Annotated in this window: 47 protein-coding genes; 34 read left to right on the top strand and 13 right to left on the bottom strand. The window is 65.7% G+C overall.

From position 1 onward, the window contains the following. Positions 1-249: 249 nt before the first annotated feature. A complete protein-coding gene (locus tag IEW22_RS15305; RefSeq protein WP_188587491.1) occupies positions 250-693 on the bottom strand; it encodes a type II toxin-antitoxin system PemK/MazF family toxin in 444 nt (147 codons plus the stop codon). Continuing rightward, entirely contained in the window at positions 690-1376 is a 687-nt protein-coding gene (locus IEW22_RS15310; protein ID WP_188587492.1) for an alpha/beta hydrolase family protein, read from the bottom strand. The genes IEW22_RS15305 and IEW22_RS15310 overlap by 4 nt, the downstream gene beginning before the upstream one ends. Positions 1377-1442: 66 nt before the next feature. On the opposite strand from IEW22_RS15310, the gene lepA reads away from it, so the two are divergent. Genes lepA through IEW22_RS15325 form a run of 3 tightly spaced genes read left to right on the top strand, consistent with a single transcriptional unit; the run spans position 1443 to position 6378 of the window. After that, a complete protein-coding gene (gene lepA, locus IEW22_RS15315) occupies positions 1443-3326 on the top strand; it encodes a translation elongation factor 4 (protein ID WP_229742759.1) in 1884 nt (627 codons plus the stop codon). A 48-nt stretch (positions 3327-3374) separates the two neighbouring features. Further along, a complete protein-coding gene (locus IEW22_RS15320) occupies positions 3375-5444 on the top strand; it encodes a M3 family metallopeptidase (protein ID WP_229742761.1) in 2070 nt (689 codons plus the stop codon). A 10-nt stretch (positions 5445-5454) separates the two neighbouring features. After that, the gene (locus IEW22_RS15325; RefSeq protein WP_188587494.1) at positions 5455-6378 is read left to right on the top strand and encodes a cation diffusion facilitator family transporter; all 924 of its coding nucleotides are present in this window, start codon (positions 5455-5457) and stop codon (positions 6376-6378) included. A 64-nt stretch (positions 6379-6442) separates the two neighbouring features. On the opposite strand, the gene IEW22_RS15330 is transcribed toward IEW22_RS15325, so the two are convergent. After that, on the bottom strand, positions 6443-7321 hold the full coding sequence (locus tag IEW22_RS15330; protein ID WP_188587495.1) for a PPK2 family polyphosphate kinase: 879 nt from the start codon (positions 7319-7321) through the stop codon (positions 6443-6445). Positions 7322-7581: 260 nt separating this feature from the next. Between IEW22_RS15330 and IEW22_RS15335 the strand changes: the two genes are divergently transcribed. The 5 genes from IEW22_RS15335 (at position 7582) to IEW22_RS15355 (ending at position 12158) form a co-directional block, all read left to right on the top strand. After that, entirely contained in the window at positions 7582-7782 is a 201-nt protein-coding gene (locus IEW22_RS15335) for a hypothetical protein (RefSeq protein WP_188587496.1), read from the top strand. Between the two features lie 509 nt (positions 7783-8291). After that, positions 8292-9344: a sulfate ABC transporter substrate-binding protein gene (locus IEW22_RS15340; RefSeq protein WP_229742770.1), complete on the top strand. Its 1053-nt coding sequence runs from the start codon at positions 8292-8294 to the stop codon at positions 9342-9344. Then, complete coding sequence (cysT, locus tag IEW22_RS15345) at positions 9341-10225, top strand: sulfate ABC transporter permease subunit CysT (RefSeq protein WP_188587498.1); 885 nt, start codon at positions 9341-9343, stop codon at positions 10223-10225. The genes IEW22_RS15340 and cysT overlap by 4 nt, the downstream gene beginning before the upstream one ends. Further along, positions 10225-11154: a sulfate ABC transporter permease subunit CysW gene (gene cysW / locus IEW22_RS15350; RefSeq protein WP_188587499.1), complete on the top strand. Its 930-nt coding sequence runs from the start codon at positions 10225-10227 to the stop codon at positions 11152-11154. The genes cysT and cysW overlap by 1 nt, the downstream gene beginning before the upstream one ends. Continuing rightward, positions 11154-12158, top strand: a complete 1005-nt coding sequence (locus tag IEW22_RS15355) for a sulfate/molybdate ABC transporter ATP-binding protein (RefSeq protein ID WP_188587500.1) — start codon at positions 11154-11156, stop codon at positions 12156-12158. Before cysW ends, IEW22_RS15355 begins: the two co-directional genes overlap by 1 nt. A gap of 226 nt (positions 12159-12384) precedes the next feature. Here IEW22_RS15355 and IEW22_RS15360 read toward each other — a convergent pair whose 3' ends face one another. The 4 genes from IEW22_RS15360 to IEW22_RS15375 are packed head-to-tail and all read right to left on the bottom strand — an operon-like array spanning position 12385 to position 17088. Continuing rightward, positions 12385-13698, bottom strand: a complete 1314-nt coding sequence (locus IEW22_RS15360; protein ID WP_188587501.1) for a sulfate adenylyltransferase subunit 1 — start codon at positions 13696-13698, stop codon at positions 12385-12387. Beyond that, positions 13698-14660, bottom strand: coding sequence for a sulfate adenylyltransferase subunit CysD (gene cysD / locus IEW22_RS15365; RefSeq protein ID WP_229742763.1), 963 nt, complete (start codon positions 14658-14660; stop codon positions 13698-13700). The genes IEW22_RS15360 and cysD overlap by 1 nt, the downstream gene beginning before the upstream one ends. Beyond that, positions 14657-15388, bottom strand: coding sequence for a phosphoadenylyl-sulfate reductase (locus IEW22_RS15370; RefSeq protein ID WP_188587502.1), 732 nt, complete (start codon positions 15386-15388; stop codon positions 14657-14659). Before IEW22_RS15370 ends, cysD begins: the two co-directional genes overlap by 4 nt. Beyond that, entirely contained in the window at positions 15385-17088 is a 1704-nt protein-coding gene (locus tag IEW22_RS15375) for a nitrite/sulfite reductase (protein ID WP_188587503.1), read from the bottom strand. Before IEW22_RS15375 ends, IEW22_RS15370 begins: the two co-directional genes overlap by 4 nt. Positions 17089-17482: 394 nt before the next feature. Between IEW22_RS15375 and hemW the strand changes: the two genes are divergently transcribed. Next, entirely contained in the window at positions 17483-18730 is a 1248-nt protein-coding gene (hemW, locus tag IEW22_RS15380; RefSeq protein WP_188587504.1) for a radical SAM family heme chaperone HemW, read from the top strand. On the opposite strand, the gene IEW22_RS15385 is transcribed toward hemW, so the two are convergent. Next, positions 18630-19088: a type II toxin-antitoxin system VapB family antitoxin gene (locus tag IEW22_RS15385; RefSeq protein ID WP_188587505.1), complete on the bottom strand. Its 459-nt coding sequence runs from the start codon at positions 19086-19088 to the stop codon at positions 18630-18632. The two genes, hemW and IEW22_RS15385, sit on opposite strands and share 101 nt — an antisense overlap. Before the next feature lie 163 nt (positions 19089-19251). On the opposite strand from IEW22_RS15385, the gene hrcA reads away from it, so the two are divergent. The 13 genes from hrcA (at position 19252) to IEW22_RS15450 (ending at position 32082) form a co-directional block, all read left to right on the top strand. After that, on the top strand, positions 19252-20286 hold the full coding sequence (gene hrcA, locus IEW22_RS15390; RefSeq protein WP_188587506.1) for a heat-inducible transcriptional repressor HrcA: 1035 nt from the start codon (positions 19252-19254) through the stop codon (positions 20284-20286). 92 nt (positions 20287-20378) lie between these two features. Next, positions 20379-21542, top strand: a complete 1164-nt coding sequence (gene dnaJ / locus IEW22_RS15395) for a molecular chaperone DnaJ (RefSeq protein WP_188587507.1) — start codon at positions 20379-20381, stop codon at positions 21540-21542. A 9-nt stretch (positions 21543-21551) separates the two neighbouring features. Continuing rightward, complete coding sequence (locus IEW22_RS15400; protein WP_188587508.1) at positions 21552-22343, top strand: 16S rRNA (uracil(1498)-N(3))-methyltransferase; 792 nt, start codon at positions 21552-21554, stop codon at positions 22341-22343. A 118-nt stretch (positions 22344-22461) separates the two neighbouring features. Next, positions 22462-23277, top strand: a complete 816-nt coding sequence (locus IEW22_RS15405) for an alpha/beta hydrolase family protein (RefSeq protein ID WP_308421407.1) — start codon at positions 22462-22464, stop codon at positions 23275-23277. A 115-nt stretch (positions 23278-23392) separates the two neighbouring features. After that, the gene (locus IEW22_RS15410) at positions 23393-24466 is read left to right on the top strand and encodes a PhoH family protein (RefSeq protein WP_188587533.1); all 1074 of its coding nucleotides are present in this window, start codon (positions 23393-23395) and stop codon (positions 24464-24466) included. Positions 24467-24533: 67 nt separating this feature from the next. Then, entirely contained in the window at positions 24534-25085 is a 552-nt protein-coding gene (ybeY, locus tag IEW22_RS15415; protein ID WP_188587509.1) for an rRNA maturation RNase YbeY, read from the top strand. Between the two features lie 46 nt (positions 25086-25131). Beyond that, positions 25132-26490 (top strand): hemolysin family protein, encoded by a 1359-nt coding sequence (locus IEW22_RS15420; RefSeq protein ID WP_188587534.1) that lies wholly within the window; start codon positions 25132-25134, stop codon positions 26488-26490. 114 nt (positions 26491-26604) lie between these two features. Beyond that, on the top strand, positions 26605-26952 hold the full coding sequence (locus tag IEW22_RS15425; protein WP_188587510.1) for a cytidine deaminase: 348 nt from the start codon (positions 26605-26607) through the stop codon (positions 26950-26952). Beyond that, on the top strand, positions 26949-27887 hold the full coding sequence (gene era, locus IEW22_RS15430) for a GTPase Era (RefSeq protein WP_188587511.1): 939 nt from the start codon (positions 26949-26951) through the stop codon (positions 27885-27887). Before IEW22_RS15425 ends, era begins: the two co-directional genes overlap by 4 nt. 90 nt (positions 27888-27977) lie before the next feature. Then, the gene (locus tag IEW22_RS15435; RefSeq protein WP_188587512.1) at positions 27978-29861 is read left to right on the top strand and encodes a YhgE/Pip domain-containing protein; all 1884 of its coding nucleotides are present in this window, start codon (positions 27978-27980) and stop codon (positions 29859-29861) included. A 28-nt stretch (positions 29862-29889) separates the two neighbouring features. After that, a complete protein-coding gene (gene recO / locus IEW22_RS15440; RefSeq protein ID WP_188587513.1) occupies positions 29890-30669 on the top strand; it encodes a DNA repair protein RecO in 780 nt (259 codons plus the stop codon). Between the two features lie 130 nt (positions 30670-30799). Next, positions 30800-31633: an isoprenyl transferase gene (locus IEW22_RS15445; protein WP_188587535.1), complete on the top strand. Its 834-nt coding sequence runs from the start codon at positions 30800-30802 to the stop codon at positions 31631-31633. Next, entirely contained in the window at positions 31633-32082 is a 450-nt protein-coding gene (locus IEW22_RS15450; protein ID WP_229742764.1) for a hypothetical protein, read from the top strand. Before IEW22_RS15445 ends, IEW22_RS15450 begins: the two co-directional genes overlap by 1 nt. Positions 32083-32116: 34 nt before the next feature. On the opposite strand, the gene IEW22_RS15455 is transcribed toward IEW22_RS15450, so the two are convergent. Together IEW22_RS15455 and IEW22_RS15460 are read right to left on the bottom strand one after the other, a co-directional pair. Then, complete coding sequence (locus IEW22_RS15455; protein WP_188587514.1) at positions 32117-32578, bottom strand: Fur family transcriptional regulator; 462 nt, start codon at positions 32576-32578, stop codon at positions 32117-32119. Beyond that, positions 32575-32946 (bottom strand): ArsR/SmtB family transcription factor, encoded by a 372-nt coding sequence (locus tag IEW22_RS15460; RefSeq protein ID WP_188587515.1) that lies wholly within the window; start codon positions 32944-32946, stop codon positions 32575-32577. The genes IEW22_RS15455 and IEW22_RS15460 overlap by 4 nt, the downstream gene beginning before the upstream one ends. A gap of 304 nt (positions 32947-33250) precedes the next feature. Here IEW22_RS15460 and IEW22_RS15465 point away from each other — a divergent pair, with 304 nt between their 5' ends. The 4 genes from IEW22_RS15465 to dnaG all read left to right on the top strand — a co-directional run bounded on the left by IEW22_RS15465 (position 33251) and on the right by dnaG (position 38674). Continuing rightward, positions 33251-34645 carry a glycine--tRNA ligase gene (locus tag IEW22_RS15465; RefSeq protein WP_188587516.1) on the top strand — a complete coding sequence of 465 codons (1395 nt, stop codon included), beginning with the start codon at positions 33251-33253 and terminating at the stop codon, positions 34643-34645. A 258-nt stretch (positions 34646-34903) separates the two neighbouring features. After that, positions 34904-35392 carry a cold-shock protein gene (locus tag IEW22_RS15470; protein WP_188587517.1) on the top strand — a complete coding sequence of 163 codons (489 nt, stop codon included), beginning with the start codon at positions 34904-34906 and terminating at the stop codon, positions 35390-35392. Positions 35393-35414: 22 nt separating this feature from the next. Beyond that, positions 35415-36686 carry a deoxyguanosinetriphosphate triphosphohydrolase gene (locus tag IEW22_RS15475; protein ID WP_373284211.1) on the top strand — a complete coding sequence of 424 codons (1272 nt, stop codon included), beginning with the start codon at positions 35415-35417 and terminating at the stop codon, positions 36684-36686. A 50-nt stretch (positions 36687-36736) separates the two neighbouring features. Further along, complete coding sequence (dnaG, locus tag IEW22_RS15480; protein WP_188587519.1) at positions 36737-38674, top strand: DNA primase; 1938 nt, start codon at positions 36737-36739, stop codon at positions 38672-38674. Between the two features lie 25 nt (positions 38675-38699). Here dnaG and IEW22_RS15485 read toward each other — a convergent pair whose 3' ends face one another. The 3 genes from IEW22_RS15485 to IEW22_RS15495 form a co-directional block, all read right to left on the bottom strand. Further along, positions 38700-40031, bottom strand: coding sequence for a glycoside hydrolase family 5 protein (locus IEW22_RS15485; protein ID WP_229742766.1), 1332 nt, complete (start codon positions 40029-40031; stop codon positions 38700-38702). A 351-nt stretch (positions 40032-40382) separates the two neighbouring features. Then, positions 40383-41162, bottom strand: a complete 780-nt coding sequence (locus IEW22_RS15490) for an alpha/beta fold hydrolase (protein WP_188587521.1) — start codon at positions 41160-41162, stop codon at positions 40383-40385. Between the two features lie 86 nt (positions 41163-41248). Further along, positions 41249-42559: a lipase family protein gene (locus IEW22_RS15495; protein WP_229742768.1), complete on the bottom strand. Its 1311-nt coding sequence runs from the start codon at positions 42557-42559 to the stop codon at positions 41249-41251. A gap of 1475 nt (positions 42560-44034) precedes the next feature. Between IEW22_RS15495 and IEW22_RS15500 the strand changes: the two genes are divergently transcribed. The 8 genes from IEW22_RS15500 (at position 44035) to IEW22_RS20605 (ending at position 50377) form a co-directional block, all read left to right on the top strand. Continuing rightward, on the top strand, positions 44035-44739 hold the full coding sequence (locus IEW22_RS15500; protein ID WP_188587522.1) for a hypothetical protein: 705 nt from the start codon (positions 44035-44037) through the stop codon (positions 44737-44739). A gap of 1150 nt (positions 44740-45889) precedes the next feature. Beyond that, entirely contained in the window at positions 45890-46312 is a 423-nt protein-coding gene (locus IEW22_RS15505; RefSeq protein WP_188587523.1) for a hypothetical protein, read from the top strand. A 28-nt stretch (positions 46313-46340) separates the two neighbouring features. Next, positions 46341-46718, top strand: a complete 378-nt coding sequence (locus IEW22_RS15510) for a hypothetical protein (RefSeq protein WP_188587524.1) — start codon at positions 46341-46343, stop codon at positions 46716-46718. Between the two features lie 139 nt (positions 46719-46857). Further along, positions 46858-47172 carry a hypothetical protein gene (locus tag IEW22_RS15515; protein ID WP_188587525.1) on the top strand — a complete coding sequence of 105 codons (315 nt, stop codon included), beginning with the start codon at positions 46858-46860 and terminating at the stop codon, positions 47170-47172. Then, positions 47169-48746 (top strand): FtsK/SpoIIIE domain-containing protein, encoded by a 1578-nt coding sequence (locus IEW22_RS15520; protein WP_188587526.1) that lies wholly within the window; start codon positions 47169-47171, stop codon positions 48744-48746. The genes IEW22_RS15515 and IEW22_RS15520 overlap by 4 nt, the downstream gene beginning before the upstream one ends. After that, a complete protein-coding gene (locus IEW22_RS15525) occupies positions 48743-49195 on the top strand; it encodes a hypothetical protein (protein ID WP_188587527.1) in 453 nt (150 codons plus the stop codon). The genes IEW22_RS15520 and IEW22_RS15525 overlap by 4 nt, the downstream gene beginning before the upstream one ends. Next, positions 49188-49430 carry a helix-turn-helix transcriptional regulator gene (locus tag IEW22_RS20600; RefSeq protein ID WP_188587528.1) on the top strand — a complete coding sequence of 81 codons (243 nt, stop codon included), beginning with the start codon at positions 49188-49190 and terminating at the stop codon, positions 49428-49430. Before IEW22_RS15525 ends, IEW22_RS20600 begins: the two co-directional genes overlap by 8 nt. Positions 49431-49522: 92 nt before the next feature. Further along, positions 49523-50377 (top strand): tyrosine-type recombinase/integrase, encoded by an 855-nt coding sequence (locus tag IEW22_RS20605; protein ID WP_373284212.1) that lies wholly within the window; start codon positions 49523-49525, stop codon positions 50375-50377. Positions 50378-50457: the final 80 nt, after the last annotated feature.

Consider the following 50457-nt stretch of genomic DNA (forward strand, 5'->3'; position numbering starts at 1 on the left):
GAACTCAACGAACGCCCCCGACAGACACTCGGCTTCTACACCCCACGCGAAAAGTTCGAAGCCCTCCTACGAGACAACGTTGCTTGCACGGGTTGACGGCTCTCATCCATTCTTGGTAAACGCAACCAGTGCAATGGGTGCGGCCGGGAGAAGTGGTTGCGTTGATACAGACGCAACCAGTTCACGACACACGCAACCAGTTCATAAGCGGCTGGGCGGCTCGTCGGCTCCGCGGCTCCCCGCGAACCGTCAGTGCCAGCCGAAGTCGTTGCGGAGTCGTGCGGCGACGTGATCGAAGCGGGTGCGATCGAGAACAGCGCCTTCGCGCCGGATGCCGTGTTGGGGCACCTCGAGGATGCGGTCGAGGCGCACGAAGCTCTCCTTGTGCGTCGCAGCCGCGCCGACGCCGTCCCAGCTGCCGGTGCCCAGTGACATCCAGTCGGGGTCGTCGCGGTGATAGTGCTGACTCGACAGCATCAGCCCGAGGATGTGTGTGCCGTCGCGTCCGACCACCAGAACCGGGCGGTCTTTGCCCCGATGTGGATCGTCCTCGTATTCGACCCAGGTCCAGACGATCTCGCCCGGGTCGGCGTCGCCGTCGGGATCGGGCCGGTATTCGATACGGCGTGCCCGGGTGGACGTGGGATAGGTCGAGGCGGCGCCTGGATGGGAGGGCTCGATGATGCCGCTCATCGGCGGAGTCCGAAGAGATCCTCGGCGGCGTCGGCAGCCAGCGATGCGGCTCCGGTGCGCTCCGGCCGCAGGTCGTGCCCCGTACCGGCGACCTCGACCAGTCGCGTCGGCGCGTCGATCAGAGTCATCGCCTCAGTGATCTCGTCGGTGGTCGCGAACTGGTCGCGTTCACCATGGACGACGACGGTGGGGCGGGAGATCTTCGGCAGATGGTCCACGCGGGCCCGCTCGGGTTTCCCCGGCGGATGCAGTGGATACGACGTGCACAGCAGACCGTGGGCGAGGGCGGGATCCTCGGCGACCACCATGCTGGCCTGCCTGCCCCCGTAGGACTGGCCGCCCAGAATCAGGGGTGCATCGGACTCCTGGCGCATCGCGGCGACGGCGGCCACGATGCCTGCGCGATCAGCGGCCGCCCCCGACGGACTCGGCGGGCCTTTGGGGCGCCTCTGCCGATACGGCAGGTCGATACACGCCACCAACCATCCGCGGTCCGACAGCTCCGTTCCCAGCGCGACCATGATCGACGAGTCGCGGTTGCCGCCGGCGCCGTGGGCGAGAACGGCGACGGCCGCCGGATCGGTGCCGAGGGGCCGGTAGAGGGTTGCGCGGACACCATCGCTTTCGTAGATCTCGCGTTCGGGGCCCGAATCGTGAGGGTCGCCGCCGTCGCTGTCAGCCATCGTCGCCTCCCGACATTCCGCCGTACATCACATGCGCCATCGTGGCATCTGCGCCGACATGAGAAAATGGGGACTCACCGTATCCCTCGAGGAGTGAGTTCGATTCCCAGCTTCGCCGACACGACGTTCACCGATCCCGCGAGGATCCGGAACTTCTGCATCATCGCCCACATCGACCACGGCAAATCCACCCTGGCCGACCGGATGCTGCAGCTCACCGGTGTGGTGGACGAACGTCAGATGCGCGCCCAGTACCTCGACCGGATGGACATCGAGCGTGAGCGCGGCATCACCATCAAGGCCCAGAACGTCCGCCTGCCGTGGCGCAAGGACGACACCGATTACGTCATGCATCTCATCGACACGCCCGGCCACGTGGACTTCACCTACGAGGTCTCGCGTGCGCTGGAGGCCTGCGAGGGTGCGGTGTTGCTTGTCGACGCCGCGCAGGGCATCGAGGCGCAGACGCTGGCCAACCTGTACCTGGCCATGGAGAACGATCTGACGATCATCCCGGTGCTCAACAAGATCGACCTGCCCGCGGCGGATCCGGACAGATACGCCGCCGAACTCGCCCACATCGTCGGCTGCGAACCCGACGATGTGCTGCGGGTGTCGGGGAAGACCGGCGAGGGTGTGGCCGAGCTTCTCGACGAGGTGGTGCGGCAGGTACCTGCTCCCACCGGCGACCCCGACGGCCCGGCGCGGGCGATGATCTTCGACTCGGTCTACGACACCTACCGCGGTGTGGTCACCTACGTTCGCGTGGTCGACGGCAAGATCCTGCCGCGCGAGAAGATCCGCATGATGTCCACCGGCACCACCCACGAGCTGCTCGAGGTGGGGATCGTCTCACCCGAACCCAAACCGTCCAAGGGGCTCGGCGTCGGTGAGGTGGGCTATCTCATCACCGGCGTGAAGGATGTGCGCCAGTCGAAGGTCGGCGACACGGTGACGTCCGCGCGCGACGGCGCCACCGAGCCGCTGACGGGCTACCGCGAACCGCATCCGATGGTCTATTCGGGCCTGTATCCCGTTGATGGTTCGGACTACCCCGACCTGCGCGAGGCTCTCGACAAGTTGCAGCTCAACGACGCCGCCCTCACCTACGAGCCCGAGACCTCGGTGGCGCTGGGATTCGGCTTCCGGTGCGGCTTTTTGGGCTTGCTGCACATGGAGATCACGCGTGAGCGGCTCGAGCGGGAGTTCGGCCTCGACCTGATCTCGACCGCACCGAACGTGGTCTACCGCGTGGTGATGGAAGACGGCACCGAGCATGTGGTCACCAACCCGTCGGACTGGCCCGAAGGCAAGGCCCGCCACATCTACGAGCCGATCGTGAAGACCACGATCATCGCGCCGAGCGAGTTCGTGGGCACCATCATGGAGCTGTGCCAGTCGCGGCGCGGTGAACTCGGCGGGATGGACTACCTGTCGGAATCGCGGGTCGAGTTGCGCTACACGATGCCGATGGCCGAGATCATCTTCGATTTCTTCGACTCGCTGAAGTCGCGCACGCGCGGATACGCCAGCCTGGACTATGAGGAGGCCGGCGAGCAGGAGGCCGATCTGGTGAAGGTCGACATCCTCCTGCAGGGGGAGAAGGTGGACGCGTTCAGCGCCATCGTGCACAAGGACGGCGCCTTCGCCTACGGCAACAAGATGACCACCAAACTCAAAGAACTGATCCCGCGTCAGCAGTTCGAGGTCCCGGTGCAGGCCGCCGTGGGCTCCAAGATCATCGCGCGAGAGAACATCCGCGCGATCCGTAAAGATGTGCTCGCGAAGTGTTACGGCGGCGACATCAGCCGTAAGCGCAAACTGTTGGAGAAGCAGAAGGAGGGCAAGAAGCGGATGAAGACCATCGGACGGGTCGACGTCCCGCAGGAGGCCTTCGTCGCGGCGCTGTCCTCGGATGCGCACGCCGACAAGCCCAAGGGTAGTAAGTAGCGGCCACGCCTACCGCTGCGATCAGACCAACAGTCAGGGGAGTTGCCAGTGTCCACCAATCCCGTTCTGGTGCAGTCGAATCTGCCGCATGATCTGCCGGATTTCGCGTCGATCTCCGACGATGACTTCCTGCCGGCCTTCGAGGAGGCGATGTCGGCACATCTCGCCGAGATCGACGAGATCGCCTCGAACACCGACGAACCCACCTTCGTCAACACCATCGAGGCGCTCGAGGGCAGTGGTCGTGCGTTGGCCCGGGCCGCGGGGATCTTCTTCAATCTGGTGGGTCCCGACACGAATCCGACACGCAACGAGATCTCCCAGAAACTCGCCACGTCGCTGTCGGAGCACTCGACCGCGATCGCGTTGAATGCGGCGTTGTTCGCCCGGATCGACGCCCTTCATTCTCAGCGCGAGTCGCTCGGCCTGGACGAGCCTCAGAAGCGGTTGCTGGAGAAGCGATATCGCGACGCTGTTCGTTCGGGTGCCGCACTCGACGAGCAGGGCAAGGACACGATGCGTGCGATCGCCGGGCGACTGGCCGTCCTGGAGACCACGTTCTCCCAGCGGGTGCTCGACGACTCCAATGCCAGTGCGGTGTTCGTCGACTCCGCGGACAAGCTGGACGGGATGTCGCGCTCGGCGATCGACGCAGCACGCCGCGCAGCGGCCGATGCCGGACACGACTCGGGATACTCCGTGGCACTGGAACTCCCGACCAGTCAGTCGGCGCTCACGGTGCTCACCGATGCCGACACCCGCGCCGCGGTGTTCGAGGCGTCGGTGGCGCGGTGCGGTCGTGGCAACGAGTTCGACACCTCCGAGATCGTCCGCGAGATCGTGTCGCTGCGTGCGCGTCGCGCCGAACTGCTGGGCTACAGCAGTCACGCCGAATTCGTTCTCGCCGACCAGACCGCCCCGAGTGTGGGCGCGGTACGCGAACTGCTCGGTGACCTGACCCGCGCCGCGATGCGTGCGGGCACTGCCGAACTGGCGCGCATCGAGAAGTTCGCCGGTGAGCAGATCGGCGCCGCCGATTACACCTACTGGCTCGAGCGTGAGCGCGCCGAGAGCGCGACGGTGGACCTGGCGCCGTTCGCCGACTACTGCGAACTCGACACGGTGCTCACCGATGGTGTGTTCTATGCGGCCGGACAGCTTTACGGACTGCGTTTCGTCGAACGCGATGACCTGCACGGCTACCACCCGGATGTGCGCGTCTTCGAGGTGTTCGACGAGGACGACACTTCCATCGGGCTCTATCTCGGTGACTATTTCGCACGTCCGTCCAAGCGGGGCGGGGCGTGGATGAACAACATCGTCGATCAGTCGAGCATGTTGTCGCAGACGCCGATCGTGGTGAATGTGCTCAACATCCCCAAACCCGATGAGGGACAACCGGCGTTGTTGACCTTCGACCAGATCACCACGCTGTTCCACGAGTTCGGTCACACGCTGCACGGGCTGTTGTCGGATGTGCGCTACGAATCGCAATCGGGCACGTCGGTGCCCCGCGACTTCGTGGAGTTCCCCTCGCAGGTGAACGAGATGTGGGCGCTCGATCCCGATGTTCTGGCGCACTATGCGCGACATCACGAGACCGGTGAGCCGATCCCCGATGCGCTCGCGGCCGCGGCCCGGGCTTCGGTGGGAACCGAAACAGCCCACGGCACAATCGAATACCTCGGCGCTGCACTGCTCGATCTGGCATGGCATGAGGTGTCCTCGGCGCAGGCCGAGGCGGTGGGCGATCTCGATGAGTTCGAGAGGTCCGCACTCGAGGCGGCCGGGATCGCCGACGACCTCATCCCGCCACGCTACAAGACGCGCTACTTCAACCACATCTTCGGCGGTGGCTACTCCGCGGGCTACTACGGTTACATCTGGTCGGAAGTACTCGACGCCGAGACCGAGCAGTGGTTCACCGCGCATGGTGGCCTCCTGCGGGAGAACGGCAGGGTTTTCGCCGACTCGACGCTCAGTCGTGGCGACAGCGTCGATCCCGTTGCCGCGCATGAGAAGATGGTCGGCCATCCGCGCGACGTGATGCCACTGCTGCGTCGCCGTGGACTTGCCTCCGACAGCGCCGGCACCGACGCCCCCGACTCGTCGGAATGACTTCGCCGACGTGACAACGCAGCCTCAGGCCGCGCGTCAGGATCTGTCGCGTTTCGCGCTGTTGAGCATCGCGGCCGCCGTGGCGACCATCGCACTGAAGGTGATCGCCTGGCGTGTCAGCGGATCGGTCGGCCTGCTCTCGGATGCGGCCGAGTCGGTGGTCAACCTCGTCGCGGCGGTGGCCGCATTCATCGCGCTGCGGGTGGTGGCGGGGCCGCCGGATGCCGATCACAACTTCGGGCACACCAAGGCCGAGTACTTCTCCTCGGTGATCGAGGGTGTGCTGATCCTGGTTGCGGCCATCGCGATCATCGTCGCGGCCATCGACCGCCTCCTGCACCCACGCGAACTCGATTCGGTGGGACTGGGTTTGGTGATCTCGGTGATAGCCACAGTGATCAACGGTGTGGTCGGCGTGGTGCTGATCCGCATCGGCCGCCGACACCGGTCACTGTCGCTGGAGGCCGACGGGCGCCACCTCATGACCGACGTGTGGACCACGATCGGCGTGATCGTCGGGGTGTTTCTCGTCGCGGTGACCGGCTGGCTGCCACTCGATTCCCTCGTCGCGATCGCCGTGGCGATCAACATCCTCGTCGTGGGCGGTCAGCTGGTGTGGCGGTCGACGGCCGGCCTGATGGACACCGCGCTGCCTGCCGAGGATGTCGCGACGATCGAGCAGACCCTCGAGCCCTACCGACGCGAGGGGATCGTGTTCCATGACGTGCGGACCCGCGAGTCGGGTTATGCACGCTTCGTGCAGATGCACATGCTGGTGCCGGGCCAGTGGACCGTGCAGCGTGCGCACAACCTCAGTGAGGAGGTCGAGGAGGCGCTGACCGGCGCGCTCGATCACCTCCGGGTGACCATCCACATCGAACCGGTCGACGATCCCCGGTCCTACGAGTCGTGGCGTCTGGACCAGCCGGACTGATGGCGCGCGGCCTGGTCGCGTTCATGCGTACCGCCGGCCGGTGACGGCTGATGCTGGTGCGGGCTCAGGACTCCGCGACCAGTGACGCGCGGGCGTCCTCCAGCGCCGCGCGGGTCTCCTCGTCGACCTCGGGATAGTGGGGATCGAGGGCGGTCAGTGTCTCGAGCAGGATCGACAGGGTGGTCAGCCGGGAGAACCACTTGTGGTCGGCAGGCACGACATACCAAGGGGCGTAGTCGGTGCTGGTATGGGTGAGCATCTCGGAGAAGGCGTGCTGGTAGTCGTCCCAGCGCTCTCGTTCGGCGAGGTCGGTCGAGGAGAATTTCCAGTTCTTCTCGGGGCGATCGATGCGCTCGAGGAAACGCTTGCCCTGTTCCTTCTTCGACACGTTGAGGAACAGTTTCACCACCACGGTGCCGTTCTCGGTGAGGTGGCGCTCCCAGTTGTTGATCTGGTCGAATCGCCGCGCCCAGATGCCCGAGGTGTGCAGTGTTGCGGCCTTGGGCCACAGCATCTCCGGGTGCACGCGGGTGACGGTGACGTTCTCATAATGCGAGCGGTTGAACACCGCGATCCGGCCGAGTGCGGGAGCGGCGATCTGATGACGCCACAACCAGTCATGGGATGCCTCCAGCGAACTGGGGGCCTTGAAGCTGTAGACGTCGACACCTTGCGGGTTCATCCCGGACATCACGTGCTTGATCGTGGAGTCTTTTCCGGCTGCGTCTATCGCCTGCAGGACCACCAGCATCGACCGATCGGCGCTGGCGTAGAACCGGTCCTGCAGTTCGAACAGGTGCTTTTTGGCTTCGGCCAGCGCCTTGTTGCCCGCATCCTTGCCCAGATCGTCTTTGTATCCCGGATCGAAATCGCGGTGCAGTTTCACTCGCGTTCCCGGTTCGACACGGGCACCGTCGGCGAGTTGTTTCCAGTCGACTGACATGCAGATCAGGCTAATCGCCCGTAGCGCGGTGCCGGTCATTCTGCGTTGCCGATCACTGTGCGGTGTGCGCGGCTGTCGGGCAGTCATCGGACATGCCGGTAGATTCGTCTGGGCAATCCACCATCGTGCCCTCGCGCCGAACCGTTGCGACGTCGATTGCCGCACGGTGCGGTCGATGCTCGCCGGACCCGGCGCATCGGCCCGCGGTGGAGGGGGTTGTGCTCAGAGTGATTTAAAGGGTGAGGACTAGGGTGGTCGACGTGGACGCGGTACTGAACTGGTGGGACCAGGTGGAGTCGTGGCTGACCTCGCTGTCGTTCGTCCCGCAGCTGGTCGTGAGCCTCGCGGTGCTCATCCCGCTCGCGATCGCTGCCGCATCTGCCCTGAATCTGCTGGTCCACGGCGTTCTGCGCCTCCTCGACCGTCGCGAGCTGCCCGGACCTTCCGGAGACCGCCGTTGATGCCCCGCTCCAAGGTCACCATCGCGCTGATCCTGTTGGTCCTGCTGGTGGTCATCGCCTGGCTGGTCACCACGCTCTGAATCTCGACCCCGCCGTCTGCGCAGCGGGTCTCGCACTGCGAACCCGCTGCTATCGTCTCCTCTCGTGGCGAACAGAGGACACGTCGTGGGGCACCGGCTGGTGCTGCTCGGTGTCGAATACCTCTGCGTGCGCGACGTGATCTGTCGGTGACACCAGTCATCTGTCGGTGACACGCCGACGGTCGGTGAACGCAGCGGATGTCCCGCTGACGCCGACCACCGCGCGAGGGAGTACTCGCGCGCATTGTTCCACGTCGTCTCCCTCGGTGTCCGCCGCGGTTGGTGCTTCCTCGCCCGCGGGACCGGACACCCATGCATGTTGCTCTTCAGGAGGTCGTTTCAGTGTTCGGAGGCCATCGCCCCGCGCTGCGGAATGAATCGGTGTCGCCACGGCGCCCACTGCCGTGGGTGTTGCTGGCGGCGATCGTGATGCTCGTCGTCTCCGCATGCGGCGCAGGCTCGACCGACGAGCCCGGTGGTGCCGACATCTCCAGCGGTAAGCGCCACGTCACCCTCATCGCCTATGCCACGCCCAAGCCGGGATTCGACGCGATCATCCCGGCGTTCCGTAAAACCGAGCAGGGCCGCGACGTCGGCTTCTATCAGTCCTACGGCGCGTCCGGCGACCAGTCGCGCAAGGTCGCTCGCCGCGTGCCGGCCGACGTGGTCAACTTCTCCGTCGAGCCCGACGTCACGCGACTGGTCAAGGCGGGCCTGGTCGACGAGAACTGGAAGAAGGCGTATCCGAACAACTCGACACCGTTCGGGTCGGTGGTGGTGCTCGTGGTACGTAAGGGCAATCCGAAGAACATCCACACCTGGAACGACCTGCTGCGGCCGGGGATCTCGGTGATCACTCCGAACCCGTCGAGTTCGGGATCGGCCAAGTGGAACCTGCTGGCTCCCTACGCGGCGGTCAGCGACGGCGGCAAGAACCGTGCAGCGGGCCTGGACTACGTGCGTGAGCTGGTGCGCGATCACGTACGGGTGCAACCGTCGTCCGGGCGTGCGGCCACGACCGCCTTCGAGCAGGGGCAGGGCGATGTGCTGATCAGCTACGAGAACGAGGCCATCATGCTCGCCCGCAAGAACGCCTCGGCTCCGGCCTCGCAGCGTATCGACTATGTGGTGCCCTCGACCACCTTCAAGATCGAGAACCCGGTGGCGATCGTCAACACCACCGAGAACCGTTCGGCAGCTGAGGATTTCGTGTCCTATCTGTTCACTCCGCAGGCGCAGCGCATCTGGGCGCAGCAGGGATTCCGCCCCGTCGACAAGACCGTGGCCGCACAGACCGCCGACCTGTTCCCCGGCACGATCGACAAGCTCTGGACGATCAAGGATCTGGGTTCTGAGCTCGGCAAGGGCACTGCGGCGAAGAACAAGGGCAAGGACCTGACCGGATGGAAGGCCGTGGACTCGGCACTGTTCGGCACCAGCGGTGAGATCACGAAGATCTACGATGCGGGAGGCAAGCAATGACCGCCGATGCGCAGGTAGGCAAGATCGGCGCCGGTGACACCGGGCGGGGCGACGCCGGCCGGAGCCGCACACGTCGCCGCCGATCGCGGCATGCGGTGGGAACCAGCCCGCTGGGTCTGGGCATCTCGATGCTGTGGCTCTCGCTGATCGTGCTGCTGCCGATCGCGGCACTGGTGGTCAAGAGTTTTGACGACGGGTGGAGTGGGTTCGCCTCGGCGATCACCGCCGACAACGCCCTCGCGTCGTTCCGCGTGACGATCGGTGTCTCGCTGGTCGTGGCGATCATCAACGTGGTGATGGGGACCATCGTGGCGTGGGTGCTGGTGCGCGACGACTTCCCCGGCAAACGCTTCGTCAACGCGCTGATCGACCTGCCGTTCGCGCTGCCGACGATCGTGGCGAGCCTGGTGCTGCTGTCGCTCTACGGACCCAACAGCCCGATCGGTGTCCACGTCAACGCCACCAGGTTCGCGCTCGTGATCGCCCTGACCTTCGTGACGCTGCCGTTCGTGGTGCGCCAGGTGCAGCCGGTGCTGATCGAACTCGACAAGGAAGTCGAGGAGGCCGCGGCTTCCCTGGGGGCGAGCAACCTCACCACGTTCCGACGGATCATCCTGCCCTCGCTGGTGCCGGCCATCCTGACCGGCGGTGGCCTCGCCTTCGCCAGGGCCATCGGCGAATTCGGTTCGGTGGTGCTGATCGGTGGCAACATCCCCGGTGACACCCAGGTGACCTCGCAGTACATCCAGCAGCAGATCGAGATCGACAGCCCGGTCTCGGCCGCGGCGGTGTCGGTGGTGCTGCTGGTCATCGCGTTCGTGGTCTTGCTGATCCTGCGGATCTTCTCCCAGCGCGCGTCACGCCGAGAGGAACTGAGCTGATGAAGGTCTCACCGCTGGCCCGCTACGGGCTGCGCACCATCGCACTGGCCTACCTGTTCATCCTCGTGGTGGTTCCGGTCGGACTGATCTTCTGGCGCTCCTTCGAGCACGGGTTCGGACAGTTCTGGGACTGGATCACCACACCGGCGGCGATCGCCGCACTGCAGCTGAGCCTGCTGATCCTGGTGATCGTGGTGCCGCTGAACGTGATCTTCGGCGTCGTGATGGCACTGGCCTTGGCGCGCAGCGACTTCCGCGGCAAGAAGCTGGTCGAAGGTGTGGTCGACATGCCCTTCGCGGTGTCACCGGTGGTCGTGGGTGTCGCACTGATCCTGTTGTGGGGGTACGGCGGCTGGTTCGGCGGTGTGGAGAACCTCGGCTTCCGGGTGATCTTCGGGCTGCCGGGTATGGTGCTGGCCACCATCTTCGTGACGCTGCCCTTCGTGGTCCGCGAGGTCGAACCGGTGCTGCGCGAGGTGGGCACCGAGCAGGAACAGGCCGCGGCGACCCTGGGTGCCAACAGCTGGCAGATCTTCTGGCGCATCACCTTGCCGGCGATCCGCTGGGGACTGATCTACGGCATCATCCTCACCGTCGCGCGCGCACTGGGTGAATACGGCGCGGTGACGATGGTTTCGTCGAATCTGCCCGGTGTGTCCCAGACGCTCACGCTGCTGGTGTCCTCGCGCTACACCGACGACTACAACGAGTTCGGCGCCTACGCCGCAGCCACCCTGCTGATGATCGTCGCGCTGGTGATCCTGTTCGCGATGACGTTCATCCAGCGCCGCGAGGTGGGTGACCACCAGGCGGTGGTCGACCGCAAGCGTGGCCAGGCCGACTCGGACGAGATCTCCGACGATGTCGGCGCAGTGCCGGAATCCGCGACCAGCGATCAGCCAACCCAGGGCGAGAAGGAGTACGTCTGATGACCATCTCGGTGCGAGGCGCGAACAAGCGCTATGGCGACTTCGCCGCACTCGACAACGTGTCGCTGGAGATCCCGGACGGATCGCTCACGGCGTTGCTCGGCCCGTCGGGATCGGGAAAGTCGACGCTGTTGCGGTCGATCGCCGGACTCGACGAGCTGGACTCGGGCGTCATCACGATCTCCGGTGACGACGTGACCGGGCTGTCGCCGCAGAAGCGCGACATCGGATTCGTGTTCCAGCACTACGCCGCCTTCAAGCACATGACCGTGCGCGACAACGTGGCCTTCGGTCTGAAGATCCGCAAGCGCCCCAAATCCGAGATCACGGCGCGGGTCGACGAGCTGCTGGAGGTGGTGGGGCTCACCGGTTTCCAGACGAGATACCCCGCACAGCTCTCCGGAGGCCAGCGCCAGCGGATGGCGTTGGCGCGGGCCCTCGCCGTCGACCCTCAGGTGCTGCTGCTCGACGAGCCCTTCGGTGCGCTCGACGCCAAGGTTCGTGAGGATCTGCGCCGCTGGCTGCGCCGCCTGCACGACGAGGTGAACGTGACGACAGTGCTCGTCACCCACGACCAGGCCGAGGCTCTCGACATCGCCGACCGGATCGCGGTGCTCAACCGCGGTCGGCTCGAACAGGTGGGCAGCCCCGACGACCTCTACGAGCGTCCGGCCAACGAGTTCGTCATGTCGTTCCTCGGGTCGGTGTCGCGGCTCAACGGCGCACTCGTGCGTCCCCACGACATCCGCCTGGGGCGTACACCGGATCTCGCGCTGGAGACGGCCGATCCGGCCTCGGCCCAGGCCGGTGTGCTCAAGGCACGCGTGGACCGTGTGGTGCGCTTGGGATTCGAGGTTCGCGTCGAGCTGACCGCCAGCTCCAGCGGGGAGTCGTTCATCGCGCAGATCACTCGCGGCGACGCCGAGGCGCTGGGATTGCGGGAAGGTGATGAGATCTTCGCCCGGGTGACGCATGTGCCCGAGACGGGGCTCATCAGCGTCTGATCGCGCGAGATCGGTCCTGTCGACCGATCTCGCCGACTGTGTGCGCCGCACCCCGCGTCGAGGACTCGCGACCTCTCGGGTAGCTCAGCGATCAGGTCATCGATGAGCGCCAAATCCTCAGGTGCCTCGAAGGTGGTGTCGGGCAACAGATCTGCATACGACTGCGCCACCACGTCGTAACTCACCCTGACGTGGTGGCGCATCGAGGTAACGCTCTCGGGCTCGCTCAGACGAGTTCTTTCAGGTGCAATCCCGCCAGCGCGTCGCCGACCAGACCGGCGGCGAGGGTGTTGCCGCCCTGCGGATCGATGAGCAGGAACGAACCGGTCTCGCGGTTGACGGTGTAGTCGTCGGCGGCGATCGGCTCGGCCACGGTCACCGTGAGGCGGCCGATCTGGTTGAGCTCCAACGTCTCCGGGGCATCCTCGACGGTCAGGGCCTGCTCGTCGAACAGTGCCTCGATGGCTCCGACGATCGCCGGGGTGGTCTTCGTGCCGTGCTTGAGGAGCAGTCTCGCGCCGGGACGGAGCGGCTTGTCGCCCAGCCAGCACACGGTGGCGGTGAACTGTGTGAGCGGCTCGGGCGCGTCGGCAGCGGCGGCGATGATGTCGCCACGGGAGATGTCGATGTCATCCTCGAGCAACAGCGTGACGCTGCGCCCGGTGTGTGCCGATGTCAGCGGGCCGTCGGCGGTGTCGATACCGGTCACGGTGGTGCGCGCGCCCGACGACGGGATCACCACCTCGTCACCGACCGACACCCGCCCGGCGGCGATCTGGCCGGCGTAGCCGCGGTAGTCGGGGTACTCCGGCGTGCGGGGACGGATCACGTATTGCACCGGCATCCGGAAGCCGATCGACTTGCGATCGGTCACATTCGGCACCGTCTCCAGGTGCTCGATCAGAGTCGGACCGTCGTAGAACGGCGTGCGCTCCGAGCGTGCGGCGACATTGTCGCCGTGCAGCGCCGAGACCGGGATCGACACCACCTGGTCGTCGGACCACCCGAGCGTACGGGTGAGGTCGGCGAAGTCGGCGCGGATGTCCTCGTAGGTCTGCGCGGCTTCGTCGACTCCGCTCTTGTCGATCACGAGGTCGATCTTGTTGACCGCCAGCACGAGTCGCGGAACACCCAGCAGCGCCAGCACGGCGGCGTGCCGTCGGGTCTGGGCGACCACGCCGTTACGCGCGTCGACCAGCAGGATGCCCAGCTGTGCGGTGGACGCACCCGAGACGGTGTTGCGGGTGTACTGGACGTGACCGGGTGTGTCGGCGAGCACGAACGACCGTGCGAGCGTGGCGAAGTAGCGGTAGGCGACGTCGATGGTGATGCCCTGTTCGCGTTCTGCGCGCAGCCCGTCGACCAGCAGTGACAGGTCGGGTCCGTCGAGGCCGCGGTCCACCGATGCGCGGGTGACCGCGTCGATCTGGTCGGCCAGAACCGATTTCGTGTCGTAGAGCAGTCGTCCGACGAGTGTGGACTTGCCGTCGTCGACCGAACCGGCAGTCGCGATGCGCAGGAGATCGGGGGAGTGGTTCATCAGAAGTATCCTTCGCGTTTGCGGTCTTCCATGGCCGCTTCCGACACCCGATCGTCACCGCGGGTGGCCCCGCGCTCGGTCAGCCGCGACGCCGCGACCTCGGCCAGCACTGCCTCGTTGTCCTTGGCGTCGGAGAGCACCGCGCCGGTGGTGGAGCCGTCGCCCACGGTGCGGTAGCGCACCGAAAGCGTCTGCAGCTCTTCGCCGTCGGCCGGGCCGCCCCACGATCCGGGGGTCATCCACATGCCGTCGCGCTGATAGACCGGCCGTTCGTGGGCGTAGTAGATCGACGGCAACGCCACGTTCTCGCGGGCGATGTAGCGCCACACGTCGAGTTCGGTCCAGTTCGACAGCGGGAACACGCGGACGTGTTCACCCGGTGCGTGGCGACCGTTGTACAGATTCCACAGCTCCGGACGCTGACGTTTGGGATCCCACTGCCCGAAGGCGTTGCGCAGCGAGAAGATCCGCTCCTTGGCACGCGAGCGCTCCTCGTCGCGCCGCCCGCCGCCGAACACCGCGTCGAAGCGGTTGTCGGTGATGGCGTCGAGCAGCGGAACGGTCTGCAGCGGGTTGCGCACACCGTCTGGGCGTTCGGTGAGGCGACCGTCGGCGAGATACTCCTCGACGCTGGCCACATGAAGGCGCAGGCCGTGCTTCTGGACCACTTCGTCACGGAAGGCCAGCACCTCGGGCAGGTTGTGACCGGTGTCTACGTGCAGCAGCGGGAAGGGCAGCGGCGCGGGCCAGAACGCCTTGAGCGCCAGATGCAGCATGACCGTCGAGTCCTTGCCACCGGAGAAGAGCACCACCGGCCGCTCGAACTCGCCCGCGACCTCGCGGAAGATGTGAATGGCCTCGGACTCCAGCGCGTCCAGCGTGGAGAAGTCGTCCTCGTTCTGCTCGGTGGTCACCGCATCCGGTCTTTCGTCGATGGTTGGCGTGAAATCGGTGCTTGTCATGAAACGTGCAATCCGCATTCGGTTTTGGTGGACCCCGCCCAGCGCCCCGACCTCGGGTCGGCACCTGGTGCGGGCTTGGCTGTGCAGGGTGCGCATCCGATCGACGGATAGCCTTCGTCGACAAGCGGATTGACGATCACGCCGCGGGCGTTGATGTAGTCGTTCATCTGCTCGTCCGACCATGCGGCGATCGGGTTGATCTTCACCAGTCCGAAACCCTCGTCGAAGGAGATGAGCGGGGCGTGGGCGCGGGTGGGTGCCTCCACGCGGCGGATGCCGGTCACCCAGGCGCTGTAGCTCGACAGCGTCGAGCGCAGCGGAACGACCTTGCGCAGCCGGCAGCACTCGCCGGGGTTGGAGGCGAACAGGTTGCGCCCGACCAGCTGATCCTGCTCGGCGACGGTGTGTTCGGGGGTGACGTTGATCAAGTCGATGTCATAGATCTGCTCGGCGGCGTCACGGGTGCCCAGCGTCTCGGCGAAGTGGTAACCGGTGTCGAGGAAGAGCACCTTGACCTTCTCGCCGTCGAGGTCGGCGCGGTCGATGGTGGAACAGGCCAGGTCGATCAGCGCGGCGTCCTGCATGTTCGAGGCCACCACGAAGTCCGAACCGAAGGTGCGCGCCGTCCACGTCAGCAGCTCCTCCGGAGTCGCCTCCGGACCGAGGTCGGCTGCACCCTGTTCGGCCACCTCACGCAGATAGGCCTCATTGCGCACTGCACTGCTCATCGAAGATCCTCCTCAGAGGCGCGCACGACCCAAGCGGCGAAGCGCTCGCCTTCCTCGCGATGTTTCATGAAGTTCCGCACGACCCGTTCGACGTAGTCGCCCAGTTCGGCAGAGGTCACCTTGTGCTGGCGGAGTTTGCGGCCGAACGCCGCCTCCTGGCCCAGGCTTCCACCGAGGTGAACCTGGAAACCCTCGACCTGATTCCCGTTGTCGTCATCGACCAGCTGACCCTTGAAGCCGATGTCGGCGATCTGGGCGCGGGCGCAGGAATTGGGGCAGCCGTTGATGTTGACAGTGATCGGCACGTCGAGGTCGGCGTTGATGTCGGCCAGGCGCTCCTCGAGTTCGGGCACCAGACGCTGCGAACGCTTGCGGGTCTCGACAAAGGAGAGTTTGCAGAACTCGATGCCGCTGCACGCCATCAGGTTTCGTCGCCACGGTGACGGACGGCCGGACAGTCCGAGTGGTTCGAGCTCATCGAGCAGTGTGGACACGTTCTCGTCGGGCACGTCGAGGACGATCAGCTTCTGGTACGGGGTGAACCGGATCCTGTCGGAGCCGGCCCGCTGCGCGGCGTCGGCCACCGACTGCAGGATCGTGCCCGACACGCGCCCGGCGATGGCGGCGAAGCCCACCGCGTTGAGGCCGTTGCGCAGCTTCTGCACGCGCACGTGGTCGATCTGCTCGGTCGGTTCGACGATCGACGGACCGTCCACGAGCTTGCGGTGCAGGTATTCGTCCTCGAGCACCTGACGGAACTTCTCGATGCCCCAGTCCTTGAGCAGGTACTTCAGCCGTGCCTTCGCGCGCAGGCGGCGGTAGCCGTAATCCCGGAAGATCGAGATCACGCCCTCCCACACGTCGGGCACCTCGTCGAGCGGAACCCATACGCCCAGACGCTGGGCGAGCATGGGATTGGTCGACAGACCACCGCCCACCCATACGTCCAGCCCCGGTCCGTATTCGGGGTGCTCCACGCCGATGAACGACACGTCGTTGATCTGGTAGGGCACATCGGGCTGACCGGAGATGGCGGTCTTGAACTTGCGCGGCAGATTCGAGTAGGTGGGGTCGCCCACGTAACGGCGCACGATCTCGCCGATCGCGGGCGTGGGATCGAGCACCTCGTCGAGGGACTCACCGGCCAGCGGTGAGCCGAGGATCACGCGCGGGGTGTCGCCGCAGGCCTCGGTGGTGTTGAGTCCGACAGCCTCGAGCCGCTGCCAGATGGTGGGGACGTCCTCGATGCGGATCCAGTGGTACTGGACGTTCTCGCGGTCGGACAGATCGGCGGTGTTGCGCCCGAACTCGATCGAGATCTCGCCGAGGGTGCGCAGCTGGGCGGCGGTGAGTGCGCCCGCGTCGCAGCGCACCCGCATCATGAAGTGTTCGTCTTCGATGATGTCGATGTTCTCGTCACCGGTCCAGGTGCCGTCGTAGCCCTGTTTGCGCTGGGTGTAGAGCCCCCACCAGCGCATACGTCCGCGCAGGTCTTGTTTGTCGATCGAGTCGAAGCCGCGATGGGCGTAGATGTTCTCGATCCGTGCACGCACGTTGAGCGGGTTGTCGTCCTTCTTGACCTGCTCGTTGGAGTTCAGCGGCTCGCGGTATCCGAGCTTCCACTGTCCCTCGGCCCGGCGTTTGGTGGGCCTGGGACGGGCTGCGCGACGTGACCGGTCGGCATCGGTGGGCGGCGTCATCGAAGCAAGACTCCTGAATCGTCTGCTCGCCGTTGACCAGCCCTCGGGCACGGCCGCCGGCGATGGTGGTGGTCATCACGGGCTGGGCGCGGCCGTCGTGAGTCTGCTCGACTCGGATCCGGGGGTCGGCAGCCGAGCGCGCGATGCGCATCTGCCGACGGTGGAGGCCGCTGGTCAGCGGCGACACCATGCGCTGTCGACGCGCATGAAGTCGATGTGGCGTCGCGCAGCGAGCCATACCCCGGCAGAGAACACCTGGCAATACTGCCACGCACGCGTATCGCTAGTCGAATCACGTGCGCGAGCGGTCGGCGGCATGCCGATTCGAAGCGCGCCGGGATCCGCGCCTACGCTGGTGAGTCGATCGCGCACATCATCTCGGTGCGGGGATCGGATGCGGGGAAGTGGAGGTTCGGCGGTGCACACACCGACGGTCGGCAGTACGGCACCGGCGGGCCGGGCTCCCGAGGAGATCCGGCCATCGGAGCCGACGCCGCTGGGACTGTATGTCCACGTCCCGTTCTGCGCTACGCGGTGCGGCTACTGCGACTTCAACACCTACACCGCCGGCGAGCTCGGCTCGACGGCCTCGCCGCAGTCGTGGATGCGGGCCGTGGACGGCGAGCTGGGCATGGCCGCAGCGCAACTTGGCACCGACCGTGCGCTGTCGACGGTCTTCGTCGGTGGCGGGACACCGTCGTTGCTGGGCGGGCAGGGCCTCGCCGAGGTGTTGGCGACCGTGCGGCGGCACTTTCCGGTGGCCGACGACGCCGAGATCACCACCGAGAGCAATCCGGAATCCACCGACCCGGAGTTCTTCGCAGCCATCCGGTCGGCCGGTTACACCCGCGTGTCGCTGGGCATGCAGTCCATGGCCCCGCATGTACTGGCGGTGCTCGACCGCACCCACACCCCCGGGCGGGCCCAGCAGGCGGCGCTCGAGGCGCGTGCTGCGGGCTTCGACCACGTCAACCTCGACCTGATCTACGGGACCCCCGGCGAGACCGATGACGATCTGCGCACGTCGCTGCACGCGGTCCTCGACGCCGGGGTCGATCATGTGTCCGCTTATGCGTTGATCGTCGAGGACGGGACAGCACTGGCCCGGCGCATCCGAAAGGGGCAGATCGCCGCACCCGACGACGACGTGCTCGCCGACCGATACGAGCTGATCGACCAGACGCTGCGCGGGGCCGGGATGGACTGGTACGAGGTGTCCAACTGGGCCGCAACCGACGATCCGTCGGCGCAGTGCCGGCACAACCTCGGGTACTGGCACGACGCGGACTGGTGGGGCATCGGCCCGGGCGCGCACTCCCATGTGGCCGGCCGGCGGTGGTGGAATGTCAAACATCCCGCGCGCTACGCCGAGTCGATCACCGCCGGGGAGCTGCCGGTTGCCGGGTCGGAGACGTTGAACGCCGACGAACACCACACCGAACGCGTGATGCTCACGATCCGCTGTCGTACCGGGCTGCCCGCCGCCGAACTCGACGCATCCGAACTGTCGAGGGCGCGCCGTGCCGTCGACGACGGTCTGCTCACCTGGGCCGGCGAGAACCTGGTACTGACCAGCCGCGGCCGGCTGCTGGCCGACGGGGTGGTGCGCTCGATTCTGGTCGCTGATCGATCGGCGGCGTGAGTTCTGCCGGTCGGGCGATGGGCAGATCGGCCAGTGACTCGCTCGCGGTCTGACCGGGTGCCACAGCGTCGAGGTCGAGCATCCGGGCGTGGATGACATTGCGATTGCGCAGCGCCGAGCGCACCGCCCGGTGCAGACCGTCCTCCAGATAGATCTCGCCGTGCCAGCGCACCGCATGCGCGAACAAGTCGCCGTAGAACGTCGAATCCTCCGACAGCAGCCGGTCGAGGGCGAGGACGGTGGTGACCGTGGTGAGCTCGTCGAGCCGGAACTGTCGAGGCGGGATCTTGGCCCAGTCGCGATGGGTCAGACCGTGATCGGGGTAGGGCTTGCCGTCACGGACACCACGGAAGATCATCGCCGTCCTCGATTGCGCTCGTCGCGAACAAAGCCTGCTCGCGACGACACTACCTGCGGCCATGCCGGTCGGCGGGGGTCGTCCTGAACTAAACTCGAACAACGCGGCGTATCCGACGGGGGCGTGCGCGACGTGCAACGACGGTCGAGGAGGTGTGTGGTCGGTGTCGAGTACCGATGACAGGCGGTTCGAGATCCTCCGCGCGATCGTGACCGACTATGTGGAGACACAGGAACCGATCGGGTCCAAGGCGCTGGTCGAGCGGCATCAGCTCGGGGTGTCGAGTGCCACCGTGCGCAACGACATGGCTGTGCTCGAGGCCGAGGGCTACATCACCCAGCCGCACACGAGTTCGGGTCGTGTGCCCACCGACAAGGGCTACCGGTTGTTCGTGGACCGGATCAGCGAGATCAAACCACTGTCGAATGTCGAACGCCGCACCATCTTGAACTTCCTCGATTCCGGTGTCGATCTCGACGACGTGCTGCGACGCAGCGTGCGACTGCTGTCCCAACTGACCCGGCAGGTCGCGATCGTGCAGTACCCGGTCTTGTCGCTGTCGACGGTGCGGCATCTCGAGGTCGTCTCGCTCACCCCGTCGCGGCTGCTGCTGGTGCTCATCACCGACACGGGCCGGGTCGAACAGCGCATGGTCGACCTGCAGGAAGAGGTTGGTGACGACGACGTCGCCCGGCTGCGCGAGCTGTTCTCCGGCGCCCTGCACGGTAAGCGGCTCGAGGACGCCTCCCACGAGGTCGCCGAGCTGGCCAACACCGCACCCGAGGAGTTGCGTGGTCCGGTGCTGCGGGTGGCGACCGTGCTCATCGAGACGCTGGTCGAACACCATGACGACCGGCTCGTGATGGGTGGCACCTCGAACCTGGCCCGCGCGGCTGCCGATTTCGCCGCCTACGCCGGATCGATGAAGCCGGTGCTCGACGCACTCGAGGAACAGGTGGTGCTGCTCAAGCTGCTGGCCGCCGCCCAGAACCCGGGGACCGTCACCGTGCGTATCGGCGAGGAGAATGAGACCGCCAACCTGCGTGGGGCTTCCGTGGTGTCCACCGGGTACGGTTCTTCTGGCGCTGTATTCGGCAGCCTGGGAGTGCTCGGGCCCACCCGCATGGACTATCCGGGAACGATCGCCTCGGTGGTGGCCGTTGCCAGATATGTCGGCGAGGTCCTCGCGGACCGGTAGTGACGCGTATCGGTGAGGGCGCCGACCGCTGCCTCCCCACAGGCACAGACGACTTGTCAACCATGACGAACTGATCGAAGGACTGCGTTTTCGTGGCTCGTGACTATTACGCAATTCTCGGTGTACCGGCGGGCGCCGGTGACGCCGAGATCAAACGTGCCTACCGCAAACTGGCACGGGAACTGCACCCGGATGTAAACCCCGACCCGGCCGCGCAGGAACGCTTCCACGACGTGCAGGCCGCATACGAGGTGCTCTCGGATCCGGAGAAGCGTCGCATCGTCGACGCCGGTGGCGACCCGCTCGCCGGTGCCGGAGCAGGTGGGTTCGGCGGCTTCGGCGGTGGTGCCGGCGGGTTCGGCGGAGGTCTCGGCGATGTCTTCGAGGCGTTCTTCGGAGGCAGTGCCGGCGGTGGTCGCGGACCCCGCGGTCGCGTGCAGCCCGGCTCGGATGCACTCATTCGTATGAGTCTGGACCTCGAGGAATGCGCCACAGGTGTCAGTCGTGAGGTGACCGTGGACACCGCGGTGCTCTGCGACGTGTGCCAAGGCGCGGGCACCAACGGAGACTCCACACCCATCACCTGCGACACCTGTAAGGGTGCCGGTGAGATCCAGTCGGTGCAGCGCTCCTTCCTCGGCCAGGTGATGACGTCGCGGCCGTGTCCCACGTGCGGAGGCACCGGCGAGGTCATCCCGGACCCCTGTCACAAGTGCGCGGGTGCCGGCCGGGTGCGTGCCCGCCGGACGATCACGGTGAAGATCCCCGCCGGCGTCGCCGATGGCATGCGCGTGCGACTTGCCGGTCAGGGCGAGGTCGGTCCCGGTGGCGGCCCGGCCGGCGACCTGTACGTGGAGATCAACGAGAAGCCGCATGACGTCTTCGTCCGTGACGGCGACGACCTGCACTGCACCGTGAAGGTGCCGATGGTCTCGGCGGCTCTGGGCTCGTCGCTGGACGTGACGACGATCCTGGGCAACACCGTGACGGTGCGGATCGATCCGGGAACCCAACCCGGTGAGATCGCCAAGGTCAAGGGTGCGGGAATGCCACATCTGCACACCGAAGTGCGTGGCACGCTCAACGTCCACCTCGACGTGGTGGTGCCCAGCAAACTGGACTCACGCAAGACCGAGCTGCTCACCAAGTACCAGGAACTGGCCGCCGACGAGAAGGTGGAACTGGTCGACGCGTCGAACAACTCCGGCAACGGCAGCCTGTTCAGTCGGCTGCGCAACGCCTTCGCCGGCCGCTGACCGGGCGTCGTGGGGTTACCTGTCTTCTACCTCGAACCGGATGGCGCGCAGCCGTTGCCCGGCGTCGGCTCGAGTGTGCGCCTCTCGGGCCCGGAGGGCCATCACGCCGTCGCGGTGACGCGCATCCGGGCGGGTGAGCAGATCCTTGTCGGCGACGGCGCGGGATCGCTGGCGCGATGTGAGGTCACCGGCACCGCCGGCAAGGACGTGCTGACCGCCGACGTGGTGGAGCTGCGAGTCACACCGCCGCCGAACCCGCTGGTCACCGTGGTGCAGGCGCTGCCCAAGTCGGAACGCTCGGAGCTCGCGGTCGACCTGGCCACCGAGGCCGGCGCCGATCGCATCGTGGCCTGGCAGGCCGCGCGGTGCGTGGCCAGGTGGGCCGGACCCCGCGCGGCCAAAGGCATCGCCCGATGGCGGGCGACCGCGCGAGCCGCGGCGAAACAGAGTCGGCGCCCGTGGATCCCGACGGTCGACGGCCCCATCGACACGGCACAGCTGCTCCAGCAGGTGCACGCTGTACTCGACGCCGGCGGTGCGGTCGCGGTTCTGCACGAACAGGCGCACACTCCTCTTGCCGAACTCGCAGCTGGTCTGGATCCGGCGACGCCCTCGGAGCTGATGCTGGTCGTGGGGCCCGAGGGCGGGCTCGACGACTCCGAGGTCGACGCGATCGTGGCCGCCGGTGGTACACCGGTGCTGCTGGGGCCGCAGGTGCTGCGCACCTCGAGTGCCGCCGCCGTTGCCCTGGGCGCGCTCGGCGTACTCACCGACCGCTGGTCTCCGGCGGCAGAGGGCTGACGCCGGGTCGGCGGACGTGAGCGGGTCATCCGGCGGCGCCGCGCACCCGGATGGACTGGATATCCGGATGGACTGACAACCCGATGGACTGGGGCACCGAACGGACGAGGGGATTCTCATGCTGATCAGGACGCGACTGGCCTACGGTCCGCATCGCTCGCAGTTCGGCAAGCTGATGCTCACGCGTGATGCCGCGGCAGCCGAGCACATCCCCGTGGTCGTGCTCGTCCACGGTGGGTACTGGCATGACGACTATTCGCTGACGTTGGAGAACGCGGTCGCCCGCGACCTGATGAGTGCGGGCGCGCTGGTGTGGAACGTCGAATACCGGCGGCTCGGCGCAGACGGCGGGGGTTGGCCCGACACCGGTCGCGACGTGGTCGGCGCGCTCGAACTGCTCGCCGAGGAGATCCCCGCCGCGCTTCCCGGCGCCGTCGCGGCCCGACTGGACCTCGACAACGTCACGGTGATCGGCCACTCGGCAGGCGCTCAGCTGGCCATCTGGGCGGTGGCGCAGATCGCCGCCCGCATCCGCGCAGCCGGGCGGGTGTCGACGGTGATCGCGCAGGCCGGCGTGCTGGATCTGGTCGCCGCCGGACAAGCGGGCCGCCGCAGCACCCGTGAACTCCTCGGGGTGGCCTACGACGACGCCCCCGAGCGCTATCGACTGGCCTCGCCTGCACATCAGACGCCGTTCGACGCCCGGGTGGTCGCCATCCACGGGCGCGACGACGTGAACGTCGACCCCGAGGTGTCGATCGCTTACGTGGAGGCGGCGCGTGCGGCGGGACAGTCCGCTGAACTCGTGTTGATCGACGGCGAGGCGCACAACGCCTTCCTCGATCCGCACACCCAGAGCCACCGCGCCACGATGCGAGCTGCGGGTCTGATCGCCGACGACGACCTCGTCGAGCCCGCGCAGGGTCACTCGTGACCTGGTCGGCATCGACGTAGACTGGCTGTGATCACCGCATATCGATCACCGCATATCGCCGGACGGCCGGCGCGAACGAATTACAGGAGCGACCTCCTCAGTGAGCAATTCCTCAATGGGAAATGACGGCACCGTGGGCCATGACGACACCGCGGGCAGCACGACTAGCGCGCAGCATTCGCAGGTCACGTCGAACGTCGAGGTCGCCTCGGATGTGGTGATGGGCCTGCTGGGTGCCGCCGATGCCAATCTGCGGGCCCTCGAATCCACACTCGCCGCCGACATCCACGTGCGCGGCACGAAGATCACACTGCGGGGGGAGCCGGCCGACGTCGCCTCCGCCGAGCGGGTGCTGGAGGAGCTGGTGTCGATGGTGAGCCGGGGGACCCCGGTCACCCCCGACACGGTGCGTCGCAGCGTCGGGATGCTCACCGACGGATCGGGGGAGTCACCTGCCGAGGTGCTCAGCCTCGACATCATCTCCCGTCGCGGCAAGACGATTCGGCCCAAGACCCTCAACCAGAAGCGCTATGTCGACGCGATCGACACGCACACCATCGTCTTCGGCATGGGGCCGGCCGGAACGGGTAAGACCTACCTGGCGATGGCCAAGGCGGTCCAGGCGCTGCAGGCCAAGAAGGTCAACCGGATCATCCTGACCCGCCCTGCCGTCGAGGCCGGAGAGAACCTGGGCTTCCTGCCGGGCACGCTGCACGAGAAGATCGACCCGTATCTGCGCCCGCTGCACGACGCGCTGCACGACATGATGGATCCCGAGGCCATTCCGAAGCTGATGGAGGCCGGCGTCATCGAGGTGGCGCCGCTGGCCTACATGCGCGGCCGCACACTCAACGACGCCTTCATCATCCTCGACGAGGCGCAGAACACCACCGGCGAACAGATGAAGATGTTCCTGACCCGGCTGGGGTTCGGATCCAAGATCGTGGTCACCGGCGACATCACCCAGGTGGACCTACCCGGCGGTGCCGAGAGCGGGCTGTCGGCGGCCAGCCGCATCCTGGCAGGAATCGACGACATCCACTTCTCGATGCTGACCAGCGCCGACGTCGTCCGACACCGACTGGTCGCCGACATCGTGGACGCCTATGTGCGTTCGGACGAGGCGGCCCGGTTCGAGGCGGGCGGTAACCGCGCCGCACGCCGGGCGTCGGGTCGTGGACACCGGTGACCGCACCCACACCGGCAACAGCACCCGCGCGAACACCCACATCGACGACAACAGTGCAGGAGACGGCATGACGATAGAGGTGTCCAACGAATCGGGGATCGAGGTCCCCGAGGCGCTCCTGGTCGATGCCGCGGGCTTCGCGATGGCCAAGATGGACGTCCATCCGGCCGCCGAGCTCTCGATGGTGCTGGTCGACAGCGAGACGATGGCCGAACTGCACATGCGTTGGATGGATCTGCCCGGACCCACCGACGTGATGAGTTTCCCGATGGACGAGCTCACCCCCGGTGGTCGTCCCGACACACCCGAGCCCGGCCCCGCCATGCTCGGAGACATCGTGCTGTGCCCGGAATTCGCCGCCGGACAAGCGAAGTCCGCCCAGCACTCGATCGAGCACGAGATGACGATCCTCGTGATCCACGGTGTCCTGCATCTCCTCGGATTCGATCACGCCGAACCCGAGGAAGAGAAGCAGATGTTCGGTATCCAGCAGCAGATCATCGAGGACTTCTACGACGACCGGCTCGCTCGAGAGCGTGAGATGCGCCTGGCCGAGCGGGATACCGAACTGCTGCGTCAGACCGGCTTCGGCACCTCCGACGACGCGTCGGAGCGCTGAGCCTGCGGTGCCCGAGTATCTGCCGCTGCTGATCGTGGCGATCGTCATGGTCCCGATCAGCGGCTTCTTCGCCGCACTCGACACCGCGCTGGTGACGGTCTCCAAAGCCCGGGTCGACGATCTGGTGAAGGACGGTCGGGCCGGTGCTGCGACACTCGTCGCGATCCTGCCGCGCCGCGCCAACTACGTTGCGCTCACGGTGTTCCTGCGGGTGGTGTGTGAGGCCATCGCCACGGCCTGCTTCACCGTCTTCACCGTCGCCAACATCGGCGTCGGCTGGGGACTGCTGGTGGCTATCGTGGTCGCGGCGCTGATCAACTACGTGGCGATCGGCATCGGGCCGCGCACACTCGGACGCCAACACGCCTACTCGCTGGCGATCCCGTCGTCGTATCTGCTCAAGGGTGTCGGGGTGCTGTTGGGCCCGTTGACTCGCCTGCTGATCCTGGTCGGTAACGCGATCACGCCCGGCAAGGGATACCGCAACGGACCGTTCGCCACCGAGGTCGAGCTGCGCGAACTGGTCGATCTGGCCGAGGCCCGCGGCGTCGTCGACGCCGACGAACGCAAGATGATCCAGTCGGTGTTCGATCTCGGCGACACGCTCGCACGGGAGGTGATGGTCCCGCGCCCGGAGATGATCTGGATCGAGGCCGACAAGACCGCCGCGCAGGCGATGAGCCTGGCGGTGCGTTCGGGACATTCTCGGATCCCGGTGATCGGCGAGAACTCCGACGATGTCCTGGGTGTGGTGTACCTCAAGGACTGTGTCGAGCAGACCCTTGCCGGCAATCAGGAGGCGCGGGTACTGGTCGCCGACCTGATGCGCCCCGCCGAATTCGTGCCCGACACCAAGCCACTCGACCAGGTCCTCGCAGACATGCAGCGCATCCGTAACCACATGGCCCTGCTGGTGGACGAATACGGCGGCATCGCGGGCCTGGTCACCATCGAGGACGTGCTCGAGGAGATCGTCGGGGAGATCAACGACGAATACGACTCCGACGAGCCCGCACCCGTGACCGAGACCGAGCCGGGCGTGTACCGGCTCTCGTCGCGGCTGCCGATCGAGGACCTCGGCGAACTCTTCGATGTCGAGATCGACGAGGAGGATGTCGACACCGTCGGCGGTCTGGTCGGACTGATCCTCGGACGCGTTCCGCTACCGGGTGCGCGAGTGGAGAAGGACGGCATCGAACTGGTCGCCGAAGGCGGTACCGACCGCAAGGGACGGCTGCGCATCACCTCGGTCATCGCCCGTCGGGTGCCCGGCGTGGATGACGACACGGATTCGGCCTCGCGTAAGTCCGGCGGAAACACGACGAGCGGCGATCGTGTCGCGCAGCGCGACGGTTCGGATGCCGATGACCACAGCGGATCGAGCGAACCGGCCCGGAAAGGGTGAGACGATGAGGCGGATGGGACGGCTGGGGTGACGGCGGCGCGCCGAGTCGGGTAGGAATTGACTATTCAGTGGTGTCGCCGGACGGGTGAGCCCACAAACGAGAGGACCCGCTTGGTGCCGTCAGAGGCGCTCGATCCGCAGGACGCGAAGCTGATCACGCTGGCGCGCGGCGCACTCGCACGCGCCGAGGCGTCCTCGGCGGCAGCTGTGCGCGACATCGACGGGCGTACCTACGCCGCGGCCGAGGTGGAGCTACCCTCGCTGCGGTTGTCGGGTTTGCAGGCCGCGGTCGCGGCGGCGGTCTCCTCCGGCGCACCCGGACTCGAGGCGGCGGTGATCATCGGTGCCGACGCCACCGACCCCGGGGTCGCTGCCGTCACCGAACTCGGCGGACCCGCGGCGTACGTGCTGATCGCCGACGTCCGCGCACAGGTGCTCGACCGCATCGGTGGTGACCGATGAACCCGGACTTCCCCTTCGAGATCGACCCCGGCTTCCGTTCGGGATTCGTGTGTTTCGTCGGCCGCCCCAACACCGGCAAGTCGACGTTGACCAACGCGCTGGTCGGCGACAAGATCGCGATCACCTCCAACCGTCCGCAGACCACCCGGCACACCATCCGCGGCATCGTCAATCGTCCTGACGCCCAACTGATCCTGGTCGACACCCCAGGTCTGCACCGACCGCGCACCCTGCTCGGTCAGCGACTCAACGATCTGGTCCGCGACACCTACACCGAGGTCGACGTGATCTGCGTGTGTATCCCTGCCGACGAGCCGGTGGGCCCCGGCGACCGGTGGATCGTCTCGCAGGTGACGTTGATGGCGCCGTCGACGACGATCGTCGGGGTGGTGACCAAGATCGACCGGGTCACGCCGGATCGCGTCGCCAAACAGCTTCTCGCGCTGTCGGAACTGCTCGGATCCGACCATGAGGTGGTGCCGGTGTCGGCGCGCACGGGTGAGCAACTCGACGTCCTCGTCGACGTCCTGGTCTCGAAGATGGAACCAGGGCCCGCGTTCTACCCCGACGGTGAACTCACCGACGAGCCGGAGAACGTGCTGATGGCGGAGTTCATCCGGGAGGCCGCACTCGAGGATGTCCACGACGAGCTCCCGCATTCGCTGGCCGTGGTGATCGAAGAGGTGATCCCGCGCGAACAGACCAATCCGGATCTCCCGCCGATGGTCGACGTCCACGCGATCCTCTACGTCGAGCGCGACAGCCAGAAGGGGATCGTGATCGGCAAACGCGGTGCGCGACTCAAAGAGGTCGGGACGAAGGCGCGCACGCAGATCGAGAAGCTCTTGGGCGCCCGGGTCTACCTGGACCTGCACGTGAAGGTCGCCAAGGACTGGCAGCGTGATCCCAAACAACTCGGGCGACTCGGATTCTGAGATGAGTCGGGTTCTCCAGATGATGCCGCCCGCACGAGCGGTCACTCATCCCCGGACGGCGCATGAGCAGTTCGCGAACGGAGGCAGTCGATGACGGGTGCAGGTTCAGGGCGCGGCGACGGGTCCGACCACACCGACGGGTCCGACCACACCGATAGGCCCGACCACGCCGACGGGCCCGATCGGTCGGAGCCGTCGGTGATCGATGCCGAAATCGTCGATCTGCCCGGTCACGATGAGCACGACCGACCCGCAGACACCTCCGATGCCGATTCGGGCACCACAGACGTCGCCCGCGCCGGCGAATATGACGGCGGCGAATATGACGGCGGCGAACACGGCGGCGGCGAACACGGCGGCGGCGAACACGGCGGCGGTCTGGACCGGCCGGGTGAGCACCGGGCAGACCTCAACCGGGTCGACGACCACCTCGTCGCCGAGGAGGCCTACCGCGACCGGGCCGCCGAGGGCGCCGATGTGTCCGACGGTGAGCGGCAACCCGCCCATCGTTTCCACGTCGAGCAGGGGATCGAATCGGTCGCCGACCTGTTGCGGTCGTGGACCTTCTGGCTCGCGCCGATTCTCGCCGTGCTCGCGGTGATGACGATCCTCGGCGTGTCCTACATCAGCGCGATCGTGAACCCCGAGCACAACCTGCACGACTTTCACATCGCGTTGGTCAATCAGGATGTCGGTGGCAAGACGGGTATCACCCCCGACGCTCCCGAGGCGAACTTCGGCAATCAGGTTGCCGACGGCATCGTCGCCGGCACCAAGGGCACCGGCGTGATCATCGACCGGACGAGCATCGGCGACGCCTTCGACCGACTCGACCGCGCCAAGGCCTACGGAGTGGTGATCATCCCCTCCAACTTCACCTCCTCGACGGTGATCTTCGGGGCGTCGGCATTGACCGAGATCTCCCCGCAACCACCGATGGTCGACATCCTCTACGACCGTCGACAGGGTGCTTTCGCCTCGTCCATCACCCAGACGTTCTCCCGAACTGTGCAGAAGACCGTCAACGAGCAGTTCGGCCAGCAGCTCAGTGCCACCGTGCGCGAGCAGGCGGGCAACGCCCCGATCTCCGGCGCTGCACAGCTGGCTCTGTCGCAACCGGTGCGCTTCGAGATCACCGAGGCCAACCCGCTACCCGACTCGGCGTCGGCCGGACTGACGGCCTTCTACTACACGATCATGGTGTTGCTCGCGGGGTTCACCGGCGCGATGGTGGTGCACACGATCGTCGACTCGACAGCGGGCTTCACCCCCTACGAATTCGGTCCGATCTATCAGTTGCGCAGCAGACGGCCGATGTCGCGGTGGGGCGTCCTGATGGCCAAATGGCTGATGATCTGGGTGGTCGCGGTGCTGCAGTCGACGCTCTACATAGCGGTCTGCAAGGCGGTGGGTATGTACATGCCGAATGTCTTCGAGTTGTGGCTGTACTCGGTGCTGGCCATCACCGCGATCGGCTTCACCGCGATGTCGGTGAGTGCGGTGTTCGGTCCGCCGGGCCTGATCCTCAACCTGATCTTCTTCGTCATCCTCGGTCTGCCCGCCTCCGGCGGCGCGTTGCCACTGCAGGCCAGTCCGCGATTCTTCGGTGTGATCGCCCATGTCGAGCCGATGCACCAGGTGTATCTGGGAGTCCGTTCCATCCTGTTCTTCGACGGCAGCTTCGCCGCGGGACTGGGGTCGGCGCTGATCATGACCGTGGTGGGTCTGGTGTTCGGCCTGCTGTTCGGTCTGATCGGCACCAAGTACTTCGACCATCGTGGCTGGGACCGGCTGCCGGGCAGCTTCGAGCGCAACACTGGCCACAGGGGTAAAGGCCACCGCGGGCGCCGCGAACCCCGCGGGCACGCCGCGGAACACGCCGACAGCGCGGACGAGACCGCCGCGGAGCACGCCCGTCACCGACGGCTGCCCGGACTGCGACGCGCTGAACGGATCGGTGCCGAGTCGCAGTGATCTGCCGCGGCGGTGACACAATGACGCTGTGCGTGTCTACCGGGATCAGGCAGTGGTGGTGCGCCAGCACAAGCTGGGCGAGGCCGACCGCATCATCACGCTGCTGACCCGCGAGCACGGACTGGTCCGCGCCGTCGCCAAGGGCATCCGCCGTACCCGATCGAAATTCGGCGCCCGACTCGAACCCTTCGCGCATGTGGATGTGCAGTTGTATCCGGGCCGCAACCTCGACGTGGTGACCCAGGCGGTGAGTATCGAGTCGTATGCGTCGGCGATCGTCGGTGACTACGGCCGCTACACCACCGGATGTGCGATCCTCGAGACCGCCGAACGGCTCGCCGGCGAGGAACGCGCACCGGCTGATCGACTCCACCGTCTCACCGTGGGTGCGCTGCGTGCCGTCGCGGCGGGTGAACGCGAACGTCAGCTCGTCCTCGACGCCTTCCTGCTCCGGGCGATGGACTTCGCCGGCTGGATGCCGGCGCTGGAGTGCTGCGCGCGGTGCGGACAGCCCGGCCCTCATCGGGCGTTCCACGTCGCAGTCGGCGGCTCGGTGTGCGTGCACTGCCGCCCTCCCGGCTCGGCGACACCCTCACCCGGGGTTCTCGACCTGATGGACGCCATGTACCGGGGACAGTGGGAGCACACCACCCAGGCGAGCGCGTCGATGCGCAGTCAGGCCAGCGGGTTGATCGCCGCGCATCTGCAGTGGCATCTGGAACGCCAGCTGCGCACACTGCCGCTGATCGAACGTGCCGAGCCCCACCGCAGGGACACCGACGAATCCAAGGTCGCCGGGAGCGCCTGAGCCTCGCTCCGCGACGGTCCGCGACAGCGGAGACCACCGATGTCCGTATCGTTGGGGCGACCAGTTGTCCGCCGACCAGATGCCCATTGCATCTGCGCCCGGCGCCACGGCGAAAGGATGCCCGGTGATCATGCGACGCGGCGGCGCACGCTCGGCCGACGGGAGCGACCCGACCACCAAGTCCGTTCGCCCACCCGACCCGCATCCCTCCGGTGCGGTCGCGCCGGTGTTGCCGCGCGAACTCGTCCCGCGCCATGTCGCGCTGGTGATGGACGGCAACGGACGCTGGGCCACCGACCGCGGACTCCCGCGCACCGAGGGACACAAGCGCGGCGAGGCCGTGCTCATGGATGCGGTGTGCGGTTGCATCGAGATGGGCGTCGAATGGCTCTCGGCGTATGCCTTCTCCACCGAGAACTGGTCGCGCAGTCCCGAGGAGGTGCGCTTCCTGATGGGCTTCAACCGCGATGTCATCCGCCGCCGACGCGACGAGATGAACGAGATGGGTGTGCGGGTCCGGTGGGCCGGTCGCCGTCCGCGACTGTGGCGCAGCGTGATCCGCGAGCTCGAGGTGGCCGAGGAGCTCACCCGCGACAACACGGTGATGACCCTGACGATGTGCGTGAACTATGGCGGACGAGCCGAGATCGCCGACGCCGCACGGGAGATCGCACGACGGGTGGCCGCCGGTGAGATCGACCCGGAGCGGGTGGACGAGCAGATGCTCGCTCGCCACCTCGACGAGCCCGACATGCCCGACGTCGACCTGTTCCTGCGGCCCTCCAGCGAACAACGGATTTCCAACTTCCTGCTGTGGCAGTCGGCCTACGCCGAATTCGTGTTCCAGGAGAAGCTGTTTCCCGATTTCGACCGCCGCGACCTGTGGGCCGCCTGCGTCGAGTACGCCGCGCGTGACCGCCGCTTCGGCGGCGTCAACGAACCGCTGAAGCAGGGTGGCGCCTGATGGGTGAGGCTTCTCGCGTCGACCTCGGCGGTGATCACGGGCCTGAGCGCGACGAGCCCGCCGAGGTGCTGATGGCCCGGCTGGGGAGGTTGCTCTCCGAGGTCGCTGTCGTGGACTCGATGTCCGACGGCGCGATCATGGTCGACTTCCGGGGGACTCGGGCGATCGTCCGGTCGCTGACGCTGGCCGACGGACTCGACGTGCTGTCGCTAACACAGGTGGTGGCCTGGGATCTGCCGAACACCGACGCGCTGCGCGACGACATCGAGCGGTTGGGTTCGGAACTGAACTTCGGCGCACTCAAACGCAGCAGCGCCGCCGACGTCACCTGTGATGTGCTGCTGCACTACACATTTCCGGGCGGGAATCTCACCGACCTCGCGTTGCTGACGCTGGTCCACATGGTGCTCGCCTCCGGTGTCGACCTGCATGAGGCACGGACCGGCTAGGTCGAGTCGGTGGCCTCGGGTTCAGTCGGTGGCCTTAGGTTCGGTCGGCTGCCGTGCAGTGCCCGCAGCGGCCGAAGATCTCAACGGTGTGGCTGACGTCGGTGAAACCGTGTGTGCGTGCGACGTCGCCTGCCCAGCGCTCGACCTCGGGAGCTTGGATCTCCACGGTGGTCCCGCAGTCGCGGCACACCAGGTGATGGTGATGGCCGGTGGAGCAGTGGCGATATTGCGACTCGCCGGCGTCGGTGCGCAACACGTCGATCTGGCCGGCATCGGCCAACGCCTGCAGATTGCGGTACACCGTGGTCAAGCCGATCGACTCGCCGTCGGCGCGCAACTGTTCGTGTAGCTCCTGGGCCGAGCGGAACTCGTCGCTGCGGGAGAGCGCGGTCGCGATGGCGTCGCGCTGGCGGGTGGAGCGTACCGCCGTCGCCGGGCGAAGGCCGGTCGCCGAATCGGCGGCTGCGGCACCCTTCCGGGATCCCGTGGTGCTCATCGCTGCTCCTGTGTCGTCTCGGTGCGGTCGGCGTCGTCAGCGTGTGTGTGCTGAGTGCCGCGAACCGTCTCCTCGGCGTGGGCGACCGCGTCGGAGACGATATGGGCGAGATGCTCGTCGGCGAGGTGGTAGACGATCTCGCGACCTCGTCGGGTCCCGGTCACCACGCCCGCGGACTTGAGCACGCGCAGATGCTGGCTGACCAGCGGCTGGGTCACACCGAGTGCGCCGACGAGCTCGTGGACGCACTGCGGGCGCTGGTCGAGCTGGAGTACGAGTCCGATGCGTACGGGCGCCGCCAGCGCCCGTAGGAGTTCGCCGGCCGCGGCGATCGTGGTGGCGTCGGAGCCCGCGTCGGTCGGCATCATCGTGCGTCGGCCCACATCGCTCGCGGTTGTCCCATGCCAGTGCGCCCCTTCGTCCGTGATTAACGGTAACCATTTTCATATTCATGAGCACGCATGTCAATGCCGGGCAACTACCCGGGGTCTCGGCAGGGGGGCACGGTAGGCACACGCCGCCGGCGGCACCGGACCGCGGCGGAGGTCGGTCGGTGCTGCGGTTAGGCTGTATCGGTAGCACGTGTGCAGGTCGGGTGGCGTCCAACGCTGACGACCAGCCGCCGTCGCACGCCCAACACCTTCGATCACAGACCTGGAGTGAAGAACCACCGTGGCCTCCAAGACCAACCGCGTCGATACCGTCGTCAACCTCTGTAAGCGCCGGGGACTGGTGTACCCGTGCGGCGAGATCTACGGCGGTACGAAGTCGGCCTGGGATTACGGCCCGCTCGGCGTGGAGCTCAAGGACAACATCAAGAAGCAGTGGTGGCGCAACATGGTCACCAGCCGCGACGATGTGGTGGGGCTGGATTCGTCGGTGATCCTGCCGCGTCAGGTGTGGGTGGCCTCCGGTCACGTCGACGTGTTCAACGATCCGCTGGTGGAGTGCCTGAACTGCCACAAGCGTCATCGTCAGGACCACCTGCAGGAGGCCTACGCCGACAAGAAGGGGATCGATGACCCCGACTCGGTACCGATGACCGAGATCGTGTGTCCCGACTGTGGCACGAAGGGTCAGTGGACCGCGCCGCGCGACTTCAACATGATGCTCAAGACCTACCTGGGACCCATCGAGTCCGAGGAGGGGCTGCACTATCTGCGTCCGGAGACCGCACAGGGCATCTTCATCAACTTCAAGAACGTGATGACCACCGCGCGCAAGAAGCCGCCGTTCGGCATCGGGCAGATCGGCAAGAGCTTCCGCAACGAGATCACCCCCGGCAACTTCATCTTCCGCACCCGCGAGTTCGAGCAGATGGAGATGGAGTTCTTCGTCAAGCCCGGCGAGGACGAGCACTGGCACCAGTACTGGATCGACTACCGCCAGCAGTGGTACCTCGACCTGGGCATCGACCCGGACAACATCCGCCTCTACGAGCATCCGAAGGAGAAGCTCTCGCACTACTCCAAGCGCACCGTGGACCTCGAATACCGCTTCGAGTTCGCCGGCAGCACCTGGGGTGAGCTCGAGGGTGTGGCCAACCGCACCGACTTCGACCTGTCCACACACACCGCGCATTCCGGCGAGGACCTGTCGTTCTTCGACCAGGCGACCGGTGAGCGCTTCACGCCGTACGTGATCGAGCCCGCGGCCGGCCTCACACGGTCGCTGATGGCCTTCCTCGTCGACGCCTACACCGACGAGGAGGTGCCGAATGCCAAGGGCGGCACCGACACCCGCACGGTGCTCAAACTCGATCGCCGACTGGCGCCGGTGAAGGCCGCGGTTCTCCCGCTGTCGCGCAACGAGCAGCTCTCGCCGAAGGCCAAGGCTCTGGCCGCAGAGCTGCGCCAGTATTGGAACGTGGAGTTCGACGACGCCCAGGGCATCGGCAAGCGCTACCGCCGTCAGGACGAGATCGGCACCCCGTTCTGTGTGACCGTCGACTTCGACACCCTCGACGATCAGGCCGTGACGATCCGCGAACGCGACACCATGAAGCAGGAGCGGGTCGCGCTCGACAAGGTTCGGGAGTACCTCGGCGCGGCCCTCCCGGGCTGCTGAGACGCCCGCGTCGACGAGCCGGCTGCCACGCGAATCCGTCAGCGGGTCGGGTGGCGTGAGCGCTCGCAGGCGGGCTGCTCGGGCGATTTGCGTGTTCGAGGCGCCTCCGGTGACGGGCACGCTTGCTTCGCCGTCCCTGACCTGCGATCTTTGATTTACAGTTGTTGATGAGTTGCACGTGGGAGTGCGTCCGCGGCGTGGTGCCGCCCGGCAGGTGGTCGGGCGGGACACCCGCGAAAACCGAGGGAGTGGGTTGTAGTGGCAGATGACGATCAGGACAGCAACGGCGCGTCGGTGTCGGGCAAGGTTGTCCACTATGACGCTCACCGTGGATTCGGTTTTCTCGCACCGGATTCCGGCGGCGCAGACGTGTTCCTGCATATCAACGACATCGACATCGACGAGGGGCTGCTGAAGCCCGGAGCCGAGGTCAGTTTCGACGTGGAGGACACCGACCGCGGCGCCAAGGCGGTCAATGTGACCGTCACCGGCGAGGCGCCCGCCTCGGCGGCCCCGCGTGGCGGCGGGCGGCGTGACGAGCACCGCCGCGACGATCACGGTGGCCATCGACCGGCCCGCGGACCGCGGCGCTCCGGCGGCGGCGATGCGATGGACGCCGACGATTTCACCGACGAGCTGACCGAACTGCTGCTCGACTCCTCCGACGCGCTCACCGCAGGGCAGATCATCGCGATCCGCCGTCGCGTCGTGGACTTCGCCATTGCACGGGGATGGGTGTTTGACTAGTCAGCAACCCACTGCCGCACCGCTGCGGCCGGCCGACTACGACGCGGATTCACTCGCCCGGGTGGTCCCGGAGCCACCCAAGACCGCCAGCCTGCCCGGAACGCGCACCGATCACCGCAGTGACTTCGCCCGTGACCGTGCGCGGGTGTTGCACTCGGCCGCACTGCGGCGTCTGGCCGACAAGACCCAGGTCGTGGGGCCGCGGGAGGGTGACACACCGCGGACCCGGCTGACCCATTCGCTGGAGGTCGGTCAGATCGCACGCGGCGTCGCGATGGGTATCGGGGCCGACCCCGACCTCGCCGAACTCGCCGGCCTCGCCCACGACATCGGGCATCCGCCCTACGGGCACAACGGTGAGCGGGCGCTCGACGAGTTCATCAGCGAGCACGGCGGATTCGAGGGCAACGCGCAGAACCTGCGCATCCTCACCCGACTCGAACCCAAGATCCTCGACGCACACGGTAGGAGTGTGGGGCTCAACCTCACGCGCGCCTCGCTTGACGCCACGGTGAAATACCCGTGGGCGCGTGAGGCGCCAGAGCGCAAGTTCGGCGCCTACGCCGACGACATGGGGTCGATGTCCTGGCTGCGCCTGGGCGCCACCCCGGGTCATCAGTGCGTCGAATCGCAGGTGATGGACTGGTCGGACGATGTCGCCTACTCGGTCCACGATGTTGAGGACGGCGTGATGGCCGACCGCATCGACCTGCGCTCACTGGGCGATCCCAGCGATCAGCGTGCGCTCGCGGCGATCGGCATCAGCGAATTCCACGTGCTCGACGAGAACGCACTCATCGAGGCGGCGCAGCGGCTCTCCGCGATGGACATCGTCGCGGCGGTCCGTGGGTACGACGGCACTCTGGCGCAATCGGTGGCGCTCAAACGTCTCACCAGCGAGCTGGTCGGCAGGTTCGCCTCGGCCGCCATCACCGGGACCAGGGCGGTGGTCGGCGAGGAGCCGATCAACCGTTATGTCGCCGATCTGCACGTGCCGCCGGAGATCGTCGCCGAGGTGGCGATCCTGAAAACGCTTGCGTTGCGCTACATCTTCTCCAATGAGCGCCACCGATCACACCAGGAACGTCAGCGCGATCGCATCCATCGCGTGGCCGCGTGGCTGATGCAGGCCGCACCCGGTGGGCTCGACCCGCTGCTGGTCCCCGCATGGGAGTCCGCCGCCGACGACGCCACCCGGATGCGCGTGATCGTCGATCAGATCGCGTCGATGACCGAGGGACGCCTCGAACGCACCGACAAGCAGAACTCCGGGGCACAGGCGCACCTCGGCTGACTTGGCGCGGGGGCACCGGGCACGTCGGGGCGAGGATCTAGACTGGGCTGATGCCAGGCCGAATCCCCGATCGCGACATCTCGGCGATTCGTGAGCGTGTGCACATCGAGGACGTGGTCGGCGAGTACGTGGCATTGCGCCGCGCGGGTGCCGACAGTCTGAAGGGTCTGTGCCCCTTCCACGACGAGAAGTCCCCGTCGTTCCACGTGCGGCCGAATCACGGCCACTTCCATTGCTTCGGGTGCGGCGAGGGCGGCGACGTCTACACCTTCCTGCAGAAGCAGGAACACATCTCCTTCGTCGAGGCGGTCGAGCAGCTCGCCGACCGGATCGGCTACCGCATCAACTACGAGGGCGGCGGCACGTCGGTGGTGCGCGACCGCGGCACGCGCGCCCGCCTGGTCGCCGCGAACGCCGCAGCGCAGAAGTTCTACGCCGAACAACTCAACACGCCCGAGGCTGAGGTGGCGCGTCGGTATCTGACCGAGCGAAACTTCGACGCCGCGGCGGCGCTGCGGTTCGGGTGCGGGTACGCACCCGCCGGGTGGGACATCATGACCAAGACGCTGTTGTCGCAGGGGTTCGAGTTCGCCGAGCTCGAGGCCGCCGGGCTCTCGAAGCAGGGGCAGCGCGGACCGATCGACCGATTCCATCGGCGGCTGCTGTGGCCCATCCGCAATCTCGCCGGCGAGGTCATCGGTTTCGGTGCGCGCAAACTCTTCGACGACGACAAACTCGGCAAGTACATGAACACACCGGAGACGTTGCTGTACAAGAAGTCTCAGGTGCTCTTCGGTCTCGACCATGCCAAGAAGCAGATCGCCAAGGGGCATCAGGCCGTCATCGTCGAGGGATACACCGATGTGATGGCCATGCATCTGGCCGGGGTCACCACCGCAGTCGCCGCGTGTGGCACGGCTTTCGGTGAGGATCATGTGTCCCTGATCCGCCGGCTGATGATGGATGACTCGTTCTTCCGCGGCGAGGTGATCTTCACCTTCGACGGCGACGAGGCCGGAAAAGCAGCCGCGCTCAAGGCATTCGAGGGTTCGCAGTCGGTGGTCGGTCAGACCTTCGTGGCCGTCGAGCCGCGCGGGATGGATCCGTGTGAGTTGCGGCAGGCCGACGGTGACGCCGCGGTACGAGACCTCATCGCGCGCCGAAAGCCGATGCTGGAGTTCGCGATCAAGTCGATGATCGACGACGAGCGGGTGTCGACACTCGAGGGTCGTATCGACACACTGCGCGAGGCGGTTCCGGTGGTCGCGTCGATCAAGGACCCCACATTGCGTGACGCCTACGCCCGGCAACTGGCCGGCTGGGTGGGCTGGGACTCCGAGGCCCAGGTGATCAAGCGGGTGCGTGACGAGGCCAAAGCCGGGCGTGGCAAGGCGGGGCGATCCGAGCGAGGGCGCGGACCCGTCGCCGGTGAGGCCCATGACACCGGCCGTGCCGCGTCGGTCCGTTCCGTGTCCGGCGGTGCGTCAGGATTCGTGCGGCCCGCTCCGACCAATCCGCGACTGTGGCCGCAACGCGAGGCGCTCAAGGCTGCGCTGCAGTATCCCGCGATCGCAGGCACGGTCTTCGACTCCCTGCCGGTGGACTGCTTCACCGATGCCGCGTACGCGTCGATCCGCGCTGCCATCACCGAATGCGGCGGCACGTCGAGCGCGAGTGGCGGTGTGGAGTGGGTGGAGGCCATCAGCACGGGCGTCGGTGGCGGTGACGCGGGCTCGCTGGTGACCGAACTCGCCGTCGAGGCGCTCCCGGTGTCGGAGGACATGATCCCCAAGTACATCCAGGGGGTGCTCGCACGCCTGCAGGAGGTGTGGGTGGGTGATCAGATCGCCGACATCAAATCCAGGCTGCGCAGGATGTCGCCCGGTGACGATCCCGATGCATACAACGCGATCTTCGGTGACCTGGTGGCGTTAGAGGCCTACCGGCGCAGTCTGCTGGAGCAGGCTGTGGCCAGCGACGCCGGCTGAGCGGGTCCGGGGCGTCACATGGGCGTCACCCCTCAGCGGCCGGTGATGCGGTGATCTCGATACCGACCGGCGCGTGGGTGTCGGCCACGAGGAACAGGCGTCCATCGCGTCGCGCCGTGATGTGGCCGCCCGTGACGGTCACGTGGAAGCCGTGCGGAAAGTCCACCGCGGGGACAGCCACCTCGGTGGGTGTGCGGGCGTCGAACCACCCGGTCCCGTCGCCGCGCCGGGGTGTCCACGCGGCGGTGTAGGTGCCGGTGCCCGGCACCCGCCGGGTGCGTAGCGGTGTGCCGGCGACCGCCCGCACGTGTGGTGCCGCGAGGATCGCGAGTTTGGCGGTGTTCACGTCGTCGGGTCGGACTGGTCCCGGGCGCTGGGGGTGGCCGACGATCCCCTGTGCGTCGCGATCCTGAGTGGTCGGATCGCTGCAGTCGCAGTAGGCCCAGTACTGCCAGCCGACCAGATGTGCGCGTGCGGCGTCGGTGATCGCGCGCAGCGTTGGTGCGTCGTCGGTCGCGCCGAACTCGGTGAGCAACGATCCCACGTGATCGTCGAGCGCCGCCCGGTCGGCGTTGGCGAAGGTGCGACCGTCGAATGGTGCGCATCCGGTATACGAACCGAGCAGCGCGGCGACGGGGCAGTAGTCATGCCAGCTGAGCGCCGCGTGCGCGGTACCCGTCGGGCGTGCCGGGCGGATGTCGATGCCGTCGTTCCAGATGGAGTACGGCTCGTAGAAGCTGATCGCATCAGGATCGGCCGCTGCGATCGCGGTCGACACCGTCGAATTGAGTACGTCCAGTCGTTCCCGGGCGGCCGAACATGCCCCCAGGGTGGCGACACAGCCGAGATATGCACTGCCCGGCCACGGTTCGTTGAGCAGGTCGTAGCCGAGGATTCCCCGCGCGGGACGCAGATGCGCCGCCACGTGGTGCCACATCGCGGCGAACCGGTCGACGAGTCCTACCCCGCCCGGGCCCCTGCGGTTGGCCAGGAAGTTGTCGTAGGCGCGCAGCAGGCCGGCGTTGACCGCTTGGTTGGCCGGAAAGCCGACCCTGGGTTGGTCGGGGAGTCCGTCGTCGAGAACGGCCCAGTCTGGGGCGAATTCGCCCTGGAACCGTTCGTTGTACATATCCTGATGTGCGTCGTCGACGAGTGTGGAGATACCTTGTGAGGCAAGCAGATCGATCGTTCGCCGGATCGAGGCGAGGTAGGTGTCGTCGTAGTGACCCGGGCTGGGTTCGATGGCTTTCCAGATGATGCCGAGTCGAACAGAGTCGAAGCCGTTGGTGGCGAGCCATCGAACGTCGTCGAGGTTGAAACCGACGCCTTCGGCGGTGTAGGGGGAGTGCTTGTTCACCAGGTTGACGCCCGCGGAGAGGACAACCCGGCCGCTGCCGTCCACGAGCCACCGACCCGACTGGCCGAAGTGTCCACGATCGACTATCGACGCCGGTTCCGGTTGCCCGGGAACGGCATTCGCTGTTCCCTGGGATGTAATGGCGAGGAGTGTGAGTACTAGGCCGATCGCGGAGACCACTGCAGTCACGGCACTGTTTCGGGTTTCGCGCACCGCTGTCCCTCCTCGACGGATGTCGCGCGTCACCGCGGTGCCGAATGCACGGGGAGTACGCCGATCACCTACTACCGATCAGGTGTACGGTAAGCGACCGTGCGTGAACTCGCAGCACGATCGCGCAGATCGGCGAGCTCAGTCGGCGAGGAATTCCAGCGCCATCGGGGTGGCGAGGTCGGCGCACTCGTCGAAATAGGCGTGGCGGGCCGAGTCGAAGATGTGCGTGCGTGAGTCGGGGATGCGCCCGGCGAGGATGTCGGCATTGACCGCCGGTGCCATCTCGTCATCGGACCCGTGCAGGATCAACGTGGGGGCGGCGATCTGCGAAAGGTGTTCCCACGCATTGTGGGTGTTGCTGGCGTAGAGATGGGAGCGTCGCGCCGCGTCGGTCATGTGCGGGTCGCCGAGCACCGTGTACGGTCCGGGGTTGTTCGCCTGCCACTGCGGTGTGTACATCAGATCGACCAGCGCTCGAGTGGCGCCCGGGCCGCTGAGCAGCCGGCGGATCTCGGCGCTGCGCTCGACCGCATGCGCGCCGCCGCACGTGCTACAGCCGAGGATCAGCCGCCGGACACGCTGCGGGGCTTTCACCGCGAGCCATTGTGCGGTGCGGCCACCCATGGACGTGCCGTAGACGTCGAAGCGTGTGATCGCCGGTGAATCCATCACCGTCAGAGCGTCATCGGCGAACATCATCGTGGTGTAGTCACCGGCAGGCGAGTCGCTGCCGCCGGTGCCTCGGTAGTCGAAGGTCACGGTGGTGTGCTCGCGCTCGAGGTCCGCGCGGACTCTGTCCCACCAGTGATGATTGTTGGCCTGCCCGGGCATCAACAGCAATGCCGGACCGTGGCCGCGGACCTGCACGGCCAGGCGGGTGCGGTCGGCGGTTCGGGTGATCTGATGATATTCGAGCATCGCCCCACCAGCCTGCCACGAACCGGTTCGCCGGCATTGTGTTCGCAGCTACCCGGTTTAATGTGGGACAGTGCGGCTCTGGGTGCTCACGACCCGACGCTGCTGCCGCCGACCGAGGTGGTGGCGCAGGTGCTGGGCGCGGGGAGGCCATCGAAGCGTGCCGTGAACCATGTGACGGCCATCGGTGCCCAGAGTTGCATCGCGACAGAATGACTCGCCCAGGGGATCTCGATCATCTCGACCTGGCGGTCGGTGGCGCAGTAGCGGTGTACCAATGAGCGTACGTCGCCGGTGACCATGACCTCGTCGCCCGCGCCGATCCCCGGCTTGTGTCCGTTGGTCCCAGTCAGGTCCCCGCCAGAGCCTTCCACCACCATCAGCGGGATCGTGGGCGTCGGTTGGCGGGCGAGGTCCACGCGGTCGGTGATGTCGACCAGCGCGCTCGCCTTGTCGAAGGACGCGTATTCGGGTCGGGCGATATCGCGCCACGTCAGCAGCGGGTAGCGATAGATCACATCGGGGATGGCGTCGTCGGACAGCGACGTCATCAGAGCGCGGCCACGCGCGTTGAGGTACTCGGCGGGGTCGACGTGGTACGCGCGGGTCAGTCCCTTGATTGCCATCATCGCCACCCCCACCCATCCGAGACTTCCGTCGACGTACTCGAGATTGCGCCTCGGGGTCACGAAGACACCTCCGGTGGTGGCCCCGACCAGTCGACGGTTGACGTCGGGCGCGTATGTCGGTGCCAGCGACGCGGCCCATCCCGTGGCGATCGATCCGCCGGAGTAGCCCATCAGTGCGACGGGGGTCGAGGCGGTGATCCCCGTGGTGGTCGTCCGACTGGCGGCCCGTATCCCGTCGAGGGTCATCGCGGCATATTCGGGACCTGCGCCGAAGTCCGCATGAGGTCCCTCGATGTCGGAGACGATGACGGTGTAGCCCGCCCCCACGAGATCGGCGAGAAAGCCTGCCTCCGCGGCGTTCAGCGCACCGCTGAAGGAGATCCTGCCGGCGATCATCCGCGACGGCGAATCGTCGGGATTCAGTGAGTCGTAGATGGAGTTGTAGGCGACGGCACGTGGATGTGCCTGCTGCACAAGGGGATGCAGGATCGACGTGGCGTTGGCGACTGGATGTCCGAGCGCGTCGATCGAGCGATACATCAACTGCGACACCCTGATCGGGGTCGGTATCCCGGCCAGGTGGTAGACGATCTCACGTGTCCGGAGAACGTCACCCGGATCGGCGTGATCGATCTGCTCCTGGGGAACGGTGAAGAATGTGTCGGGCGTCGCGTACGCATCAGGAGCGCGACTGATCGTGAGTGCCAACGCGAGTGTGGAGGCGAGGGTGGCAATGAGTGTCCGACAGGACAATCGCATCACGACGGTCACAGCTTGTACCCCCGACTCTCGACGAGCAATGTTGGTCACCCCAGCGACGCGGTCAACGTAGCACCCGACACTTCCCGTAACCCGTGTTGTGCTGCGGTTCATAAATGCCGGTGACATGTGGTCGCACCAGCGAGGACGATGGATTGATGAGATCGCGAAATGGTATGTGCCGCACAGTAAACGAAATTCTCGTCTGCGCTCCTCGGCGTGTGGTGGGGCGGGTGGGGCTCGAACCCACGACCAGCGGATTATGAGATCGTTTCCGACCCTGCGCTATCGGTCAAATATGCGGCCTGAGCAGCGAGTTAGCGCTCGTCAGTGCGAGCCATAGGCAGCCCGAAATCGGCGAACACCACCCCACTGCCCCCCACCCCAGCAGAGATTGATGGTCTTCCAGAGAAACCGCGAGCCCCGACCCGGCCAGGTCGAGGCTCGCTCGGCGGAAGACGAGAGACATGCCAGATATCGACGCCGCCGTTGTCCCCAGTTTAGCGGGCAACGGTGCATTCAAGCACGTGGTCACCGGAGTGGACGGCCGGAGCCGAAGTGAGAGCGGGAGCGCCGAAGGGAGGGACCGGCCGAAGGCCGCATGCCCGACCGAAGGCGCGGGAGCGGAAGCGCAGGCGGAGGCCGGGAACGCAGGTGACGGGCCGCGAAGCGGCCCTCTTGGTAGTACTCAGAGTTATTGCTGGGGGCAACGCGATAACCCATCCGACTTGGAGGCCGGCGACGAGTCAGCCGCGGCCTATATCGAGGGAGATTCGGCGTATCGGCGACGTGTTCGATGGGCTGCACGAGCGGTGTTGTGGAAAGCGTCCACCCTGAAGTCGGTGCGCATGTGCGGTCGCTACTTGCACTCCGATGCAATGGAAATGGATGCGTTTCGTCGTCGCGACTCAACCTTCGTGGGCAGTGGAGTTCCGGTGAAGGTGCGTTCACTGCCATCTGGTCGTGTAGCGGGGTACGGAAACCTCGTGACATGCGGGAGTGTGTGGGCTTGTCCGCGATGCTCCGCTGTGATTGCTGCGGCGCGGTCCGCTGAGGTTGGGCGAGCTGTACGCGAGTGTCACCGACAGCGAGGAACGGTCTATTTTCTAACACTGACGCTCCGGCACCGCGACTCGGACCGACTGGTGGACCTGTGGGAGATTCTGTCGAAGGGTTGGCGCTCTACCTTCGGAAGTGTCGGATGGACGGGCCGCTCCGAGCGGGAGAGAACGCGCGAGGGGCGATCGTGGATCGAGCCAGCGATTTTGGGTGATAGGGACCGTTTCGGCGTCGCCGGGTATGTCCGCGTCCTAGAGACGACGGTCTCGCGACCTGGCGCCGGCGGCCACGGGTGGCACCTTCACGCACACGTGTTGCTCTTCCTCGCGGGAGACGCCAGTGACGGCATCCGCGAAGATGCTGGCGAAGTTCTCGGGTCCCTGGGCTTCCAGGGAGTCTGCGATCGGGAATGGCTTGGGTGCGCGGCGATGGCAGCACGGATCGCGACACGCTGGACGGCAGGTGTGATGAAGGCGGGGGGACGAAAGCCGGGATCGGTTTCGGTTGACCTGTGCAAGGTTCGTGATGAAGGCGCAGAGTTCATCGGGGGGTATCTCGCAAAGTCAACTCTGGACCACGCTGCGAAGATCGGCGCAGAAGTCGCAGCTGGAACCGAGACCAAAGTAGCTGCGAGGCAGAATCTTTCGCCGTTCGAGGTTCTGCGGGCGGTTACGGAAGGCGTGGACGCTCGATCTTTTGGAATCCGCACACCGAGGCGATGGCAAATAGTTGAACTTGAAGATCAGACCATCTGCATGGTTGACCTGGACACCAATGAGGTCACACGTATCAGCCCACCTGGCCTATGGGCGCTCTGGACAGAATGGGAACTGGCTTCACTGGGTCGGCGGCAGATCGTGTGGGGACGTGTTCGGCCTGGGCCGTTGGGCGACTTATGGGCGCAGATTGTTGCTGCTCGTGGGCAGACCGCGACTTCGGACGATGAAGCGATTGCGGCTACCGACCTGAACGGCGAGACGCTAGGCGAGATTAGTCGCGCCGGGTGGTATCGAATGATGGTTTGGCGCCCTTCCTGGCTGGTTGAGGCATTGGAGGCAGCAGAGGGCGACGATGGGGCAAGTGCCACGGCTAGGTGGATGAGTGATCGCGGTGTGGAGTACCGCTCCAACTAGATGTCAAGCACCGACACGCGCACCATGAATGGTCTGAAACTTGTCAAGTAGTTTGACCTGGCACTTTAGAAGTCAGCAGCCGATGACTGGCATTGATCGGCCAGAATGTCGGACGCAGCGTGTAGAGTCATGCTTGCTGAAAGTACGAATCCCCGACCGTCGGGTTAAGCCGCCTGGCCGGGGATGCGTTCTGAATTTGCAATGCCACTTGCGTATCAGACGCTACACCGGCGGTGCCATAGCTGCCAAAGATGCAGATGGCGCGGCGGTTTGTTGATGAGGAAGACTTTCAGCAGAGAGGAACCGTCATGGCTGCGAAGTCGGGTTCCAGCAAGGGTACTCACGCAAGGAGTGCTGTCACCGGACGCTATGTGTCAGATGCATATGCTCGGAGGCACCCCAAGACTACGGTCGTTGAACACGATCGTAAGAAGCGGTAGTACCTAGCCTCGGTGGGGCCACGCTTGTTTCGCGTGGTCCCACCGTTGGTTATGTCTCCCCCCTGAAGGGAACGCCAATGGGCAGTGCCGCTGGCCCCGCTGGCAGGCTCAGGGTCCTTCTTGCAAAGTAGTCAGTTTGGGCAGGAGTCGCGGGGTGTAGACGGAAACGTACGCGACCAGCGTCGTTTCTCTCAGGAGGCTCCTGCCCGATCTGCCATACTCCCACGACCCAGCCGGCAACGACAGCAACCAACGCTTCGCCGACGAGTTGGTCGGGCCATGCGACTTTCCACCACCCGCGTACGGCTTCGATCTTGGCCTCTTCGGGCCAAGTCTCGTTCCATCCGATCTGTCGGTCTCCGTCGTGCGATGGTCTACCCATGCGGCAAACGAGAGCGCCGAGTCTTGGGGGCATAGCGACGGGTCTCCGACTGGCGAGTTCCGTCACTTCATCCTCGATGAAAAGCGTTGTTGCACCCGACTTTTCGGAATGAAGAACGGAGGTATCCACCAACTTCGACAGCGTTGCGCGACTGATGTTCAGCTTCTCAGTTACCTGGCCGGTGGTGAGCACGGGCGCGTTCGCTGGCATGACCTTGACGTTACTTGGTGCGTGGCGTATAAAGAAACGTGCATCCCCGGCCAAGCAAGGCGAAGTACGGCGGAGCAAGTGTATAAAGAAACGTTTGTTTCATGATACGGAGGTGGCTATGTCAGAGATCACGAGGGCGACGGTGGTGGTCGACCCTGCGCTGGTGCAATTGGTCGGGACGGGCGGCGTGGGCCGCGAACGCGCGCTATATGTTGACGGCAAGCGCCAGGACGCGCCGATGAAGACGTCAGGCGGCGCAACGATTCGCCGTTTGAGTGGCCTGGCGGTCTCAGTGGGCGGCGTCGGCTATGACGGTGCGGATGTCGAGTCGACGACGCCGCTGGAGGCCGTCGACGCGGGCGTCATCTATCGCGCGGAGGGGCATTGCGAAGTGCGGTTTCGCGCCGAGGGTCGAGCTGGATTCGGAGATGGAGGTCCGCGAGGAGTACTTCGGACGACTCTGTTTGTCGAGCGTGTCACGCCTGTGGGGTCGATAGCCGATGTACTGTCGTCGGTGGGCGCTGGGGGGCGTAGCAAATGATGCGCGAACCGCTAGTCTTGGCCGCCCAGTGGGCGTGGAATCATGGCACTATTCTGCAATTTCTGGGCCATTTCGTCTGGATGAGTTTTCCGGTGGTGTTCTGATGCGAACTGCCGAAGAAATGGATTGGTCGCTGACCGCACGCGAGAAAACTCTGATTGAAGCGACAATGGGGCGATTAATCCGATATCACGGATGGCCGATATCGGATGAATGGGGTTATTGGTGGGTCAGAGATATCGATGATGTCACCATTCCGGAACTCGATTATTCTCCGGAAGAAATTGCACGCTGGTGGGCAGATTTTGCGGTGCAGGACGGTAGCGTCGCGGGCTACGAGGCTGATCATCGGCGCGTATATGTAGCGGTGGACCTCAATCCTCAGCAATTGAGGGAGGCCCGGTGATCAACGTCGCAGCGGTCGTAGATGATGGAATTTTGCTCGAAGATCGAGATTCTTTGTGGCGCCGGTGGTTGTCAGTCGAGGACGCCAAACATCTGATTGAAGAAATCCGACTAAATCTCGGATTAGGTGAGGAGTAAATATGCTGGATATCGTAGCGTGTGCGCATCCGAAGTGGCCGGAATACTTGCAAATTGTCGCGACCCCCGACGACGATCTTGAAATCGAGATGTGGATCGAATTTTACACAGAATCGGAAAAATCGATTACCGAACAAATTCGAGAATTGTCTCGGCAGCTACCACGGTACGGGGACCGACTCGATCAGGCATGCCGGAATGTGGACCCAAAGACCGGCGCACCCGGACGGCTGCACACCACCCAACTGCGCTACCAGTTGGAACAGGTAGTCGGCAGCCTACTGCCAGCGGGTGTCGAGATTGCGAACGTATCGTGAGTTATCTCGACAATTTGGCGCGATCGATTCGCATGGGCAAACCGACCAAAGTCGACAAACGAGCAGATGTCCGTCAATGGGCGGCGCAGGAGAAGCGTGCAGCGCGACGTACGGCAGTCCTCGCGTGGTGTCGAGCACACCCGTATGCGACGGTGGCGGCAGCGCTACTCCTCACCTGGCTGCTGACCTCTCGCGTGACCATGCTGCTGCTAGCGTTCGTGGTCGCGGGGGTCGGAGTGTGGCGTCGGCGCGAGCGGAACCATGCGGAGGATAGTCGGCGTCAACAGCAAGTAGAGACGCTGGGTGGAGAAGCGAATTACATTCTAGCGCAGTCAATTTGGTATTCATGGGCACATGTAGCCGTCGACTGCAAGCTCGCTCGGCGTCGCACCAATGTGGACGGTATCGGCGTGGCCGCCGCGGTCAGTGCAAGTCTTGACCCGCATGCGCGGGTGCGTGAGCAAGCGTACGGCAACTGGGCGGACTGGGAGGTGCCGCAACTGCGGCAGATCACGAGACATCCGCTCGGACTCGCGGTCTCCGTGCAGCTCTTGCGGGGCCAGACCGAAGCGGATTTCGTGCGGACCGCGAATGCTATCGCGGCTTCGTGGAAGGTGGACGAAGTACGCGTTGAACTGGCCGAGCCCGGTGTTGCGCAGTTGTTGGCGGTGTTGCTCGATCCTCTTGCGGCTGGCGCGGAACTCTCGATGGGAGCTGTGCCCGCTGGTGACTTGGAGGGAGTGAGGATCGGTAGACGTGAGGACGGCACGGACTTGATTTTCCCACTTGACCAGGTGTCGTCCGTGGTCGGCGGAGTTCCGAAGGCTGGCAAGTCCGTAATCCTCAACATGGTCTTGGCAGGCGCCGCGTTCAATCCATGCATCCAGGTAATCGGCATCGACTGTAAGCGCATGGTCGAATTTCATGATTGGGCGCCTCGTCTGTCCGCATCAGCGGGTGATCAGGAGTCCGCGCTAGAAGTGCTCGAACGACTGGATCAACTCGGCATCTCGCGGCTTGATTCGTTGCGCGGATCCGGATTCAAGAGTGTTTCTCGACGTGGGTACACCGATGAAGAGCCGTTGATAGTGGTGGTGATTGACGAGTGTGCTGAACTTTTTGACCCATCAGTCGATCGAAAGCAGGCAGGAGCGCTGGTGAGTCTCGTGTCGCGTGGTGTGCGGCTATTCCGGGCCGCTGGGATCGTCTATGTTCTTGCCACGCAGAAGCCAACTGCCGATGTGCTTCCGTCGATTATCCGGGACAACTGCTCGAATCGTGTTGCAGGGCAATGTACTACGCGTGAGCAGGAAGCCGCGATTCTCGGTCCGATGCCGGATGAGGGCTGCGCGGTATCGGCTGTCACCATGCCTCGGCGCCCGGGGATGGTGGTGGTGTCCGATGACGCGGGCAGGCGCATGTACGGGCGGTCGGATTTCATTTCGGAAGAGGTGGCGGCGGCTATCGCACAGGCGTCGGCCGTCTACCGCCTCCCCTTCTTTGAGATGGCAGAGACGGCGGTCGCCAACGATCTCCGACAACCATCGACAGTCATCTCGGGAGGAGACAAATGAGGAACGACGAGTGCTCGGCTATGGGTTGCGCTGAGGGCGCCAGCGTAGACGATCATGGCAAGCTGATTGCGCTGATTCGCCGAGGTGAAGACGGTGGTATTCCATTAAGGGACAACGGTGTTGATCTGTTGTTCTGCACCGAGCATGCGGAGCATTTCCTTCGCCACTGGGCAGGATTACTTGCGCTCACCGATGCATCAAACCAACAGATTTATGTGATTACTGGTTTGACGCTGGAAGAACATCGCGCATTGCTGGCTGACTCGATTGGTGGCCTGGTGACCAGACGGGAGCGTCGGCCCGATACAGAGCGCACTCAAGGCTGCGGCGTGGGGTCAAGGGGCACCGAAGGTGATCCGCGAAGCGGACGCGGTAGCGCCCTTGACGCGGCGTCGACGGCGGAGACAATCGGCGGATCGGGCCAACGTGGAGGTAAGACGGATGGCTGACACTCGAACACGCGACCTCCGGGACACCAAGGGAGCAGCGGACTACCTCGGTATCGGAGAACATCGGCTGCGTTCGTGGCGGGTCCAGGGCACTGGACCGGCTTACCTCAAGCTCGGTCAAGCTGTCCGGTATGACGTGAGCGATCTCGATGAGTGGCTCGATGCCCAAAGAGTCGACCCGGCGGAGAACCGCCTGGTAGCGCGAAGAAGTCGGCCAGGAATCGCTCGGCGGTGATCGAGAAGCGTGGCGCCGGCTATCGCGTGCGGTTGTATTACCGGGGGCAGCACCTGGCTTCGCGCACGTTTCGGCGTAAGGCCGACGCTCAGGTGTGGGAGCGGCAGCAGAAGGACCGTCTGGCGCTTGGGACGTGGGTTGGCCAAGATGACATTGACGCGACTGTTGCCGAGTGGGCGGAGCTACTGGATTGGGCGTCGGGAACCCCTTCGACTGTGGCAAGGCGTAAGGGCATATGGGACAAGTGGGTGAACCCGAAGTGGGGTCGCCAACCGGCTACGCAAGTGGCGCCATCGGATGTAGCGACTTGGGTGAGTTCGATCGTTTCGCAACGTTCGGTGTCCACGGCGCGGCAGTCGCTTGGTTTGTTGCGGCAGGTGCTCGCGATACCTGTGAATGACGGGGTCATGGCTCGTAACCCAGCAGAAGGGGTGCGGTTGCCGCGGGCGCCGCGTTCGGAACCTCGGCCGCTGACCCACGATCAGTTATGGGCTTTGGTGGCTGCCCTTCGAGACGAGCGAGACCAATTGATGGTTCTAACTGCGGGTTACGGTGGTCTGAGGTGGGGCGAGCTGACTGCATTGCAGGTTGGTGATTGCGGGAGGTCTGCAACTACGATTCGGGTGCGCAGAGCGTATTCAGACGTTGGGGGCAGGATGCACCTCGGTGACGTGAAGGATCACGAAGCTAGAACTGTTCCGTTACCTGCCTCGGTTGCTCGAAGACTTAGTGACTACGCGAGGAGGGTCATCGGTTCGACTGCGCCAGAGTCGACGCTGTTGTTTTCTGCGGCGAATGGTGAACCTCTAAGAAATAAGAACTGGCGACGAGATCGGCTGACACCAGCTGCGAAGTCACTGAAGCGAACAGTTACACCCCACGAACTGCGAGACACAGCGGCGTCACTCGCCATCGATGCGGGAGGGGGCTGGTGCACGAGTAGGTGACATCTGATCTGGCTTGCCCTGCCGGGCGGCCTGGAAGGATGCCAGCTGTGCCCAAGCCCTATCCCCAGGAGTTCCGCGAC

The sequence above is a fragment of the Gordonia jinhuaensis genome (assembly GCF_014639795.1).
Lineage (GTDB): Bacteria > Actinomycetota > Actinomycetes > Mycobacteriales > Mycobacteriaceae > Gordonia_B > Gordonia_B jinhuaensis.

Coding starts and splice junctions, on each gene's coding strand:
- IEW22_RS15305 (WP_188587491.1), bottom strand. CDS start 693: ATGAGCGGCATCATCGAGCCCTCCCATCCAGGCGCCGCCTCGACCTAT.
- IEW22_RS15310 (WP_188587492.1), bottom strand. CDS start 1,376: ATGGCTGACAGCGACGGCGGCGACCCTCACGATTCGGGCCCCGAACGC.
- lepA (WP_229742759.1), top strand. CDS start 1,443: ATGGGGACTCACCGTATCCCTCGAGGAGTGAGTTCGATTCCCAGCTTC.
- IEW22_RS15330 (WP_188587495.1), bottom strand. CDS start 7,321: ATGTCAGTCGACTGGAAACAACTCGCCGACGGTGCCCGTGTCGAACCG.
- IEW22_RS15340 (WP_229742770.1), top strand. CDS start 8,292: ATGCTCGTCGTCTCCGCATGCGGCGCAGGCTCGACCGACGAGCCCGGT.
- cysT (WP_188587498.1), top strand. CDS start 9,341: ATGACCGCCGATGCGCAGGTAGGCAAGATCGGCGCCGGTGACACCGGG.
- cysW (WP_188587499.1), top strand. CDS start 10,225: ATGAAGGTCTCACCGCTGGCCCGCTACGGGCTGCGCACCATCGCACTG.
- IEW22_RS15355 (WP_188587500.1), top strand. CDS start 11,154: ATGACCATCTCGGTGCGAGGCGCGAACAAGCGCTATGGCGACTTCGCC.
- IEW22_RS15360 (WP_188587501.1), bottom strand. CDS start 13,698: ATGAACCACTCCCCCGATCTCCTGCGCATCGCGACTGCCGGTTCGGTC.
- cysD (WP_229742763.1), bottom strand. CDS start 14,660: ATGACAAGCACCGATTTCACGCCAACCATCGACGAAAGACCGGATGCG.
- IEW22_RS15370 (WP_188587502.1), bottom strand. CDS start 15,388: ATGAGCAGTGCAGTGCGCAATGAGGCCTATCTGCGTGAGGTGGCCGAA.
- IEW22_RS15375 (WP_188587503.1), bottom strand. CDS start 17,088: ATGACGCCGCCCACCGATGCCGACCGGTCACGTCGCGCAGCCCGTCCC.
- hemW (WP_188587504.1), top strand. CDS start 17,483: ATGCGGGGAAGTGGAGGTTCGGCGGTGCACACACCGACGGTCGGCAGT.
- IEW22_RS15385 (WP_188587505.1), bottom strand. CDS start 19,088: ATGATCTTCCGTGGTGTCCGTGACGGCAAGCCCTACCCCGATCACGGT.
- IEW22_RS15405 (WP_308421407.1), top strand. CDS start 22,462: ATGCTGATCAGGACGCGACTGGCCTACGGTCCGCATCGCTCGCAGTTC.
- IEW22_RS15410 (WP_188587533.1), top strand. CDS start 23,393: ATGGGAAATGACGGCACCGTGGGCCATGACGACACCGCGGGCAGCACG.
- ybeY (WP_188587509.1), top strand. CDS start 24,534: ATGACGATAGAGGTGTCCAACGAATCGGGGATCGAGGTCCCCGAGGCG.
- IEW22_RS15420 (WP_188587534.1), top strand. CDS start 25,132: ATGGTCCCGATCAGCGGCTTCTTCGCCGCACTCGACACCGCGCTGGTG.
- era (WP_188587511.1), top strand. CDS start 26,949: ATGAACCCGGACTTCCCCTTCGAGATCGACCCCGGCTTCCGTTCGGGA.
- IEW22_RS15435 (WP_188587512.1), top strand. CDS start 27,978: ATGACGGGTGCAGGTTCAGGGCGCGGCGACGGGTCCGACCACACCGAC.
- IEW22_RS15445 (WP_188587535.1), top strand. CDS start 30,800: ATGCGACGCGGCGGCGCACGCTCGGCCGACGGGAGCGACCCGACCACC.
- IEW22_RS15450 (WP_229742764.1), top strand. CDS start 31,633: ATGGGTGAGGCTTCTCGCGTCGACCTCGGCGGTGATCACGGGCCTGAG.
- IEW22_RS15455 (WP_188587514.1), bottom strand. CDS start 32,578: ATGAGCACCACGGGATCCCGGAAGGGTGCCGCAGCCGCCGATTCGGCG.
- IEW22_RS15460 (WP_188587515.1), bottom strand. CDS start 32,946: ATGATGCCGACCGACGCGGGCTCCGACGCCACCACGATCGCCGCGGCC.
- dnaG (WP_188587519.1), top strand. CDS start 36,737: ATGCCAGGCCGAATCCCCGATCGCGACATCTCGGCGATTCGTGAGCGT.
- IEW22_RS15490 (WP_188587521.1), bottom strand. CDS start 41,162: ATGCTCGAATATCATCAGATCACCCGAACCGCCGACCGCACCCGCCTG.
- IEW22_RS15500 (WP_188587522.1), top strand. CDS start 44,035: ATGGCAGCACGGATCGCGACACGCTGGACGGCAGGTGTGATGAAGGCG.
- IEW22_RS15505 (WP_188587523.1), top strand. CDS start 45,890: ATGTCAGAGATCACGAGGGCGACGGTGGTGGTCGACCCTGCGCTGGTG.
- IEW22_RS15515 (WP_188587525.1), top strand. CDS start 46,858: ATGCTGGATATCGTAGCGTGTGCGCATCCGAAGTGGCCGGAATACTTG.
- IEW22_RS15525 (WP_188587527.1), top strand. CDS start 48,743: ATGAGGAACGACGAGTGCTCGGCTATGGGTTGCGCTGAGGGCGCCAGC.
- IEW22_RS20600 (WP_188587528.1), top strand. CDS start 49,188: ATGGCTGACACTCGAACACGCGACCTCCGGGACACCAAGGGAGCAGCG.